Source organism: Xanthobacter autotrophicus ATCC 700552, assembly GCF_043194565.1.
In the GTDB taxonomy this organism is placed as follows: domain Bacteria; phylum Pseudomonadota; class Alphaproteobacteria; order Rhizobiales; family Xanthobacteraceae; genus Xanthobacter; species Xanthobacter autotrophicus_F.
On sequence record NZ_JBAFVS010000031.1, the window covers coordinates 1 to 46710 of the forward strand.

Genomic DNA, 46710 nt, shown 5'->3' on the forward strand with positions numbered 1-46710 from the left:
TGTATTCCGTTAACGGAATACCAGGTCACGGGTGACCATGACCCGCACCGGGAAGCCGGGCCGGATGGTCAGGGTCGGGGCGACCTGCAACTGCCGGCGGATGATCTCCTGGCCGGCATCGTTGATGGTGTCCTGCGCCCCGCTCTGCAGCGCCTGGATCAGCTCGTCCTCATCATCCATGGCGAGCTCGGCGCTGACGGAGAGCAGCGTCGAGAGGCCGACCGCCTTGGCGAGATCCCACCAGTGCATGTCGACGCCATCCTCGAGGCCGGCATAGCCCTGCGCATCCGTGCCGGGCTGGCGCTCCAGCACGATGGAGCGACCATTGGGGAAGATCAGCCGGTTCCAGACCAGCAGGATGCGGCGCTGGCCGAAGCCGACGCCATTGTCGTACTGGCCGAGCAGCCGCGTACCCTGAGGAATGATCAGGATCCGCCCGGTCGGGCTGTCATAGACGTTCTCGGTCACCTGTGCGGTGATCTGGCCCGGCAGGTCGGAGCGGATGCCGGTAATCAGCGCGGCCGGGATGACGGCGCCCGCCTGCAGCACATAGGGCGATGACGGCGCCATGACCCGATCGGATGCGACGACGCGCCGATCCACGGCGGCATTGAGGAAGGCAAGCTGGCGGTCCTGGGCAGAAGGCGTGCCACCCGGTCCTGCTGCACCAAGTCCGCTGAAGCCGGAAGCAGTTGCCGATGAAGGCGCCGTCGCGCGAGCCTGCGCCGCCTGGAAGAATACGCGGCTGGTCCGCGCGGCTTCCTGTTCGGCGAGACGCCGCTGCTGTTCGGGATCGGTCTGCGGCGCCATCATTGTCGGTGGCACGACGGGCTGGCCGCGGTTCTGCGCGTCAAGGATGGGCCGACCGAGATCGCCGGGCAGCGGGGCCCCGAGGATCGGCCCGGTGTAGTCCCGCGGCAGGCCGGCAAGGCCGTCGGCGGTGGGGCGATTTTGCGTGGAGTAAAGCTCCTCGCCGCCAGTGCCCTTGTCGCGACCCTGCAGCGCATAGATCAGGGCGCCGCCTATGCCGAGGCTGACAACCAGCCCGGCCCCGGCCAGCACTTTGCGGGAGAGACGCGTGACGCGCGGCGGCTCGGGACGCAGCCGCATGGCGGCGGCGTGATCCGTGGCCGGGGAGGCAAGATCGGCCTCAATGTCATGATTGTCGGGGTTGCTCATGATGCCGGCCTCCCGTCCGTGCGCTCGATCCGCACCTTCTGCGGACGCTCGCCGCCACCGAGGCGGAGTTCGGCGGCACCGAACAGCCGGTCCACGATCAAGATGTTCTGGTGGATGCGGCTGTTGACGATCTGGGCTTCGCCATCCGCGCCGATGACGAAGAGCGGCGGCATTTCGCCCTGCACGATGCCGCGCGGGAACTCGACATAGACCTTGCGCCCATCGTCATAGACAGCCATTGGCCGCCAGGGCGGCGTGTCGCCGGAGAGCGCGTAGCGATAGTTGCGGGCCGCGAAGGCCGGAATGACCGGGGCCGGCGGAACACTCTGGCGCTGCGCTCCCGGAGCCTGCGGATAGGCCCAGGCGACGGCCGGCATATAGGGCTTCTCGCCGGCGCGCAGTTCGATCATGTAGCTGCGTCGGTCGGTGGTGATGACGAGGTTGGTGGAGATGTCCGCCCGCGTTGGTTTCACCAGCACATGCACGCGCCGGCTCGCACCCTCGCCGCTCTCGGTGTCGCCGATGATCCAGCGCGCGGTGTCGCCCGCCGCGATCGGTCCGCTCCCGGTCAGGCTTTCACCCGGCTCCAGCGCGATATTGGTGATCTGGCCGGGCTCGGCATAGACCTGATAGAGCGCGCCCTCGCTCCACGGGTAGATCTGGATGGCGTTGTAATAGCCCTCGCGGCGAGGCTCCACGCGGGCCGCCGCATTGGCGTTCTCGACGCGGGCAACCGGGGTTTTCGCATCCGTGCCGCCCTTGGCCGGCGTCCAGGCGGGCGGCGTATGAAGCGGGCGCGGCCGCTCGTCCGTAACGACCGCTGGCACTACCGGAAGGGCCGGCACCTCACTGTCATAGCTGATCTGCGGCGGCTTCGGTGCCGATGCGCAACCGCCCAGCATCGTCGCGGAGAGCAGGAGAACCGCAAAGGCGTAGCGGCGGAAAGCCGGAGATGCGGGGTTACGGAAAGACGTGTTCACTGGCTCATCTCCCGCGACCAGCTGATTGCGTTGACATAGATGCCGAGGGGATTGGTGCGCAGGCGCTCGGCATCGCGCGGCGGCTGGATCACCAGGGTCAGGATCGCGCTCCAGCGCTCTGTGGTGGCGAGCTGGCCGTTCTCATAGCGCCGCTCGACCCAGGCGAGACGGAAGGAATCCGGCGAGGCCCGGATCACGCTGGCGACCTCAACCGCGATCTGCTGCTTGCCCACCCGCGTGAAGGGATCGTTGGCGCGGGCATAGTCGTTCAGAGCGGCAGCCCCCCGATCGGTGGTGAACTCATAGGCCCGAAGCCAGTTCTGCCGCACGATGACGGGGTCGGCCGGAAGGCTGCGAACCTGCTCGATGAAACGGGCGAGATGCCAGGCGATCTGCGGATCGGTCGGGCGATAATTTCCAGTTGCGGGTCCAACGGCCTGCGTCTGTCCGAGGCGATCGACCTCGACCACCCAAGGCACGACGGTGCCCCTCGTCGACTGCCAGATCAGCGCCAAGGCAAAGCCGGCCGAGAGGAACAGGTTGCCAAAGGCCATCAGCCGCCAGTTCTTGGCCTGCACACGGGCCGAGCCGATGCGCTCGTCCCAGACCTGGGCCGCCTTCTGATAGGGCGTGACCGGCTCGGGCGAGGTGCCGTAATGGGTCGCGGGTCGCTTGAAGAGGCTCATGAGCGGTCGCTCTCAGACAGGGAGACGGAAGAGCCACCGGCATGGCTGTCGCCGGAGCGCACAGCATGGGCGGTGGCGGAGACGCCGTGGCGAAGGGACTGGCCGCGCTTCATGCGCTTGGCCCAGTCGGGCACCTCGCCGGCGGAGGAAGCCGAGGCCGTGCCGTTGATGGCGTTCGTCAGCGGTGACACGGCGGCGGAGCCTGCGGCTCGCGCGACGCCACCCAGTCCCGAGGCGACACCCGCCATGCCGGACTGGCCGGCGGAACCGAGGCTGTAGGCCGTTGCGCCACCCCGCGCCGCAGCCGCCGTCGCCGAGAGCGCGGCCCCGCCGCCCCGGACGGCGAGGATGGCGGCACCGCCGGCCGCCATCAGGGCGCCACCAGCTGCGAGGCCGGTGCCGACAGCGGCTCCCGCGCTCAGCTGCGGGCCGCCGGAGACAAGGCCGGCGGCAATGCCGGGACCAAAGATGCCGAGGCCGAGCAGCGAAAGGGCGGCCAGCACGATGGCCATCGCATCGTCGATGGTCGGCGTCTGGCCACCGAAGCCCGCGGTGAACTGGCCGAACAGGGTCGAGCCGATGCCGATGATGACGGCGAGCACCATGACCTTGATGCCGGAGGACACGACATTGCCCAGCACCCGTTCGGCCATGAAGGCGGTTTTGCCGAACAGGCCGAAGGGGATCAGCACAAAGCCGGCGAGCGTGGTCAGCTTGAACTCGATCAGGGTGACGAAGAGCTGGACGGCGAGGATGAAGAAGGAGAGCAGCACCAGCGCCCAGGCAAACAGCAGGCAGGCGATCTGGATGAAGTTCTCGAAGAAGGCGACCCAGCCCATCAGATCGGAGATGGACTCGAGCAGCGGCCGGCCGGCATCGAGCCCGGTCTGCGCCACCTTGCCGGGACGCATGAGGTCGCTGACGGAAAATGCCGTTCCCGAGCCCTTCAGCCCGAGCCCGGCAAAGCTCTCGAAGACGATGCGGGCGAGGTTGTTCCAATTGCCGATGATGTAGGCGAAGACGCCGACGAACAGGGTCTTCTTGATGAGCCGGGCGATGATGTCGTCATCAGCGCCCCAGGACCAGAACAGTGCCGCCAGCGTCACGTCGATGACGATGAGCGTGGTGGCGATGAAGGCGACCTCGCCGCCTAGCAGGCCGAAGCCGCTGTCGATATAGGAGGTGAAGACCCCGAGGAAATTGTCGATGACGCCGGTGCCGTTCATGGCTCAACGACCTTCAGTCGTTGCGGGACGTCCGAGAAACCGGTCCCGTGTCTGCGCCCAGACCTTCAGGCACGCGGTATCCTGCGCGGCAGCTTCTCCAAGCTGCTGACACCGCCGCTGCTCATCGCGCAGCGGATCGCGCGCGGCCGCGACCGTCCGAATGGGTGAAGTCGCCGGCGCCTTCTCCTCCCGGCTCATCTCCACGACCGCAGCCGTGCCGGCGATGGCTACGAAGATCACCGCGCCGAGCCGGGCCAGCATGGCTCCGTCCATGTCGGCCTCCCTCAGTTGCTGAACATGCGGGCATTGCCGGCCTGATAGCCGGTGCCCGGAGTGAGGAAGCGCCGGCGCTGCTCGCGGCCCTGCTCGGCGGCGGTCGCGCGTTCCGCCTCGGATAGCGCCGCGGCGCGTCCATTGGCGGACATCACCGCGATCAGGTCGGAGAGCTGCTGCGACTGCAGAGCGAGCAATTGGTTGCCGGCCTGCGTGGCCTGAAGCGCGCCGGTTGCGCCCTGGCTCTGGCCGACAAGCGTCGCCATCTCGGCCCGGTTGGCGTCGACATTGCCGACGACGCCGGCCTGCACGCGCATCGCATCCTGTAGCCCCCCGACCGTGGTCTGCCAGCGCGAGCGTGCACCGGCGACGAGATCGGCATCGGAGGCCGAGAGCGGAATGTTACCATAGCGCTGCTGGAATGCCTGGTCGATCTGGCCCACATCGAAAGCGATGCTCTGGGCCTGTCCCAGCAGCTGCTGGGTGCGCTGGACCGATTGCTGGATCTGCTGCAGCGAGGAGTGCGGCAGGCTGGCGAGATTGCGGGCCTGGTTGATCAGCATCTGCGCTTCGTTCTGAAGCGAGGTGATCTGGTTGTTGATCTGCTCCAGCGCGCGGGCGGCCGACATCATGTTCTGCGCGTAGTTCCACGGGTCATAGACCGTGAGGGCCTGCGCGGATGGGGACAGCACGGGGGACAGGCCGAGCGGCGCGGTCAGCAGCGCGACGGCGACGGTGAGCGCGCGCGGACGGGACAGCATCATGGCTGCGTCTCCAGAGTGAGGTTGGGAATGAGGTCGGCGGCCCAGCCTAGGCCGCAATGACGCAGCCAGGCGTCCAGGAAGCCGTCGCGGCCATGCGCGGCGAAGATCTTGCCGATGGCCTGCTGGTCCGTCTTGGAGGACGCAGCGCACAGCGCCAGCGCCACGTCGGACAGGCCCAGCTCAAACAGCCGGTTGCCGCGCCGCGACTGGCAGTAATAGTCCCGCTTCGGCATGGCCCGCGCGAGGATCTCGATCTGCCGGTCGTTCAGGCCGAAGCGGCGATAGATGGCGGTGATCTGCGGCTCGATGGCCCGCTCATTGGGAAGCAGAAGACGTGTCGGGCAGCTCTCGATGATCGCGGGCGCGATCGCCGAGCCGTCGATGTCGGACAGCGACTGCGTGGCGAAGATGACGGATGCGTTCTTCTTGCGCAGCGTCTTCAGCCATTCCCGCAATTGGCCGGCGAAGGCGTCATCGTCCAGCGCCAGCCAGCCTTCATCAATGATGATGAGGGTCGGTGATCCATCGAGCCGGTCCTCGATCCGGTGGAACAGATAGGCCAGCACCGCAGGCGCGGCCTCAGTCCCGATTAGCCCTTCGGTCTCGAAGGCCTGGACGGTGGAGATGCCCAAATGCTCGCTTTCGGCGTCGAGCAGCCGGCCCCAGGCGCCGCCGATGCAATAAGGACGCAGTGCCTGCTTCAGGTCGTTGGACTGCAGAAGGACGCAGAGGCCCGTAAGCGTGCGCTCCTCAACCGGCGCCGAGGCGAGCGATGTCAACGCCGTCCAGATATGTTCCTTCACCTGCGGCGTGATGGGGACGCCTTCGCGGGTGAGGATTGCTACGATCCAGTCGGCGGCCCAGGCGCGCTCGGCAGCGTCATCGATGCGCGCGAGTGGCTGAAGCGAAACACTCTCCGCGCTCCCCTCGCTGAGCCAGCCACCAAGATCGTGCCAGTCACCGCCCATGGCGAGCGCCGCGGCCCGGATCGAGCCGCCGAAATCGAAGGCGAACACCTGCGCGCCCGCATAGCGCCGGAACTGCAGCGCCATCAGCGCCAGCAGCACGGACTTGCCCGCGCCGGTCGGGCCCACAACGAGGGTGTGGCCGACATCGCCGACATGGAGGCAGAACCGGAACGGGGTCGAGCCCTCGGTCTTGCCGAACAGCAGCGGCGGTGCATCGAAATGCGCATCGCTGCTCTCGCCGGCCCACACTGCCGAGAGGGGGATCATGTGGGCGAGGTTCAGCGTCGAGACCGGTGGTTGCCGGACATTGGCATAGACATGTCCGGGCAAAGATCCCAGCCAGGCATCGACGGCGTTGATCGTCTCCGGTATCACGGTGAAATCGCGACCCTGGATGACCTTCTCGACCCGCCGCAGCTTCTCGTCGGCGATGCGGGGATCGGCGTCCCACACCGTCACGGTCGCAGTGGCATAGGCGATGCCGGCATGGTCCGCGCCAAGCTCCTGGAGCGCGAGATCGGCATCGGCCGCCTTGTTTGCGGCATCCGAATCCACGAGGATGGATTGCTCGTTGGTCATCACCTCCTTCAGGATCGCGGCGATGGATTTGCGCTTGGCGAACCACTGGCGGCGGATCCTGGTCAGCAGCCGGACCGCATCCGTCTTGTCGAGCAGGATCGCCCGGGTCGACCAGCGATAGGGAAAGGCCAGCCGGTTCAGCTCATCGAGTAGGCCGGGCGTCGTCACCGTGGGAAAGCCGGTGATGGTCAGCACCCGCAGATGCTGGTCGCCAAGGCGCGGGTCCAGCCCGCCGGTGAGCGGTTGATCGGGAAGCAGAGCGTCGAGATAGATCGGCGTCTCCGGCACGCGGACACGGTGCCGATGCGTCGAGACGCAGCCATGCAGGTAGGTCAGCGTCTCGCCGTCATCGAGCCAGCGACATTCCGGCATGAAGGCGTCGATGAGGTTGAGAAGGCGATCGGTTCGGTCGGCAAATCCGCGCAGCGTCTCATGGGGATCAAGGCCCGCCTTGTCCCGCCCTTCATAGAGCCAGGCTTCGGTGCGCGCCGCATCCTCGGCGGGCGGCAGATAAGTGAAGGTCAGGAAATAGCTCGACTCGAAGTGGCTGCCAGCCTCTTCAAAATCGGCCCGGCGCTCGGCATCGACTAGTGCGGAAGCGGCATCCGGGAAAGTGCTCGCCGGATAGGTCGCGGCGGCATGGCGCTGCGCCTCCACGAAGATCGCCCATCCCGAGCCAAGGCGACGAAAGGCGTTGTTCAGCCGCCCGGCAACCGCGACCAGCTCGGCCGGCACGGCGCTGTCGAGATCCGGCCCCCGAAAACGCGCGGTGCGCTGGAACGAGCCGTCCTTGTTCAGCACGATGCCGGGCGCGATCAGCGCCGCCCAGGGCAGGAAATCGGCAAGGCGGCGGTTGCGGAGGCGATACTCGGCGAGGTTCATCATCATGGCACCCCGCTCAGACCGTGAGGTGCGCGGGGATGCGCAGATGCCGACGCACCACCTCGACAAAAAGCGGATCGCGCTTTGCGGCCCACACCGCCGCGACATGGCCGATCATCCCGATGGCGAGGCCGACCAGCCACAGGCGCAGGCCGAGGCCCACGGCCCCGGCAAGCGTGCCATTGACGATGGCGATGGCACGCGGCGCGCCGCCGAGCAGGATCGGCTCGGTCAGCGCCCGGTGGACCGGTACGTTGAAGCCCGGAACCTCAACCGTCTCCGCCATCAGACGAGCGCTCCGCCGCCGAAGGAGAAGAAGGACAGGAAGAAGCTCGAGGCGGCGAAGGCGATCGACAGGCCGAACACGATCTGGATCAGCCGGCGGAAGCCGCCCGACGTGTCGCCGAAGGCCAACGCCAGCCCGGTCGAGATGATGACAATGACGGCGATGATCTTGGCGACGGGGCCTTCGATCGATTGAAGGATGGATTGCAGCGGCGCTTCCCACGGCATGGAGGAGCCGGAGGCATAAGCGCTGGCCGTGGCCATCAGGCTGATGCAGGTGACAGACGCGGCCAGCCGGGCTGCGCTACGGGCGCGATGGAGCGATCGGATCATGAGGGATCTCCGGTGAGGACAGGGGTGATGCGGTAGTCGCCATCGGGGCCAAGGCCCTCTACATGGGCGAGTTCTGTAAGCCGGCGGGCCACGCCGCGGCCCGCAAGCACGGCCACGAGATTGATGGTCTCGGCGATCAGCGCGCGCGGGACAGTGACGACGGCTTCCTGAATGAGCTGCTCCATCCGGCGCAGCGCGCCGATGGCGCTGCCGGCATGGATGGTGCCGATGCCGCCGGGATGGCCGGTACCCCAGGCCTTGAGCAAATCGAGCGCTTCCGCGCCGCGCACCTCGCCAATGGGGATGCGGTCCGGACGCAGCCGCAGCGCGGAACGAACAAGGTCGGAGAGCGAAGCGGCTCCATCCTTGGTGCGCAGGGCGACGAGGTTCGGCGCCGCGCATTGCAGCTCGCGCGTATCCTCGATGAGAACAACGCGATCGGAGGTCTTCGCGACCTCGGCGAGCAGCGCATTGGTCAGTGTGGTCTTGCCCGTCGAGGTGCCGCCGGCCACCAGGAGGTTGGCGCGAGACGCCACGGCCGAGCGCAAGGCTTCGGCCTGGCCAGCCGACATGATCCCAGTAGCTACGTAATCGGCGAGCGTGAACACCGCGACGGCGGGCTTGCGGATGGCGAAGGTCGCGGCTGCGACGACCGGCGGCAGCAGGCCCTCGAACCGTTCTCCCGTCTCGGGCAGCTCGGCTGAAACGCGCGGAGCTCCGGCATGCACCTCGGCGCCGACATGATGCGCGACGAGGCGAACGATGCGTTCGCCGTCAGCGGGCGACAGCTTCTCGCCTGTGTCGCCCAACCCTTCCGAGAGCCGGTCGATCCACAGCCGCCCGTCGGGGTTCAGCATCACCTCGACGACGGCCGGGTCTGCCAGATGCCGGGCGATCGCCGGACCCAGCGCCGTGCGCAGCATCCGCGCGCCGCGGGCAAAACCCGGATGATGATGTGCTGCCGCCATGCGAACCCCGACGTGCCGGGGTCCTGACGATCTCATCCCGGTCGGGGATGATTAAAAGAGCCCGATATTGGGCCGGTTCAACACGATTCCCTCCGCATCGCAGCGTGGCGTGCAATGACAGGCGAACGGCGGAACTGCTGTGCAGTGATCGGAAGCTTCATAGGGAGCCTCCGCTTCACGGCTTGAAACAATGCTCCCTGTGCCAGCGCAGGAAATGCGGATGGGGGCGCTCGATCAGCCTCCGGGGCGCGATGGCGCGGCCGTCTTTGTTGATGAAGGTGCGCACGCCGTCGGGATCGTTGGTCTGCCGGGAAATGAGAATGTCCAGATCATCCAGAGGCTGATCAGCCCGCGATCGAACATCCAGTGGGCCGTACCCGACAGCGCCAGCCCGTTGCTGACGATGTCGGGGCCATTCGCTTCCACCGGGCGGATATGCGCTGCGGCCACCTCGGCACGCCCGCCGCCATTGATCAGCTTGAGCCCGCTAATGGCACAGCGCTCGTCGTAGGCGCGCAGCACGACGCCCCGAAAAATGCGGTCGCGGACGATGCGAGAGGACAGAGTGTCGACTCGCTCGCGGGGCTGCTCGAACGCGAATGGCGCCTGTTCTTCTTCAAAGCCTGAGAGGGAGGCACCCGCCTCGACGCGGGGCAGCAGCGGCTCGCTGTCATTCAGCCCGAGAGTGACGATCCGGTTGAAATCGTCCGGCGAGAGCGGACGCACGGCGGCTTGCGCACGCCCCGAAATGCGCCCGTCCGCGTTCAGCACACCGCGCTCGATTACGCCATCCGCATCGGTGAACGGTACCGGGCGGGCAAAATCCAGATAGCTGCCCGGTTCGATGAGAGCGAGATACATGCCCGGAGCGGTGGGTTCGGGAACGACGCGCTCGACCCTGGCGATCGCGAAATAGCCGCGGGTCTCCGCCACTTTCCGGGGTTCGTAGTAGACGATCCAGTCACCGACGCAGGCCTCGACGCGTCCCAGATATGGGCGCGGGAACTGATACCGCTCAGCCGGGCTGTCGTCATAGATCGAGTCCGAGCGGTGAATGAAGACGCCGAATCCCATGTGCCATCCCTGATCCCCGTTCGATCCTATCGCAGATTGGAACGCGTTCGGCAGCAGGGGGACCATTCCCCCTGTCGCGCGCGTCACGTTATCGACCCAGCATCACGCTCGGAGTTCTCCTTCGCACTGCCGTGAGCGATAGGGCGGCTATCTATCAATCACATATCCGCTAATATGTGATTGATAGTGGGAGACTCTATCGCTCATGGTGTGGAACTGGACGCAGCACGGCTGGCCGCATTTTGCCTATGATCCGGTTGCCCTCGAACCGCTGGAGCGGCGGTTCCTGCTGCTCACCGGCGAGGTGATCGGTGCGGTTCGGCATGTCAGCGAGGGCGAGCGGGACCTGCTGCGGATCGAACTCCTCAGCGACGAGGCCGTCAAGACCAGCGCGATCGAAGGGGAGACGCTGGATCGCCTCAGCGTGCAATCCTCCCTGCGTCGTCAGCTCGGCCTCGACACTGACAATCGAAACGTGAAGCCGAAAGAGCGTGGCATCGCGGAGATGATGGTCGATCTCTATCGGAGCTGGGCGGATCCCCTCGGCGCCGACACACTGTTCCGCTGGCACCGCATGCTGATGGCGGACAGCCGGCATCTGGAGACGATCGGCGGCTACCGTCGCCATGAAGACGCGATGCAGATTGTGTCCGGCCGCCAGGATCGGCCAACCGTGCATTTCGAGGCGCCGCCATCCTCCCGGGTTCCGGAAGAGATGGCCGCTTATCTCGCCTGGTTCAATGGCTCGGCCCCCGACGGTGAAACGCCCCTGCCGGCACTCACCCGGGCCGGGATCGGACATCTTTATTTCGAGAGCATCCACCCCTTCGAGGACGGCAATGGCCGCATCGGTCGCGCGCTCGCAGAAAAATCCCTGGCCCAGAACATCGGGCAGCCGACCCTGATCGCCCTCGCCCATACCATCGAGCAGCATCGCAATGCCTATTACGATCAGCTCGAAGTCCACCAGAGGACGCTCGATGTCACGGGCTGGCTGGTCTATTTCGCGCAAACGATCATTGAGGCCCAGCAGACGACGCTCGGCCGCGTCGCCTTCCACATCGCCAAGGCGCACTTCTACGATCGCTTCCGCGACAAGTTGAACGAACGGCAGGAGAAGGTGATCGCCCGTCTCTTCCGTGAGGGCCCCGGCGGCTTCACGGGCGGCCTGAGCGCGGAGAACTACCTCGCGATCACCGGCACCTCACGCCCCACCGCCACGCGTGACCTGCACGATCTGGTCGAGAAAGGCGCCCTGACGCGAACCGGCGAGCGCCGATATACGCGCTACCATCTGAATCTGCCGTAAAGCCGTGACCGGGCAGCATGTGGCGCAACCGTTCGAGGTCTTTCGGAAGCCCTCGGCGTGGCATCCCCTTGAACCTGCAGCATGCGCCAATGGACTAAACCGCTGCCGCGGTAGGCGCCCTGCATGACGGGCGGTTGGGTACTTTCCATGTGGCGCCCGGCATAGGCGGGCGGACCATCACGGGGTTTCTTCGGACAGGAGAGCCCCATGGACCATCAGGAGCACCCCACCAGCAGACGGCCGACCGTCAGCCCGCTGCGGCAGCGGATGATCGAGGACATGACCATCCGTCGGTTCGGCGAGCACACCCAGCGCGATTATGTCCGCCAGGTCGCCGCGTTCACCGCCTTCCTCGGCCGGGCGCCGGACCAGGCCGAGCCCGAGGACCTGCGGCGCTACCAGCTGCATCTGGCTAGTCTTGGCGCCAGCTATGCCCGCATGAACCTTGCCTGCACGGCGCTGCGCTTCTTCTTCCACATCACGCTGGGCCGGGCCGGCTTCGGCGACCGGATGGCGCGGATCCCCAGCCCTGAGCGCCTGCCCGTGGTGCTCAGCACCGAGGAGGTGGCGCTGCTGCTCGCCCATGCGCCGAACCTCAAGTACCGCGCCGCCCTCAGCATTGCCTATGGCTGCGGCCTGCGGGTGTCGGAGGTGGCCCATCTCGAGGTCGCCGATATCGACAGCGCGCGGATGCTGATCCGCGTGGAGCAAGGCAAGGGGCGCAAGGACCGCTATGTGATGCTTGCGCCTGATCTGCTCGATCTGCTGCGCCGCTGGTGGAAGGAGCGCCGGCCACAGGGCTGGCTTTTTCCCGGCCGCGATCCCGGCCAGCCCATCACCACCCGCCAGCTCGACCGGGCCTGCAGGACGGCAGCCTCCGCCGCCCGGCTCGACAAGCGCGTCTCCATGCACACCCTGCGGCACAGCTTCGCCACCCATCTGCTGGAGCGCAAGACCGATATCCGCGTCATCCAGGTCCTGCTCGGGCATCGCAAGCTCGACACCACGGCCGTCTACACCCGCGTCGCCCTGAAGACCCTGCGCGAGGTGGAGAGCCCGCTCTCATTACTGACACCGCCGCCCTTGTAATTCGTACCGATCCATGGCGCGGCCTGCGCTCGAGGTCGCGGATATCCTGAACGCCCATGGCGATGCCTATGAGAGGGCGCATGCCGGGCACCTCAGCCGCGGCCAGCTGAAGGTGAAGTCGGCAATCCGCTCCTGCCGCACGGTGGTGCTCGGCGGGCATGTGTCGCGCTGCGCCGACTGTGCCCATGTGGAGATCGCCTACAACTCCTGCCGCAACCGGCACTGCCCCAAGTGCCAGGGAGCAACAGCCCGGGACTGGCTCGCCGCCCGGCAGGCCGAGCTTCTGCCGGTGCCCTATTATCACCTCGTCTTCACCCTGCCGGCCGCGATCGGCGCCATCGCCTATCAGAACAAGGCGGCGGTCTACGACCTGCTGTTCAAGGCCTCGGCCGAGACGCTCACCACCATCGCCGCCGACCCCCGGCATCTCGGCGCCCGCATCGGCGTCACCACCGTGCTCCATACCTGGGGCTCGGCACTCACCCATCATCCCCATATCCATGCCGTGGTGCCCGGCGGGGGACTGTCTGCCGACGGCACACGCTGGATCGCCGGCCGGTCCCGCTTCTTCCTGCCGGTGCGGGTGCTGTCCCGCCTGTTCCGGCGGCTCTTCCTCGACGGGCTGCGCGCCCTGCATGCCGCCGGCCGGCTCGCCTTCTTCGGCGACCTCGACCCGCTGGCGGAGACCGCAGCGTTCGACGCCATGCTGGCACCCCTGTGCCGGGCCGAGCGGGTGGTCTACGCCAAGCGCCCGTTCGCGGGACCCGCGGCGGTGCGCCTATCTGTCGCGCTATACCCACCGCGTGGCGATCTCCAACAGCCGGCTCCTCGCCATGGACGCCCGTGGTGTCACCTTCCGCTGGAAGGACTATCGCGCCCGGGCCAAGGCCGTCGGCAATAGCTGGATCAAGACCATGACCCTGCCGGCGGACGAGTTCATCCGCCGCTTCCTGCTCCATGTCCTGCCCGATGGCTTCCACCGCATCCGGCACTACGGCCTGTTCGCCAGCGCGGTGCGCGCCGCCAACATCGAGAGGGTCCGCGCGCTGCTCGTAGACCAGCAGGTGCGCGCCTCGCCGGAGGGAGCCACGCCTGCCGAAACGATACGACCAGAGGCCACGCTGCGCTGCCCGTGCTGCGCCGGCATCATGACCATCATCGAGACCTTCGCCCGGGGCTCGGCGCCGAAGACCTGGCCCGCCAGTGCCTCCATCAGGATCGACACCTCATGAGCGGCGCCACCTCTCTCGAACTCCAACTGCATCCGGCAGGCCGCGTCGTAGGCGCAAAGGATAGCTTCGTCCTCGCGCCGACCATCCCGCGCTCAGTCTCGTCATGGAACCCGGCCGCGCACTCATCAACGGGCGCTGCCAGCCCCACGGCACTGTTCCGGACTGTCAGGTGTTCTGGCAACCGTCACCAGCAAGACCACACAGCCCCCAGCCCAGACCCAAAATCCCCATAGCACCGCAACAACCTCAACCGTCGCCCACGTCGGACCGCGGTTTCCTCCCCTGGAGGCTTTCCGACGCCGGCCCGTGCGATCAGCCCCACCATCGTGATCGGGCCGGCATCCGAAACCCTTCACATAAGCCGACATCGGGCTTGCCGCCAGAAGCGGCCATTCAAAGGTTGGTACACGGCACCAGCCGGCGATGCCTTCATCGTCTTCCGCTCCTCCCGGCCAAGGGGGAGCGCAGAACTCTAACTCCGAACGCTCCAGTTTGCTGGGCTCAGATCAGCCGTCGCGAACACCCGGCGAATGACGATATGTGCCTGTGTTCATCGGCCTCGCCTTTGGCAGGTCTCTTACCATCGTGTTTCAGGAGCCGAGCCGCTCCGACAGCAAGCGCGCATAACGAATCACATCGGCGCCGAGCCTATCGACGTGTGCGCCTTCGAAGTGCGGGTCGAGAATGGAAATGGCGAAGCCGCCAATCGCCCGTTCGCCCGAGAAATCGAAGATCGGCGCGCCTACGCAGACCATGCCATCTCGAACCTGATGGTCGTCGACGGAGAACCCCCGCACGCGCACCTCATCTAGCTCCCGCTCCAACGTCTCGATGTCGCGCACGGTGCGTGTTGTAAGGGGAGGCGGCAATCCGTGGGGATAGAGGCCCAGCACCTCGTCGCGCTCCATGGTGCTTAGCACGGCCTTGCCGGTGGCTGTGAAGGCCGCCGGCAGGCGCATCCCGATGCGAAAGGTGATGCCAAGCGGGTCCTCGCCATGACGCGAGGCGATGTAGACCACATCGGCGCCGTCGAGGATCGTCAGGGTCAGTGTCTCCACCCGGAGCGCTGGCGTCTCATCCCATAGCCGGGAGAACTCCTCGACGATGTCGGAGCGCGCTGCGAAGGCGTTGGCCCAGCGCATCACATGGCCGCCGAGCACAAATCCGCTGCCCCGTCGACGCAGCAGGCCGAGATTGACCAGCGTCGCGCACAGGCCGTGAGCCGTGCTTTTCGGCAAGCCCAGCGAGCGCGCCACATCGGCAAGCCCCAGCGGGGCGTTGCTGCAGGCGGCAAGATCGAGAATGGCAACGGCTCGGCTGACGGCGGGCACGTCCTTGTTCGCGACGGTCTTCTGGGTGGGCACGAATTACCTCCGAACTGTGTCTTGTCTTTCGATAGGGAATGCCCTTATATCCCTCTCATACACTATATAGAACATCGTTCAATATGCTGAACGATACATGATCGAAGCCTGTAGATCAATCAGGGCACGGTAGGAAACCAAGGGGAACACGATGAATCTCTCACGCCTGATGTCGTCGCTCGCCTGCGCGACCGTTGTTGCTGCCATGCCCTCCATGGCGCAGGCCCAGGGCGACAAGCCGTTCAAGATCGGCGTTCCGACCTTCCTCTCCGGCGCCGCCGCCGGTCCCTTCGGCATTCCGGCGAAGAATGCCGCCGAGGTATTCGCCGCCGCCGCCAATGCCGGCACCCTGCCCGCGCCCTATGACAAGAAGGGCTTCGGCGGCCGTCCGGTTGAACTCGTGGTGATCGACGAGGCTGGCGGCACCACCAAGCAGGTGTCCGAGTTCCGCAATCTCGTGGAGCAGCAGGGCGTCGACATGGTGGTGGGCTACACCTCCTCCGGCGACTGCCTCGCCGTGGCGCCCGTCGCCGAGGAGATGAAGACCCTCACCCTGCTCTTCGACTGCGGCACGCCGCGCATCTTCGAGGCGGGCGACTACCGGTACGTTTTCCGCCCCGTCGCGACCGCCACCATGGATAATGTCGCCGCCGCGCTCTACGTCACGGAGAAGCTGCCCGAGTTCAAGAGCTACGCGGGCATCAACCAGAACTATGCCTGGGGTCAGGACGCCTGGGCGGACTTCGAGGGCACGCTCAAGTCGATCAAGCCCGACACCAAGCTCACCACCTCGCAGATGCCCAAGCTCGGCGCCGGCCAGTACAATGCCGAGATCTCGGCGATCCTCGGCACCAAGCCGGACGTCGTGCATTCCAGCTTCTGGGGCGGCGATCTCGAGGGCCTGATCCTGCAGGGCGCTCCGCGCGGCCTGTTCAAGAATTCGGTGGTGGTGCTGACCTCGGGCGAGACCGCGCTGCACCGCCAGGCCAAGCAGATCCCGGACGGCACCATCATCGGCGCCCGCGGCCCAAACGGCATCTTCGCGCCGGCCAATGCCTACAATGACTGGTTCCGCAAGGCGTACAACGACAAGACCAACGAGTTGCCGAGCTATCCCTCCTACCACATGGTCCAGTCTCTGATGGCGGCGAAGCTCGCCTATGAGAAGGCGCAGGGCGGCGACGCCACTAAGGTGCCGAGCAAGGAAGATATCGCCAAGGCGCTTACCGGCCTCTCCTTCGAGGGCCCCTCGGGCAAGGTCGAGATGAGCCTCGGCAAGGGCCACCAAGCCGTGCAGGAGATGGTCTATGGCCGCGTTAAGAAGGACGGTGACGGCAACATCGCCTTCATCGACGTGGTGCGTTATCCGCCGGAGCGCGTGAACCCGCCGGAAGGCACCACCACCGCCGACTGGATCAAGGCGGGCCTCAAGGCCGGCAACTGAGGTCGCGTCCCTCCGGTCCCCGGACCGGAGGGATTGCCTGATGCCGGCGGCCGGCCTGAGCTGCGGGGTGCGCCCCGCCCGGCGCTCTCCGCATTTCCGAAAAGAGCAGGACATGAACGGACTTCTCGGCGCCGTCGTCGACGGCATCCTCTATTCTTCCTGGCTTTTCATCATCGCCGTGGGGCTGACGCTCATCTATGGCGTGATGAAGATCCTCAACATGGCGCACGGCACCTTCTACGCCATCGGTGCCTATGTCGCGGTGACCCTGCTCGGCTGGTGGTTCGCTCAAGATCTGCCGGCCTGGGGCATCGTGCCGGTGATGATCGTCGCGGCGCTGATTGCCGGGCTGGTGCTTGGTCTGGTGGTGGAGCGTGGCTTCCTCAGCCACTTCGCCGGCCGCGATCCGATCGTGCTCCTGCTCGTCACCTATGCCCTTTTCCTCATCCTCGAAGACGTCATCAAGCTGATCTGGGGCGTCGATCCCTGGATCGCCTCGGAGCCGCTCTGGGTTTTCGGGCAGGTCGAGCTCGGCGAACTGATCTATCCCACCTACAACCTCTTCATCGTCGCCGTCGCCATCGTGGTGGGCGGACTGCTGACCTGGTTCCTGCAGTTCACCGCCAGGGGCAAGATCCTGCGTGCGGTCATCCATGACCCCGAGATTTCGCGGGCCATGGGCGTGAACGTCGGGCTCTGGAACCTCATCGCGTTCGTCACCGGCTCGGTGCTGGCGGCGGTGGGCGGCGCCTTTACCGCCCCCACCATTTCCGTCGTGCCTGGCATGGGCGTCGAGGTGGTGGTGATGATGTTCGCCGTCGTCGTCATCGGCGGTCTCGGCTCGATCCCCGGCACCGTGGTCGGTGCGCTGATCGTCGGCTTCGTGCGGTCCTTCGCGGTCCATTACTGGCCGGAACTAGAGGTGTTCAGCGTCTATGCTGTCATGGCGCTGGTGCTGGCGATCCGTCCACAGGGCCTGTTCGCGGGCGTGGAGTTGCGCAAGATATGAACCGGACCTTCACCTTCCTGCCGCCGCTCATCGGCGGTGCGGCGCTCCTCGCGCTGATCGCATGGTTCCTGCCGAGCTGGAACTTCGTCCTCGCCATCGGCCTCGCCAAGGGCCTGCCCGTTCTCGGCCTCGTGCTGCTGATGCGCGGCGGCCTGGTCTCGTTCGGCCAGGGCCTCTATTACGCGCTCGGCGGTTATACGGTCGGCCTCGCCTCGCAGTTCTGGGGGCTGAAGGACGCCGCAGCGCTGCTCGCCATCGCCGCCGTCGGCGCGGCAGTCGTCGCCTTCGTCCTCGGCCTGTTGCTGTCGCGCTACCGCGACATCTTCTTCGCCATGCTGACGCTGGCGCTCTCCATGCTGCTCTACGGCATCCTAGTGAAGACAACCGAGCTCGGTGGCACCGACGGCTTCAACGTCCATGGTGTGACGCTGCTCGGCATTCCGCTCACCGGCGCCGACCGGATAAACGGCCTCGTCCTGCTCCTCGCGGTTTGCGTGCTGGGCGCGATCAATCTCGGCCTGTTCGGCGCCACCGCCTTCGGGCGGCTACTCTCCGGCGTGCGTGACAACGAGATCCGCGTCGAATATCTCGGCGCCTCGGCCAACCGCGCGGTGCTGATCGCTTCCGTGCTCGCCGCGGTGATGGCGGCGCTGGGCGGGGCGATGAGCGGAATCATCGTCGGCCATATCGATCCCGAAATGGCGTTCTGGGCGACCTCGGGCGAATTCGTGGTGATCGCGATCCTCGCCGGCACCGGTGGTGTCGTCGCCCCCTTCGTCGCAGCTGTCGTGCTCGAGGTGGTGCGCTCCTTCGCCTACCAATATGCCCCGAACACCTGGCAGCTCGTGCTCGGCCTCATCATCCTCGCCCTCATCCTGTTCCTGCCGCAGGGCCTTTCCGGCCTCGTGCGCCGCGGCCCGCGCGCCGCGAATGCGGGAGAGAAGTCATGACCGCCCCCATCATCGCCGCCAAGGGACTACGCAAACGCTTCGGCGCGGTGGTCGCCGCCAACGACGTGAATGTCGACATCATGCCCGGCACCATCTCCGGGCTGATCGGCACCAACGGCGCCGGTAAGACCACCTTCATCAACATGATCACCGGCTATCTGCAGCCGGACGAGGGCTCGATCGTGCTGGACGGGCGCGAGCTCGTCGGCCTCACGCCGCGCGAAGTGACCCGGCGAGGCGTCGCCCGCTCCTTCCAGATCCCGCAGCTTTTCAACTCGTTGACGGCGGTGGAGAACCTCTCCCTCGCCGAGGCCGCGCTGAAGAGCCAGGGCTTTGGCGGCTTCGCCATGTTCTCGGACAAGGTCCTGGAGCGCTCAGCGCGTGAGACGCTGGAGCGTTTCGGCCTGGAGCGTTTCGGGGATTCGCTGGCCGGCACCATGCCGGAGGGCATCCGCAAGCTGCTCGACATCGCGGTGGCGATGGTGGGACGTCCGCGCGTGCTGTTCCTCGACGAGCCGACCAGCGGCGTGTCGAGCGAGGAGAAGTTCCCGATTATGGACCGGGTAATTGCCGCCACCCGCGCCGACCATGTCAGCGTGCTCTTCGTCGAGCACGACATGGAGATCGTGCGCCGCTATTCCGACCGCGTGCTCGCCTTCTTCGAGGGCCGCGTGCTCATCGACGACAAGCCGGACGTGGTCATGAACGACCCGCAGGTGCGCACGCTCATCATCGGCGAGGAGAAGGCCCATGCTTGACGTCCGGGGTATCGACGTCTCCATCGGCCAGGTGCAGATCCTGCGCCGGGTCTCGTTCTTGGTCCCGCAGGGCGCCATGGTGGGCATCATCGGCCGTAACGGCGCCGGCAAGACTACCATCATGCGCGCCGTCATGGGACTGCTACCGCTTCAGGCGGGCTCGGTGCGCTTCGAGGGCACCGACATCTCGTCCGAGCCGGCCCACAAGCGCGCCGGCCGCGCCATCGGCTTCGCACCGGAGGACCGCCGGCTCATCCCTGAGCTGACGGTCGAGGAAAATCTCCTGCTTCCCTCCTGGGCGAACCACCACAAGGACGCCCGCGAGCGGCTGGAGGACACCTACCGGCTGATCCCCGAGGCGCGCGAGTTCCGCCATCGCCGTGCGCTCCAGCTTTCCGGGGGCCAGCAGAAGCTCGTCGCCATCGGGCGCGCTCACATGGTCGGCACCAAGCTGCTCATGCTGGACGAGCCGTTCGAGGGCGTCGCCCCGGCGCTCTCCAAGCGCATCGCCGAAGTGGTCTCCTCGCTGCGCCCGCTCGGGCTGTCGGTGCTGCTCTCCGGCGCCGATCTACAGCATGCCGGCGGCAGCCTGGACAAGGTCTACCGCATCGATCGTGGACAGATCGACGCTGGCAAAGCGGACGCTCCTCCAACCTGACTGCCACCGCGGGCCAACGGCCGACACCACGAGATGCGGACCTGAACGGACGACGGACATGAACGACTTCATCTTCAGCACGACCAAGACCGTCATTTCGCAGATCGGCGCCACGGCGCGCATCGGCGAGATCGTGAAGCCCTCGCTCGGCGCGCGCATCGTGCTCGTCACCGACGCTGGCCTGCGCCGCGCCGGCCTGCTCGACGCCGCGCTCGCGTCGCTGGCCGGCGCTGATATCGCCGTCGAGATCTTCGACGACGTGGTCGCCGATCCGCCGGAAGCCAATGTGCTGTCCCTCGTCTCGGCCATCCGCGCCCACAAGGCGACCGGCGTGCTCGCCATCGGCGGCGGCTCGCCGATGGATGTTGCCAAGGTCGCGGCGCTGATCGCTGGCAGCGGCGAGGCGCTCTCGGAGGTGTACGGCGTCAACAAGGCCAGGGGCCCGCGCCTGCCGCTGGTGCTGGTGCCCACCACCGCCGGCACGGGCTCGGAGGTGACGCCCGTCGCCATCATCACCACCGGCGAGGCGATGAAGTCCGGCGTGGTCTCCCCGCTGCTCCTGCCGGACATCGCGGTGCTCGACGCCGAGCTCACCGTCGGCCTGCCGCCGGCGGTCACCGCCGCCACCGGCATCGATGCCATGGTGCACGCGATCGAGTCTTACGCCTCGACCTCGCCCAACAACAACCCGATCTCGCAGGGCCTTGCCCGCCAAGCGCTGCGCCTGCTCGGCGCCAATATCCGCGAGGCGACCTTCAACGGGCAGAACCGCGACGCCCGCGCGGCCATGCTGCTCGGCGCGCTGTTCGCCGGCCAGGCGTTCGGCAACTCGCCGGTCGCTGCGGTCCACGCGCTGGCCTATCCGATCGGCGGGTACTTCCATGTGCCGCACGGCCTCTCCAACGCGCTGGTTCTGGCGCCGGTGCTGCGTTTCAACCTGCCGAAGGCGGCGCCTATCTATGCCGAGATCGCGGCGGACGCCTTCCCAGAGCTGGCGTCGGTCTCCGGGAGTGCGCGGGGCGAGGCATTCGTCGAGAAGCTCTCCGAACTCGGCCGCGACCTCCAGGTGCCCCAGGGCCTCCACGAGGTGCAGATCCCGCGCGACGCTTTGCCGATGATGGCGCGCGAAGCGATGAAGCAGACCCGTCTGCTCGTCAACAACCCGCGCGAGATGACCGAGGCCGACGTGCTCGCCATCTACGAAGAGGCGTTCTGATCCCCTCCCCGCCATCGCCGACCATGCCGACTCCGTCTTGACCGACGCGCCGTCCTGAGCGACGCGCCGACCGCAACCAGGACAAATGAGATTATGACGTCTAGCGCAAAGAATGCCTTCCTTCGCGAAGCCGTGCTGATCGACGGCGCCTGGATCGGCGCCGATGACGGCGCGGCCATCGCCGTCACCGACCCGGCGACCGGCGCCGCTCTTGGCACCATTCCCGATGTCGGCGCGGCGGAAACCGAGCGCGCTATCGCCGCCGCCGGCGCGGCCTTTCCCGGCTGGGCCGGCCTTCTGGCCGCCGAGCGGGCGAAAAAGCTCGTCGCCATGGCCAACGCCATCCGCGCCAATGCCGACACCCTCGCCGCCCTCCTCACCAGCGAACAGGGCAAGCCGCTGAAGGAAGCCGAGGGCGAGGTGCTGATAGCCGCCGCCTATGTGCAGTGGTTTGCCGAAGAGGCGCGCCGGGTCTATGGCGAGGTGATCCCCTCGCCGTGGAAGGGCCGCAAGATCCTCGTCACCCGCGAGCCGGTGGGCGTAATCGGCGCCATCACGCCGTGGAACTTTCCGTTCTCCATGATCGCCCGTAAGCTTGGCGCCGCGCTGGCGGCGGGCTGCACGATCGTGGTCAAGCCGTCCGAACTCACCCCCTATTGCGGCCTCGCTTGGGGCGTGCTCGCTGAAATGGCCGGCCTTCCCAAGGGCGTCGTGAACGTCGTGACGGGTGACGCGAAGGCTATCGGCGGCGCGCTCACGTCGAGCCCCATCGTCCGGAAGATCACCTTCACCGGCTCGACCCGCGTCGGCAAGATCCTGATCGAGCAATCGGCCGCGACCGTGAAGCGCGTCTCGATGGAGCTCGGCGGCAATGCGCCGTTCCTCGTCTTCGACGACGCCGATCTCGACCGCGCGGTCGAAGGGGCGCTGGCGGCCAAGTATCGCAATTCCGGCCAGACTTGCGTTTGCGCCAACCGCTTCCTCGTTCAGGCGGGTATCTATGAGGCCTTCGCCGAAAAGCTCAGCGCCCGAGCGAGCGCGATGAAGGTCGGCAACGGTTTCGAGGACGGCGTCGAGCAGGGCCCGCTCATCAACGAAGCCGCTGTCGAGAAGGTCGAGCGCCATGTCGCCGATGCGGTGTCCAAGGGCGCGCGCGTGCTCACGGGCGGTGCGCGCCATGCGCTCGGCGGCACCTTCTTCGCCCCCACCGTCATCGCGGACGTGAAGCCGGGTATGATGGTGATGAAGGACGAGACATTCGGTCCGCTCTCGGCGCTGGTGCGCTTCGAGACCGAGGCGGAGGCCATCTCCATCGCCAACGAAACCGAGTTCGGCCTCGCCGCCTATCTCTATACCAAGGACCTCGCCCGCGCCTTCCGCGTCACCGACATGCTGCAATACGGCATGGTCGGCGTGAACGAAGGCATCATCACCACCGAAGTGGCCCCCTTCGGCGGCATCAAGGAAAGCGGCATGGGCCGTGAAGGCTCTCTGCACGGGCTCGATGATTATCTCAACATGAAATATATGAGCTTGGGTGGATTATAAGATTTCCGCGCCTCTACCGAATGGGCGATCTAGGTCATCTGAAAGCTAATATCGTTATATATATCTTAAAATAAAATATTATATGCATTCCGTTAAGTAAATAAGAATATGCACTAAATCCATATTTTGACAACGGAGAAAAAAGGGGGAGCCCATATGTTAGATTCGAGAATCGTGCTGAATCGTCGTCATCTCATGCTGGGTGGAGCGCTGTCCGTGGGCGCGCTCGCCACTGCATCGGCCGGTGCCTTCGCGAAAGGCCCCCTGCTCGGGACGCCGGCGCCCTACTACTACCGTTTCAAGTTCGGCGATGCCGAGATCACCGTGGTTTCGGACGGCACGCTGCCGCTCGGCGATCCCCACAGCAACTTCGCCGGCCTTACCAATCAGGAGATGGATCGGCAACTGACCGACAATTTCCTGCCGCTGACCAACGCCGTGCTGGAGCAGAACATCCTCATCCTGAACACCGGCGACCGGCTCGTAGTGTTCGACACCGGCATGGGCTCGTCAAAGCTGTTCGGCCCCACCACCGGCAAGTTAATGAACTCAATCAAGCAGGCGGGCATCGATCCGAAGGATGTGGACGCGGTGGTGATGAGTCACGCCCATATCGACCATTGCGGAGGTTGTATGGCGGATGACGGATCACGCAACTTCCCCAACGCGCAGTATTACATCTCGCAGGCCGATTACGACTACTGGACGGACGAGAAGACGGTTGGTCCGAACCTGAAGGCGTTTCTCGATCAGGCGCGCAGGAATTTGGTGCCGAACCGCGACCGCATGGTATTCTTCAGGGACGGCGAGGAGTTCCTGCCCGGCATCCAGGCCATCGCGGCCCCGGGTCATACGATAGGCCACACCGTCTTCACGATCACCACCGGCGGCAAGTCGCTGGCTTATATTGGTGACCTGGCACACCATCCGGTGCTGCTGCTGGAGCGACCACTTACGGAATTCCTCTATGACACGGACCCCAAGCAGTCCGCTCAGTCCCGGGTGAGAATACTCTCCATGTTGGCGGCAAACCGAACTCCGGTTCTCGCCTATCATTTTGCCTGGCCGGGCATCGGCCATGTGGCAGCCTATGGCGACGGATTCAAATATTTTCCCTCGCCAATGGCCATGGAAATGTGATCGGGAAGGCGGCCGACCTCTCTCGAAGAGGCTGCCAGTTTCCCGAAGGAGTCTATCGATGTGTTTCGGCATGGAAGATTGGGTCTGACGCAGTTTTGGTGGCGACGCTCTAAGGGGCGCCGATGAGGCGGGCCTGGAGAAGATCAAGCTTTCCTCTTCCATACATCTGGTGCTTGACGAGTTTAAGCTTGGTGATCTGGCCGTTTGGCCAGGGCGAGGTGATGGCGGCGACCCCGGCGGCCAGATCTTTGATGACACCGTTGGCGAATGACGCGACCATGCTGGATCTGGCCCGCTTGAGCCATGGCTCGAGCTCTGCGACAATCTTCTTGCGGATCATGGCCTGGAACGCGGCGATGATTTCTCGCGCCTCGACGAGGAACGGCACGCCGGCTTCGATGGCCGCGATCGTGACGCTCTCGGATTTGGACACGCGGTCCCGGCCAATAGTCATGAGGCGTGCGATGGTGCGCGCCGAAGGCGTTCGCCTGAGTGCATCATTGTCCATCCGTTCGGCGCGCCGACGACGTGCCGCCCACTCGGTGACGACCCGAAGGCATCCGCGGAAGCCCTGGCGCTTGAGGCGTCGCCACAGCTCCGCGCCGTTGCGTTCGCCGGCTGCCCACTTGTCCTCAAGCCACGGCAGGTACCGTTCCAGCGAACTTTCCCGCGAGCGGAAGACGTCCGTGCGCTCGCCGCGCAGGATCCTGCGGACAAGGCCACGGCTATGCCCGGTGCGGCGCACGATCTCCTTGATCGCGATCCCGTCCTTCGCCAAGCGGAGGATGGCCGCGTTTGCGTCTTCCCGACGAAGATATCCCTCATATTGCAGCCGCTCGGCGGCCGTGAGCAGATCAGGGTTGATGGTCGCGGCGCCGATCGCGGCTCGGACCTGACGCATGGATTTGTGTACCGCGTCGCCGCGTGCAGCACGCCGTCGACCATGGGGAGTGCCATAGCCCAGCACGTGAAAGCGGACCTTCCCGCCTTCAGCAATGGGGCACGTCCGCACGGACGCCGCAGCCACCTCGCGCCAGGAGCGGACATTGGCTGCGCCTCCCAATCCCGACATTGGCCTGAAATCAGAACGACGCCTTGCCAATCGAGGCGCCTCCATCGACATGCAATGTCTGTCCAGTGATGAACGCCGCATCGTCGGATAGAAGGAAGCCGACGGCCGCGGCCCCTTGGCGAGAAGGTCGGCCGACGACACCGCATTCCCCTCGGGGTCCGCAAGGGTGAAGGTGGGAATCTTCTCCCCGGCCTTGAGCGCCTGCCGTGCCGCGCTGGAGGCGATCAGTTCAGCGTTGGCGCGGCGCATGGTCTCGATCACGACGGGCGGCACGTTGTAGGGCGGTTTGCCCGCTTCGAAATCGGCCTTGAAGGCGTCGAGCTTCGCCTGGAGGGACATGGGATAGCTCCTTGTCGGGTGGAATGGCGTGTGGCGAAGAGAAGAACCGTCGGTCAGCCGGCCGCGATCGTGCGGGCGACCTCGGCGGCGCTGATGCCCTCCAGCGCCAGGCCGTAGCCAGCCCCCTCGTCGATGATCCGGCGCAGCTTCTGCGTCAGCGCGATGCGGGTGTAGCTGCTGGTGAGCGGGGGCAGAGCAGCGATCCCTTCGGCGATCTCATGGGCGCGGATGAGCAGCCGGTCAGCAGGGACGATCTCATTGACCACGCCCCACGCCTTCGCCGTCTCGGCATCGAGAACCTGCCGGGTGAGGATGAAATAACGGCCGCGAATGCTGCCGATCACTTCCGGCCAGAGCAGGTTCACCCCGTCGCCCGGCACGATGCCGAAGTCGAAATGCGGCTTGTCCTGAAACACGGTCTGCGGCGTGGCGAGAATGATGTCGGTCAGCAGCGCATATTCGCTGTGCAGCAATACGGGGCCGTTGAGTGCGGTGATCATCGGCACCTCGATATCGAGGATGTTCATGAGCACCTTCTTGCCCTCGCGATAGATCTTGTCGTAGCCGCGCGGCGAGAAGAAATCGAAGCCCTCGGGGCTGATCGCATCCATGAAGGCGTCGCCCGATCCGGTCAGGATGACCACCCGATTGTCCGGATCCGCGCCGATCTGGTGGAACAGCTCGACGAACTGCTCGTGGGTATGGCCGTTGAAGACCAGCTTTCCGCCATCGGTATGGAGGCGGACTTCGAGCACGCCGCTCTGCGAGCGGGTGAACTGGGCGTTGGGGAAGGCGTTCCCATAGGTCTCTAAGCGGGACATAGGATGGCTCCGTCGTGCGTTCGCACGGTTGAATGGATGGGGGGAAGGTCAGGCAGCCGGGACGAGGGCCTCGACGCGGGCGATGGCGCGTTGCACGGCGGGCCGTGCGGCAATCTGGTCGTACCAGCGGGAGAGGTTGGGGCGGGCGTCCAGTGTCACGCCGGGAAAGGCGCGCCGCCACAGCCAGCCGAAATGGGCGATGTCGGCGATGGTGAAGTCGTCGCCGGCGGCAAAGCCCTGGGTCGCCAGTTTTGCTTCGAGGAGATCGAGAATGCGTTCCGCCTCGGCGGAGAAACGGGCTTCGGCGATCGGCTGACGTTCGGGCGACGACCGCTTGAAGAAGCCGGCATTGCCGAAGGCTGGGCTGAGGCCCGAGGCGTGGAAGAATAGCTGTTCGAAGACGCGCGCCCGCTCGCTTCCGCCGGCGGGCAACAGCATGCCGGTCCTTTCCGCGAGATGGACCAGGATCGCCGCGCTCTCGGTGAGCACGAATGCGGCATCGCCGTCGCGTTCGACCAGCACCGGCACCTTGGCATTGGCGTTCAACGCCAGGAAGCCGGCGGCCTTCTGTTCACCTGTGCGGACGTTCACCGGCCTCAACTCATAGGCGAGGCCCATTTCCTCCAGCGCGATCGGGACCTTGACGCTGTTGGGCGTGGCGAATGCGTAGACTTCAATCATGTTCAGCTCCGCGAACCGCGTCTCGACGTGTTCGTGAGCTTGTTATGATCATTCCCAGAATGTTGCCGTAGGCAGGTTGAAGCGATAATGCTCATTCTCAGGAGGAATGAGCATTATCGCTTTCAAGCCATGCAGGCCTTCGTGACGGTGGTGGAGGCGGGATCGTTCTCTGCTGCGGCGCGGCGGATCGGCGTCGGGCAGCCCGCCATCTCCAAGACGATCGCCCAGCTTGAGGAGCGCCTTCAGGTGCGCCTGCTCGTGCGCTCGACGCACAGCCTCGCGCCGACCGATGCGGGCGTTCGCTTCTATGAACGGGCGCGATCGGCGATCCGGGAGGCGGAGGAAGCCGAACTGGAGGCGCGGGGCGCCGGCGCGGGCCTGTCGGGACGCCTGCGCGTTTCGGCAGCGACAACCTTCGCGCGCCTGCTCATCGTTCCGCGCCTGCCGCAATTCCTCGCCCGCCATCCCGACATCGAAATCGATGTGCTGCTCGATGACCGCGTCATTGATCTGGTCTCGGAGGGCGTAGATCTGGCCCTTCGGATGGGCGAGCTGGCCGATTCCGCCGCCATCGCCCGGCGGATCGCCCGTGGGCGGCGCTCGGTGCTCGCCACGCCCGACTATCTCGCGCGCGCCGGCATGCCCCTGGCGCCGGCCGATCTCGCGATGCACGAGGCGATCGTCTACAGCCAGCTCGGCGCCAGCTGGACCTTTCGCCGGAACGGCACGGAGGCGTCCGTCGCGGTCCGCGGACGCGTGCGCTTGAGCGCGGCGGAGGGCATCCGCGCCGCCGTGCTCGCCGACATCGGGTTGACGGTCAATTCCGACTGGATGTTCGCCCCCGAGCTTGAGAGCGGCGCGGTGTGGCGCGTGCTGGAAGACTGGGAGCTTCCCCCCGTCGATCTGTGGGCCGTGTTCCCGACAGGGCGCTTCGCAAGCGCCAAGGCGCGCGCGTTTGCGGATTATGTGGAGAGCATCCTAGCCCAATAGGGTTACTAGCGATGTACCGCGACGCGCCAGGAAAAGACATTGGCTCACTGCCTAACAGCGGTCGTTCGGCTTTGCGTCTCAAGCCAAGTCTTTAAAGAAGCGCGGGAACTGGCAAAAAAACGCTAACTTGCAGAGAGCTATCGTTCCCTTGGGGCTTAGGAATATAAAAGAGGTATCTGGGTGTGTTAGATTGACCATCCGGCGCCCACCATTTCGTTGAGGATCACGATGCCGCCTCGCAAATCTGTGCAGAAGTCAGAGCGTTTATCCCAACACCTGTACCGAGCCTGATTCTTGTGGGATCTTTTTTCGTTGAAAGTATCCGTGACAGTCTTGTAAAAAGAGATATGGGGCTATCAACCGATGGTGCGAAAAGTCTTTTTTAGCTTCCATTATGATCGCGACGTTCATCGCGTAGTCCAGGTGCGAAATTCCTGGCTCATTCGTGCCAAAGGCGAGGCGCCTCCATTTTACGACAAGGCGGAATTTGAAGAGGCGAAGCGCCGCGCGGGCGGTATCGAGCAATGGATCGAAGACCAGATGAAGGGCACGTCCGTCACGGTCGTGCTGTTCGGTGCTGAGACCTATGACCGCGAATGGGTGAGGCACGAGGTCAAGCGAAGTTATCAGTTGGGCAAAGGAATGCTCGCGATCGACATCCACAATGTCCGGCATCCTCAGAAAGGTGCCGACATCCAGGGCCGGAATCCACTCTCCTACTTCGAGATCGATCGGGGCGGACGCAAGGTGCCGCTCAGCTCGCTATACCAGCAGTATGACTGGATCCGCGATGACGGCTACACCAACATGGCGAGCTGGATCGAAACGGCGGCGCGTTCTGCAGGGAAGTAGCCATGCCTATCGCCGGCAAGACCCGCTTCCTGAAGGAGTTCCCAGCTGCCCTTCATGAGGGTAATGCCAGCGTGTTCATTGGCGCCGGGGTATCGATGGCCGCCGGCTATCCGTCTTGGTCGGACTTGCTGGTCGATATCGGCGACGAACTCGGCATCAGATCCAAGGACATTCACGACCTCGCTGCACTCGCGCAATGGCACATTCGCGAAAGCGGTGGTGCGACCGGGGTTCGCAATGTCATCAAGAGGGAGATCGGCAAGGATCGGACAGTGCCGGAAACAGTGGAGATCCTTGCCCGCCTCCCAATGCGGCATCTTTGGACGACCAACTATGATCGTCTCACTGAGCGCGCGTTCGGAGCGATCGGGCGCCCGATCGACGTCATATCGGTTGCGAAGGATTTGAGCCTCAAAACAACACCCGGGGCAGCGCGACTTTACAAGATGCACGGTTCGGTCGACCGTCTCGATGACATCGTCATCTCGACCGACGACTACGAACTCTACCGTACACGCCGAGGTGCATTTACCATCTTGCTGCAGGCCCATCTGAGCAGCATGTCAATGTTGTTCGTCGGGCTCAGCCTCACCGACCCAAACATCCGCCACGTGCTCTCCCTTATCCGGGAAAGTTTTACCGATGCGCCGCCAGAGCATTTCGCGATCGTTCGTCCGCCAAAACGGGATCATTTCGGGTCCGAAGAGGAGTTCGAAGCCCGCGCCGCACAACACCGGCTCTGGGCAAAGGACCTTGGCCGCTATGGACTCGTGGCCGTCGAGATCGACGACTATGACGAGGTGCCCGCCTTGCTGCGCGACGTGGAGCGACGGGTAGCGGCCATGCGTGTCTGGGTCAGCGGCAGCTGGCCGCTTGATGCGCCAGGCGCCGGATCCTCTACGCTCTATAGTCTGGCTGAAGGGCTCGGCCGGGTCATCGCAACAAGCGGGCGCGATCTGGTCACCGGTTCCGGTGTACTCGTTGGTCCGGCCTCGATGGCCGGATTTATCGACGCTCTGCGGGATGGAGGCGGATGGGACGTGGATCGCCGTCTCATCGTGCGGGCCTTCCCCCAACCCTTGGCTGGCGGGCTACCGGATACGAAGCAATGGACGGCACTGCGCACCGAGTTGGCTCGGCTCTCCGGTGTCGTCATCTTTCTCGGAGGGGCGAAGCTGGTTGTAGGCGATGTCATTCCCGCAGACGGGGTGCTGGAAGAGTATGAACTGGCGTGTAAGGCCGGCGCGTTTCTTTTGCCTTTGGGATCAACGGGCGGCGCTGCGAAGGAAATTTCCAACAGGCTTCTCGGCTCCTCCCTGTCGGCAAGTGGCCCAGCCGCGCAACGGCCTACCGACGAAGAGCTGAATGAGCTGTGCGCCGCCCGGGATGAAAAAGCGATCCTTGCACTGGTACAGGCGATCCTGAAACGCATTGCAAAAGCGGCATAGGAAAAGGCGGGGAACGATGCCGGTTTTCGTTACACAGACAGAGCTACGCTCGTTCGCCGCGCGAAAGACCCTGGACGAGCAGCAGACGATCCGCAAAACCGCATCACAGCGGCCTCTGGAGGGTGCGACGTTCCTGTCACACTCGAGCAAGGACGATGACCTCGTGGTGGGGGCCACGATCGTGCTCGAGAACCATGGTGCGAAGGTCTACACTGATAAGGTGGACCCAGAGATGCCGCCTTACACCACAGAGGAGACGGCATCGCTGCTCAAGACCCGCATTCGTCAGACTAAGCGATTCGTTTTGCTGGCAAGCAAGAACAGCAAAGAGAGTCGATGGGTGCCCTGGGAACTCGGTGTCGCGGATGGGTACAAAGGTATTCCGAAGATTGCCCTTTTCCCGTCAGCGGACGACCCGAATGACATGACATGGGCCTCCTGGGAATATCTAGGTCTGTATCCCCGCATCGTCTGGGGTGAGATGAAGGATCGGCCCGATTCACTTTGGATGGTGTGGGACCATAAGGCAAATACAGCCACGCCCCTCCGAGACTGGCTCACCGGGCCATGACATCTATTCTCTTAGATCAGGTGCGGCTCCTGACGAAGCGACGAATCTCATCGGTCTTAATAATATAAATAATAGCATATCTAAGGTGATCCCCTCGTAGTTGCCGATGGGTTCGTTCAGCCAAGTAGGCAAACGCGGAATTGATGCGGCGCCCAGCTATGTGCTCGACCATCTCCCCGTGGCTCGCGGAATGCCAGATCGTTCACAACGTTGGCCTCGATGCGCCGCGCGTCATCCTGAGGCGGCCCCCCAGCGCCAACTGCGGACACTGGAGAGTTGCCCGATAGCTGACGCCCAGCTTCGCTCCTTATGTGATGCCCGGCAGCGGACATTCCCAGTTGGCCGAGGAGCTACCGAAGGTGCCTCACTCAGCTCCGGGCATCAAAGGATCGTTTGTTGAAAGAAGACAGGCGGTCGGGACTCAGCGTCGAGCAGGAGCCGACGGTCGAGTGACAGGTGTAGCTGGCGCTGGCTCAGAGGCCGACGGCGACGCTGCGGCGGCGGCAGAAGCCTCTTCAGGGTTCTCGATTTCGGCCTCGCTTGCTGTCGCCGCATGTTCCCTCCACGCCTGCAGCATCCAATGCGGCAGCTGATCGTGCCGCTGGACAGCTACGCGGGCATTGCCAAACGGCATCACGGGTTTAAGCACAGTGCGAACCAATAGGCTCTGTGGGTTGACCTGAATCGGCGCGATTAAGTCAGGCGCCAGGGTGATATCTTCGCGGCTACTTAGATAGAGCGGCACCACGTAGCTCATACGCCCAAAATACCAGTATGGAAGATGCAGTCGACGATTGAGCGACCACTGTATCGCGCCTGAGATGGCGCACATTTGAGCGACGCGCGGAGTATTCTGGAGGAAGGGCACCCGATCAGCGTTATCATCGAGGATGTGGTCGTGCATCATGACAATCTCCACACCCACCGGGATGTCGGTCGGCGAAGGTATTTCGGGTGGGACCGGCAAAGTCGGCGCTGACATGTTAGATTCCACCGCCACAAGATAGAATGGCTCTCGATTTTGATTACGATTGCGGGCGAATGCCAGGTAGATTGGAGTGCCATATCGTGTCTGTAGGTGTCCGGCAGTCACATAGAACTGGCTCTCGCGCTGCGTGAACTGTTCCTGCTCAATGCTCCATGCGATCTGAACAGCAAGGTATTTCTTAAGGACGTGGAGATGATTTCCCCAGTTCTCCGGTAATGCGATTTCTGCTAGCTTCTCCAGTAGTTCATTGGGTATGAACGAGAATCGATGAAGCCGTTCGACAACACGGTTGGTGTAGGGCTCGCCCCAAGCAACGAGTAGCTCTTCTCGTGTGATTGCCATTGCATTCCCCCTGTCCCAAACGGCAGGCTAGAGGATGCCGCACAGGTATGGAAGCGCCAGCGTCCCCTCCGCTGGAGGGACAAGCGCGCCAAATTCAGACATTGGCATGCAGACGAAAAATGGACCTTCAAGGCTGGAACTCGCCCTCAAAGACATGAGCGCACAGAAATTGATCTATTGCACATGTTTTAAGCGTAGAATAACTATTATATTCTTGATGTCGCTCGAATGAGCATATCTAATTCCAATTAGATGGTTGACGACAGGTCCATAAACAAAGCGAAGCTCAAAAAAATATTGACGTATATGCTCATTGATTATTCGGTATGCCGTCATCAGCGCCGACTGATTGAATTGTTTCTCGCCGCTGACCTCGGGAAAGCTTGATTTAGCCAAGGCTCAACATCGTTCAGGTCGGAGCGATTATCGGCCTCGGGCGACGATTCAGATCGGCCTCCAGCGATCCTTTGTCACGCCCTGGAGGTCGGCGAAGGCGATTTCACTCCAAAAATCGCGGGTGCTGAACGTAATGAATTGCAGCGGCTCAAAGGCATTCCAGACAGCGAATGAGCGATCGAGAACGTAAAGAACCTGACCAAGGTCGAGCCAAAATATGTCAATCAGATACGCAAATAGGTTCATTTGGCCCTCCCCATTTTTCGGCGCGAGTACGGAAAGATGGGAAAATATAGCTTCAATTGCATTGTTGAGTGCTTTGATCATTTTAATTGTGTCTTTATCATCGTTGGCCGCGGTCAATTGCACGCCGGCAAGCGATCGCAGCAGCCCGTTGGCCAGAACCTTGTCGCTTACCGGGCCATATGACAGTGGTGACACAGCAACCTTGATTGGCCGGAAATTATTGCAGACTTCGCCCGGTGCCGTGAGTGGTGTGGTGCCATCTCGCAGAAAGCGTTCGTGACGTGCGAGCTGCTCGACAATGGCGAGATAGCTATCCCGGTAGTCGGCATAGAACGCCGTCATATCGCCTGAGCGTGCTTTGGCCGTCAAGGATTTCGCCTTGGTCTCAAACAGCACGATGTTGTCACCGTCGCGGGTCGCCACGTCAATTTCATAGGTGTCGCTACCGATCTGATACTTGTCCTCGGAAAGCAGGTGGGCGGTCTTTCCGGAGCAGGCTTTCTTGATCGCTCGCTCGAAAGTCTTTCCGACAATCTGTTCCGCCCGCTTCTTTGGCAGTTTTTCCCACAACCTCTTGAAAATGAGCTCGCATGCCGCCGCTCTCAGAAGAGATGAGGGCAGCGTGACGACGCTGTCCGTCTTGTAGGGAAAGAAAATAAAGCTCTCCTGATTCCGCGCACCACCCACCATCGGATTTGCATAATGTCGATTGACCTCACCTGCTTTCGCACTTGCCAACGAAAAGAGGGTCGGGAAACTCGCTCTGATCGCTTCGCGCGGATGAATCATCACGTTGTCGTCGGCACAGCTCTTCAAGAGGCGATCAAGTTCATCGAATATCTCGGAAAGGTCAAACCCCAGTAGCGCTTGCTCGTCGGGGGCGACGAGTTCACCGAGCACCTCAGAGAGCATCGGCAGAACCTGGCGGGGAACTTGAGCGAGGCCAAAAATTTCGCGCCACAGAAGCGAGTCCCTAAGCACGCGCCAGAAGGCTGAAGGGTGGATATCAATTTCTTCATACTGGCTATAGCGCTGGCAATCGTTCGCGGCCGCGAAATCGGTCGCAAGTTCAACGATCGTCCGCCAAGCGACTTCCGGTTTCGACGCCTTTCCACCGCTACTCGTATGGCGCAAACCGAGCGAAAATAGCCAGGCACCCGGTGTCGCGGGGCGTTTGAAATCCCAAATTCCGGGCACGCGGTCCCCGAATAACCACATCCCGTCGTGGATCAGGTTTTGTTCCCGTGTGACCCGGCAAACCTGCATCATCACTTCCACACCACCGAGATGGGCGATGAGACCATCGATCCTTTCGCAAATGCCTTTGATCGATGCGGCCTCTATCTGCGGCCCGTAGGCACCAATTTTGATCTTGTAGCCGCGCGCCCGAAGCCTACGGCAGGCCTCCCCGACCTGCTGCTGCCGATCTTGCCATCGGTTGTAGTCCTCTATCGGTTGAGGGAGCTCAGGCTGTTCCAGCGACCAGGCGATCGCCTGCTGCCATGCGCCGGCATCATCGAGTGAGACCGCCCGGACCAGACCGAGCTTTCGCATAATCAGGTCAGCCGCCATCGCTTCCTTCAGTTCCGCATCTCCAAGGACGGCCGCGATCTGCAACGAACGGGACAGACGCCAGACCTCCTGGGCGAACATCCCTTTTTCGACTGCAAGCACGATTGGTGGCTCAGCGGCGGCAACGCCCCCTGCTGCCGCGATCGCGTAGTGCTGTTGAAACAACTTTAGGTCGCCATCCCGCAGCATTGTTTGCCACCCACCTTTGCCATTGCACTGTCCTGGCGAAGTTGAATAATGGATCTGACGACTATCTGAGCATAACTATCATATATTATTGTCATTATGTACACAAATCGGCCAAACTCCGGCTTCAGCGCTAAGAAAAGACGTTAGCTCATGGCCGGATAGCGGATGTTCGGCTTTGCGCTCATCGGTTTTTGCCCGATCGGAAGGACGGCGAGCACGACCTGGTGGCTGTTAGGGACTTGTTGCGACTGCAATGACACCCGGTGACGTTGCCTGTAGGATTCAATCTAGGCCGCGATGTCGGCTAGATACCGATCGACGATGAGGTGCGTGAGCTGCTCGCCTCTTGAGGCAAGCAGCGTCAAGTCCTTCGAGGACATCGGTGCGAAGTCCGTGGGGTAGTCCTTCACCTGCTCCCGGCGCACGAGGTCCGGCGGAACCCAGGGTAAGCGGTCGTCCTGCTGACCAAGATAGACCATGCCGAAGCCCTCGAGCTCGCCAGTCTCTACGTACTTATGAAGGCGCTGATAGACCGAGTCTTGCGCCTTCCGGTGCACGGCGCCGAACGAACGAGCGACGCGACCTGGCCACCAATAGTGGCGCTCCTCCCCCTCGAACTGGCCGCCGCCCGCATTGAGGCTGATTATGTGGGTCACCGGGTGATGGAATGCATAGTCATGGGGTCTGCCTGGCTCGAGCACGGCAACCCCAAGGTTGTCGAAGACACCGCCGTCGGTCAGCGACACGGTGCTGGTGTGGCGGGCTCCCTTCTGTTGGAACTCGAACTTTTCGATCAAGGGCGGCAGCAGGATCGGGAAGGCGGCTGATGCCGCGACGGCCTTGGCGACGGTCGGAACGCCGTCCACAATGTCGCCGTATCGCCAGCCGCCAGACCGTTCGGACCCGAACCGGAATGCAGTTCCAGTGCGAAGATCGCACGCATTAACAATCGTCGCTAGGCCCGGCTGGACAACCTCGTCCATGCGGCGCTTGCCGAATAGTGTGCGAGCGAGTGCGGCCTCGAATGCGGTGGTCAGGCTGCCCCAGATCGGAAGGAGCCGCGAAAAGGCGACCAGAGCGGCTTCGAGACGACCTGTTGGCAGACCCAGCCACCGGCGGCCTCGATCCAAGACAAACAGAGCCACGGCGATGATGAACGACACCACACCGGTGAACAGAAGCGTCGCAACTATCCTGATCCCCTGCCAGCTGCAGAAGACTTCGCGAGCGATCTCCCACTGCAGGCCGCGCCGCAAGACCGAGACGACTTGCGCCTCAAAGGCTTCGAACGTCGACTCGCCATAGGCCCAAGCCGCTCCGATAACGCTGCCGCCCGAGACGGCGGACATGACCGTCACCTTCTCCAAGATACCGCGATCGCGGAGAGCCCTTAGGCAACCAAGGTGGAACGCCATAGCCCGGGCCCCACCCCCGGACAGGGCAAGAGCGATGAAAGGTGCATGCTTATCCGCCATAGTCGGATCTCTGGAACACGGTCGCGGAGACAAATGGCGCCTTCGAGGTGCCTCCCACGATCAACATAAGGAAGCGGCGCCCGAGGAAGCCCGTGCCCTGTCCGAGCAACTCTTTCATCGCTCCGAGATCTGTCTTGCTGGGTATAGGTAGAGCCTGCGGATGGGTGTGCCACATGCCGACGAATGAAACCGATCCGCTCGAACGCTTGATCTTCTCGGCGTTCATATCGGCGACCCCCGCAGTGCCGCACAGGAAGCCTTCGGGCGAGGCAAGGCTATCGGGTGGCGGACCGCTCACCTCGTCGACCCAAATAACCTTGAGCAACTCGTCGACTTCGCCGAAGAGCACCCCACCAGTCTCGACCGTCTTGCCGCGAACGCGTTCCGAACGCCTGATCCACGCGAGCACGGCCGCTCGAGCCTCCTCGCTCATTCGAATTTGGTAGCCGTGCTGGCCATCCAAGATCACGTGATGGGGGCGCCACTCGAATCCGATCTCACGCGCCGGCCCGGTCGCCAAACCGTCGCCGGACAAATCCATCGCGAAGGCCCTCGGTGCCGGGGCATCTACCGTGAGCCACGAGGCGGCAACGTTAGTCATTCTGGATGTGAGGTTTAGCACGTCGGCGAAAGAGCCCCTGAAAGTCGGGCTTGAACAACCGGGCTCTGGCTGGAACTGTTTCCGTCGTGCGGCGTCGGTCGGCCAGTACTCCTTGAGGTACGCCTTTCCCATCGCTGTGTTGGCAAGCGCCAACTTAACGCGCCTGTCGGCATCGACAGACATACCGGCATGCTGCTCTTTCACGAGCGTCATCAATCCGAAATCGCCGTTGTGACCGATCGCCATCGAAACAATGGGTGGATGTTTCTTGGCTGCTTTGCGAAAGTGCAGTTCGAGGGCGGTCGAGATCGACCGGGACGCGGTGGCGTCGATGATCACGTCCACGCCCATCAGGCGTTCCAACTCTTCCGGGTTATTCAAGACGTTTAGGATATTGCGGTGATGCGCGGTGACATCGATATCCGGGCGAGCACCGATCAGCCGAACGCGCAGCGCGATGCTCTTTGTGTATCCGACTAGGTTGCGGTCGAAGTCTTGCCTGACGAGGATGCCCGGCGTCACGACGTTGTAGTCGTAGAGTTCCAAGCGGGCAGCACCGGCCCGTGCGAGCATCGGCGCTACCGTACTACCGATTGCGCCGCAGCCCAGCAGGGCGACCTGTTTGCCCTTCCAGAACGTCGACGGGGACTCCGCATCGCGACGCACGACGATCTGGGGGCGATCCTCTAGCACCCGACACCATTCCACCTTGGCATCGGCGGCCCAGGCGTAAAACGCTTCGATGTCCTTGGGGTCATCCAGCGTCGCGGCCATGACGGCATCGCGAAGCTTCTGGCTCTGATCGGCGTCGATCAACCAACTCGCGAGGTGCTGTCGAGTCTCGCCGCCTGCGATGCCGCGCATGGCGGCACCAAGGACGAAGATGGACGGCTTTCCGGCAGGGGTGCTCAAAGCCCCGAGATTGACGATAGTATGGATCAGATGCAGGGGGACGTCACGTGCCACCAGCGTCTTGATGAGGTCGAACATCGTGGCGGGATATTCGTGCGGCATCGTTGCCGGCAGCAGGATGGCGCTCGCTAACCGCCTTTCCGAACGTTCCTCGCCATAGGCGAACCAGTGCCCCAGCTCCGCGGCGACCTTGCCGTCGCGCGTGACCTCGACGAAGCCGCCCCAGAAGGGATGCTCGGGTTTTGGGGCGTCCACGCACGGCACGATTGAGTAGTTGCTCGTCGCGTAGGCGACGGGTGGATGAAGAGGCATCCCGATCGGATCGAGTTCGTTGGCGGCACCGGCTCGGAGCCACTCGTTGACGCGCTCTATGAAGCCGAACATGCCCTGGGCAGGCACCCACTCCACTTCTGGCGCCTGATAAAGGCATATTGAGTCGCCCCACTGTACGTGGGCAAAATCGGCATAGCGCTTATGGGTGAAGTGAGCGTCCGGCCTCGACAAGGGGAAGCGCGATGGAATGCTGATGCGCAGCCGCTCGCGCGCCCTCAGTGGCACGCCACCGTGAACACGTGGAAAGCGGCTGCAGTCGATGGAAACGGCGAGGCGCAGGGCCGCACCTTCCTCCCCCGGCTCCTCGATGTCGAGAACCTCGAACGATCCGGCCGACGCCGTGGTGATCTCCTCGAGTTGATCGACCGCCCAGGCCTGTCCTTCCGATCTCATTCGGTGCCGAAGCCGACCTTGGTTGCCGGAGGGGCGTTGTTACCCCGAGCCTTCGCCAAGGCAGCCGCGAGCGTCGTCTCGGCGGTCTCGGACATCTCGTAATTCTTGATGTCGAGTTCGATGCCGTTCGCCGTGACGCTGAAGATGATCGGCTGCACTTGCTGGGGCGTACTGACCTCGCCGGTGCAGAGGAACTCGTCGTTCACGATCTCCTCGTAGCGGTTGCGCGCCTTCCGATGGGGTGGATTATCCCCCGCACTGTTTGAGTGCGGGAACTCGTTCGAGCTCGCGATGATGTAGCCCGGCGAGAGCTGGCTGTCCGCGAACTCCTGCATCACATCCTCTTGCAGCACGTTATCCTCGTACATCGCTTTCTTCGAGCAGTGATGAGGTGACAGCAGGACATTCCACTGGAGCATGTCCTCATTGGAGTGGGCATGCGTCTCCTCGAACACCTGCATGAGGGTCGGGTAGGAGAGATCGCCAAGGAACAGCCCCCTCATGACGTTGCCGAGAGAACCGATGATGACGCGCATGGCCAGGCTGGTCTCGTTGCGTGCGTCCGCGAGGCCGTGTTTGAACGGCGCATGGACGAAGACATGGAAACGGTTGCTCGCATCGACTCCGTCGAGCATCGTGACCTCCTGGCCGGGACGGGTGTAGAACTCGTCCTGGGGAAAGCCTTCATAGCGTTCGCCGGGCTGGAAGAGCTCACTGTAGCCGATAATGCGAACGCGATCGCCGGAACCCGGGTCGCCGCCGCTTTCGATGCAGCGCTTCGCACGCCGGTGCGCTTCCTTCCGGAATGCGATGGCGTCGTCGGACAAGTCGCACTCGTCCTCGTATTCACGAAAGATTCGGGGCGTATGCCAAATTTCGCCGATCGTCACCCGATCCAGCAAATCAGCGAATCCGCGGCAGTGGTCGAGATCCGGATGGGTGAGAATGAAGCATGAGAGGTAGGGCTTGCCGTCTTTTTTAGGCAGCTTGGCGACAAGCTCGTCGACGATGGGAATATGCTCGTTGCCCTCCTCGTCTGCCATCTGTTTGTCATTGATATCTATCTGGACGACTTCGGCCTCGCTCACGACGATCGTCGTCGTGTCCCCAGTGCCCACAGGCCAGAAGATAAAAGAAGGGCCTTTGACGTCCGCGAACATGATTTGCCCCCCAAAATAATGATGGCGCCGCAAGGCGGTTGACGCATTGTTTTATAGCTAGGGTCCCGCTTAGTTTAGTCAAGGGGGCTGGCTAGGGTTCACGTGCTCCCGGGTTTCCAACTCCCGCTGCCCCGAATACGGGGATCGCCTCAGGTTCGTTCCCCCTGCCGTCGGCTTGGTATAAGGCTTCCATAAGCGGACCTTCCGAAGGTCCGAGAAGGGTCAACTCCGGCCGCCCCCGTCTTGATCCAGTCCTCCAACATCCTCCGCGATCTCCTGCCGCAGCTGTGGCCCCTTGGCGAGGCGCCGGCCGAGCGCGCGGGTGTAGGCTGCGTAGCGCTCGGAGAGCTTGGCCCGCGTGGCCTGGGCGGCCGGTTCGGTCAGCGCGGGGGTGGTGGCGAGCCAGAAGCGGATGAAGGTGGCGAAGGCCTCGGTCGATATGCTGAGATCCCGCTCCAGCCGCGCGAGACGGCGATCGATCTGGCCGAGGCGCCGGGCAAAAGCGGCCTCCTGACGCTCGGCGCTGTCGGGCGACAGGAAAGAGGCGATCGCGGCCTGGGCGATCAGGGACATGGACTGGTCGCGCTGGTCGGCGTAGTGCGCCAGCATGTCCATGACGTCGGGCTCAAGATAGACGGAAATCTGCGCTTTCTTCGTGCGACCTGCCATGGCGATCACAGCTCCATGCCGTCGTCGGGATTGAGGCTGACCTGGCGGGCCACGCCTTGCATCAGGCCGGTCATGCGCCGGTTCCGGGTGGCGACGTCCTCCATCTCGTCGTCGCGATCCGTGTCGAACTCGAACTCGTTCTCGATGGGCTGCATCCTCTCGACCGCCCTCACGCGGCTGAGCTCGGGCTGGTGCCTGTGCTCGGAGCCGGTCGGGTCATCGTCTCGGCCTTCGTCTGCGGCGCTCCCGCCCGTGCCCTCCTGTCGGCTGGGCAACGACAGCGCGGTCCAGTCATCGTGTTGGATGGTCGAACCGCGAGAGCGCGTTGGCGGCGGCAGGAGCCGGTCCTGGAAGCGCGCGTCCTCATGGTAGCGCGCCTTCTTCGCCCGGATCGGCGGGGTGCCGGCGACCATGACGATCTCGTCCGTGGGCGGTAGCTGCATGACCTCGCCGGGGGTGAGCAACGGGCGGGCGGTTTCCGAGCGCGATACCATGAGATGACCCAGCCAGGGTGAGAGCCGGTGCCCGGCATAGTTCTTCATGGCCTTCATCTCGGTGGCGGTGCCGAGCGCATCGGAGACGCGCTTCGCGGTGCGCTCGTCATTGGTCGCGAAGCTCACGCGGACATGGCAGTTGTCGAGGATCGAGTTGTTCGGCCCATAGGCCTTCTCGATCTGGTTCAGCGACTGGGCGATGAGGAAGGCTTTCAGGCCATAGCCAGCCATGAAGGCGAGCGCCGATTCAAAGAAGTCGAGGCGGCCGAGCGCGGGAAACTCGTCCAGCATGAGCAGCAGCCGATGGCGTCCGCCCTTGGCCTGCAGGTCTTCGGTGAGGCGCCGGCCGATCTGGTTGAGGAGCAGGCGGATCAGCGGCTTGGTGCGATTGATGTCGGAAGGCGGAACCACGAGGTAGAGCGTCGCCGGAGCCTTGCCGCCGACGATATCGGCAATGCGCCAGTCGCAGCGCCGCGTCACCTCGGCAATGACCGGATCGCGGTAGAGGCCGAGGAACGACATGGCGGTGGAGAGCACGCCCGAGCGTTCATTGTCGGATTTGTTCAGCAGTTCGCGGGCAGCGCTTGCGATGACGGGATGCGGGCCCGCCTCGCCGAGGTGCGCCGTCTTCATCATGGCGTCGAGCGTGGTCTCGATCGGCCGTTTCGGATCGGAGAGGAAGGCGGCGACGCCGGCGAGCGTCTTGTCCGTCTCGGCATAGAGCACGTGGAGGATGGCGCCCACCAGCAGCGCGTGGCTGGTCTTCTCCCAGTGGTTCCGCTTTTCCAGCGAGCCTTCGGGGTCGACGAGAATGTCGGCGATGTTCTGGACGTCGCGGACTTCCCATTCACCGCGACGCACCTCGAGCAACGGGTTATAGGCGGCGGACCTGGCATTGGTGGGGTCGAACAGCAGCACTCTGCCATGACGCGCACGAAAACCGGCGGTGAGCTGCCAGTTCTCACCCTTGATGTCATGGACGATAGCCGAGCCGGGCCAGGTCAGCAGCGAGGGCACGACCAGGCCGACGCCCTTGCCGGACCGGGTCGGCGCGAAGCACAGCACATGCTCTGGCCCGTCATGGCGTAGATAGTCGCGTTCATAGCGGCCGAGGATGACGCCATCGGAACCGAGCAGCCCGGCGGTGCGGACTTCCTCTTTCTCGGCCCAGCGCGCTGAACCATAGGTCTCGACCCTGGATGCCTCGCGCGCCCGCCAGACCGACAGGGCGATGGCGAAGGCGATAGAGAGGAAGCCGCCGGAAGCGGCGATCAGCGCTCCCCGGAAGAACACCTCCGGCGCATACGCATCGAAAAAGTACCACCACCAGAAGAAGGCCGGCGGATAGTAGACCGGCAGCCCGAGAAGCGCGAACCACGGCGCGCCCAGCTGCGCCTGAAAGCCGAGGCTCCAAGCCACATATTGTGTCGCGCCTCAGATGGCCGCCAGCACGATCAACAGGACGGTGAGGATCTGCCCCCAGAGGATTTTCGTCGCCGACATGGTGGTTCCTTTCTGGGGTCAGAGGCCGAGGCCGCGCTTGCGACGGAAGCTCCAGTCGACGCCACCATCATCACGGGCGACGCCGGAGACATGCTTGCCGAGCTGGCGCTCCAGAGAGGGCGACCAGGGCACGAGCTGGAAGCCAAGCCCGTCGTCGAGCATGGCGAAGCGGCCGGAGGCGAGCACAAGGCGCTGGCGATACGTGCCGGCGACATACTCGCCGGTACCGGCCTTGTTGAACGCCAGGCCGGTCTCGGCGGCGAGCTTTTCGCCTACGGCGTCCAGTTCCCGGCGGCGGAGCGTGTCGATGAGGTTGCGGGCGAAGACGACGCGCCGTCCCTGCCGCTCGGCCAGCCCCTCGCGGACGAGATGCTCGGCGCGCCGGTCGAGCGCCTGGCTCACCTCCGCGCCGAAGCCGCCATCCGACAGAGCAACGGGGTCACGGGCAATGGCCTGCCGGTCGAGCCAGGTGGCGCCGGTAGCGCTCACCTGATGGGCGAGGTCGAGATCAGACCTCACGGCGAGCGCGACACGCCGCTTGGCGTGCGCGTCGTCGAAGGCCCTCAGTTCGACGATGGCGCCGGCCGCGCCGTCAGCGGCGGCGTCGAGGTCGGGCAGCCGGATGTGATGGGAACGCCCGTCCAAGCCATCGACGATGGCATAGGCCGAGCCGTGGAGTTCGTCATCGAGACCGCGCGCGACCAGCCGGCCGATGACCGGCACATCGAGGCTCTCGGCGGCGAGGACATAGCTGGCCGTGCCGCGCTCGATCCCGCTCTCGGTGAGGGCGCGGTGCATGCGCTTGATGATATCGCCGCGCTCACCGAGCCCGCGCAGAGTGGCTTCCGCCTCCGGCTCCATCACCCATTGGGCATTGCCGATCTCCTTGGCGAGGCCGAGCGCTTCGAGCTTTCTCAGGCGCCCGATCTTGAGCACATGGTGTTCATCCAGCTGTCGGCCGGGAACCGGCGCCATGTCGATGATGCCGCTCTCCCGGGTCTCGCGGACAAGCTGGCGGTCGAGCTCGGTCCAGCGCTCTGCCTCGATCTGACGTTCCAAATTCCGGCGGATATCGAGCTCGGTCCGCGGGCCGAGTTCCTGGGTGATCAGGTCACGGGCGCGATCGCGCATGCCCTCCTTGATGTAGTCGCGGGAGATCACGAGATCCTGGCCATCGTCGCGGCGACCCCGGACGATCAGATGCACATGGGGATGCTCGGTGTTCCAGTGATCGACGGCGACCCAGTCGAGACCGGTGCCGAGGTCCTTTTCCATCTGCCGGGCGAGGTCACGGGTGAAGGCCCGCAGGTCCTCCATCTCCAGGGCGTCGTCGGGCGACACGATGAAGCGGAAATGGTGCCGGTCCTCGCGGCAGCGCTCGGTGAAGGCGTCGACATCCACGCTCTCGATCTCGCGACCAAACATCCGCGCCTTTTCGCCGTCGCGGGTCACCCCCTCGCGGCGGAGATAGGTGAGGTGTTGACCGAGGGAGCCCGCGCGGGCTGTGTGCCGGACGACGCGGGCTTTCACCACGGCGCTGCGTGAGCGCGGTGTGATCCGGCGGCTGGCCTGAAGGCTGGCGACCTGTCCGCTGCCGAAGCGCGAGCGGTTGCCGACAGCGATCTTGCCGGAGCGAGAGACCCCGCCGCCGGCCTTCCGGGCCGCGGCGAGCGCCTGGGCGATGAAGGGCCGCGCCTGCTGGGCGCGCGTCGAGCGGATGCGGCCGGGACGGACGCGGAACTCGCGTTCATCGCTCATGGCGAAGCCTCGCAATGTGTAGAAATCTGTTTATTTGCAGCCATTTGCGGGGCGCGTGAAATGTGTGGCTTGGCTCCGCAAGGTGCCGAAGCCCCGGGCAAACGCAGGCAGAACCAACATCCCGACCGTCGCGCAATGTGCGCTCTTTTATCCTGCCCTCGTGCGGTCGTGGTTCCTGTCCTGCGCCTCCCAGCCCTCCTTGAAGCGCCAGAGCCCGACAGAATGCGAAAGTCGGTCTGCGTGGTCATGGCGCCTTCCGCGATGGCAAGGGTGCAACGAAGAGCGCGTCGGAGCGCGGCGCGAGGAACCCGGCATCGACTGGATTGCTACGCTCGGTCGGCGCGGCGAATAGCGGAGCCTCGCGCCAGCTTTGCGCCATTGGCCGCACCAGTTCGGTCGCGCCGGCTGCAGACTCTTTGTCGAGGTTCGGCGCGAGAGCCGCGATGTAAGTGCGCGTCTCTGGCGGCAGCGGCTTGCCGGCAAGCGACGCCTCATAGCGCGTCGGCCCGGCATTGTAGGCCGCGAGCATGGCGCGGATGCTGCCATAGCGGTCATGGAGCTGGCGCAGATAAGCGGCGCCGGCGAGGATGTTGTCGCGTGGGTCGAGCGGATCGGCGCCGAGACCGTGATGGATGCGAAGCTCATCCCAGGTCACGGGCATGATCTGCATCAGCCCCATGGCACCGGTGGACGAGACGGCGCGCGGATCGCCGCCACTCTCGGCCTGCAGGACCGCACGGATCCAGCTGGCCGGAAGCTCGAAGCGCTGCGCAGCCTCGTCGATATGGGCGGCGTAGGATGTGACGGAATACGCCGCAGTTGGCGTCATAGTTTGCGCGGTGGCAGAGCCAGGCGAGGCGCCGCCGATCAATAGTCCGGATGCGAGAAAGAGCGCAGCGCGACGCATGTCAGCGCACCGCCGCGCGCCAGATGAAGTCGCCGTCGCCGGCCTCATCCGTGAGGAGTGGCATCGCCCGCCCGATGACGGTCGTAGCCGGGATCTGGCCGAAGTAGCGCCCGTCGAGACTGTCGCCGACGTCCGGGTTCATCAGGAACAGATGACCGGGAGCGATACGCCGGCAGCCCTGCCAGACTGGCAGGTCCCGGCCCGTGCGGTCGCGCGGCAGCGCTTCGCCCAGCGGCACGCCATCGATCGTAATCGCCTCACCGAGGCGGCAGACCTCTTGCCCCGGGAGCCCCATCACACGCTTCAACAGCGGCGTTCCTTCGCCGAGATAGCCACGGGCGATGAGAAACGCGGCGAGCGGTGGTGGCGGCATTACCGCCACCAGATCGGTGACCTCGAGATGATCTGCCGGTTCGACAGAATAGAGGCCAACAGGAACACTCGCCGAGACATTCCAGATCAGCTTAAGCGGCGTCGGCACCGTGGCGACATAGGCCACACCGACGCTGGCGACCGTCGTGATCAGCACATAGGCGGCGCGGTTCATTGTCCGCTCTCCCGCCGCTTCAGCCACGCCTGATGGCGCTCTGCTGTATAGGCGCGCGGCTCGAAGCCGACGCTGATGCGATGGGCGACATGGCCCCAGTGATCAGGGGCGACGGTCCCCGCATCGATGCCGATCGCCTCGATGGCGTCGATGTGCTGAAGGATTTTCTCGACCTTCGGCCAGCCATCGACCCGCAGCAGGATCTCGCCGCCGGGCCGCACGAAGGGCAGCGTCTGGTAGCCTTCGCCCGGCGCCACGCAGCGCACGATATCGAGGCGGGAGGCCACGGTGCCGAAGTCGTTCGACGCCCATCGGACAAAGGCGAAGATGCAGCCGGGAGGGAAGGACAGGATGCGCCGGCGGCGATCCAATAACTGCTCATGCGCGTGATGGCCGAAGCGGATCCAGTTCTCGATGCGCTTCTCGATATGGGTCAGCTCGACATGGGTCAGGGCATCGGACGGGGGACTGGATGCGGAAGCCGTGCTTGCCGAATGGGGCGCAAACGCCGCGCTCATGGCTGATCTCCAGATTGGGGAGGGAATTCACGCGCGAGGAGCTCGCGCAGCATCTCGGCGACGGTGACGCCGCGCCGGAAGGCGGCGACCTTGATCCGGCCGCGCAGTTCGGGCGTCACGTCGATGGTGAGCCGCGCGGTAAACGCAGCGCCTTGGTGTTGGTCTGTCGCGACATCTGCCGCCTTGATCCAATGCTTGGGATCGGCAGGCCGAGAGGCGAAGTCGCGGCGGATCGGGCGTTCGCTCATCGCGCGGGCCTCCCGAGGTCGAGACCATTGATCTCGGCGCTCAGCGCAGCGATCTCGCGCGTGGCTGGCCCGGCATCGTCGCGCTCGAAGACGAGACACCCGGATTGCGCGGCCGCCGCAAAGGCGATGCGTTGGCCGATGGTGCTGGTGAGCACCGGGGGATCATGGTCAGCCAGCGTCTGCGCGGTCTCGCGCGCGAGAACCGTGCGGGCGCCGCAGCGGTTCAGGACGAACCGGACCAACAGCGCCGGACGGTAGATCCGCGCCTCGCGGATCAGCGCCAGCATCTCGGCCGAGGCCCAGCCGTCAAAGGGCGAGGGCTGCACCGGGATCAGCACCAGATCGGCGGCGAGCAATGCCGAGCGCATCAGCCCTGCGACGCGGGGCGGTCCATCGATGACGATGTGATCGGCGTCACGCGCAAGCTCGGGCGCCTCTCGGTGCAGCGTGTCGCGGGCGAGGCCGACGACACCGAACAGCCGCGGCAGGCCCTCGCGGCTGCGTTGCTGCGACCAGTCGAGGCTTGAGCCCTGCGGATCGGCGTCGATCAGCGTGATCCGCTGTCCTTGCCGGGCCCATTGCCCGGCGAGATGCAGCGCCAGCGTCGTCTTGCCGACCCCGCCCTTCTGGTTGAGGAGCGCGACGATCATCGATGCCCCCTCGATCGAGGGGGCGTCTGCGAGGGCGTGTCAGCCGGCGCTCTTCCAGGCCACTTTGCACCCAGCCGGTGCTGATCTGCGGCGCTCGCAAAAGCGCTCGCGCGCCTCTTAA

General features: G+C 64.4%; 39 protein-coding genes and 5 pseudogenes. 15 read left to right on the forward strand and 29 right to left on the reverse strand.

Annotation, left to right across the window (positions count from 1 at the left end; genetic code table 11):
• Window positions 1–9 precede the first annotated feature (9 nt).
• The 11 genes and pseudogenes from V5F48_RS22110 to V5F48_RS22160 all read right to left on the reverse strand — a co-directional run bounded on the left by V5F48_RS22110 (window position 10) and on the right by V5F48_RS22160 (window position 10197).
• Complete coding sequence (locus tag V5F48_RS22110) at window positions 10–1179, reverse strand: TraB/TrbI/VirB10 family type IV secretion system protein (RefSeq protein ID WP_394260339.1); 1170 nt, start codon at window positions 1177–1179, stop codon at window positions 10–12.
• Window positions 1176–2159 (reverse strand): P-type conjugative transfer protein TrbG, encoded by a 984-nt coding sequence (trbG, locus tag V5F48_RS22115; RefSeq protein ID WP_394260340.1) that lies wholly within the window; start codon window positions 2157–2159, stop codon window positions 1176–1178. The genes V5F48_RS22110 and trbG overlap by 4 nt, the downstream gene beginning before the upstream one ends.
• Window positions 2156–2845, reverse strand: a complete 690-nt coding sequence (gene trbF, locus V5F48_RS22120) for a conjugal transfer protein TrbF (RefSeq protein ID WP_394260341.1) — start codon at window positions 2843–2845, stop codon at window positions 2156–2158. The genes trbG and trbF overlap by 4 nt, the downstream gene beginning before the upstream one ends.
• Window positions 2842–4071: a P-type conjugative transfer protein TrbL gene (trbL, locus tag V5F48_RS22125; protein WP_394260342.1), complete on the reverse strand. Its 1230-nt coding sequence runs from the start codon at window positions 4069–4071 to the stop codon at window positions 2842–2844. Before trbL ends, trbF begins: the two co-directional genes overlap by 4 nt.
• 3 nt (window positions 4072–4074) lie before the next feature.
• The gene (trbK-alt, locus tag V5F48_RS22130) at window positions 4075–4344 is read right to left on the reverse strand and encodes a putative entry exclusion protein TrbK-alt (protein ID WP_394260343.1); all 270 of its coding nucleotides are present in this window, start codon (window positions 4342–4344) and stop codon (window positions 4075–4077) included.
• Between the two features lie 11 nt (window positions 4345–4355).
• Window positions 4356–5108, reverse strand: coding sequence for a P-type conjugative transfer protein TrbJ (gene trbJ / locus V5F48_RS22135; protein WP_394260344.1), 753 nt, complete (start codon window positions 5106–5108; stop codon window positions 4356–4358).
• Window positions 5105–7540 carry a conjugal transfer protein TrbE gene (trbE, locus tag V5F48_RS22140; protein WP_394260376.1) on the reverse strand — a complete coding sequence of 812 codons (2436 nt, stop codon included), beginning with the start codon at window positions 7538–7540 and terminating at the stop codon, window positions 5105–5107. Before trbE ends, trbJ begins: the two co-directional genes overlap by 4 nt.
• A gap of 13 nt (window positions 7541–7553) precedes the next feature.
• Window positions 7554–7823: a VirB3 family type IV secretion system protein gene (locus V5F48_RS22145; RefSeq protein WP_394260345.1), complete on the reverse strand. Its 270-nt coding sequence runs from the start codon at window positions 7821–7823 to the stop codon at window positions 7554–7556.
• Window positions 7823–8155 (reverse strand): TrbC/VirB2 family type IV secretion system protein, encoded by a 333-nt coding sequence (locus V5F48_RS22150; RefSeq protein WP_341992224.1) that lies wholly within the window; start codon window positions 8153–8155, stop codon window positions 7823–7825. Before V5F48_RS22150 ends, V5F48_RS22145 begins: the two co-directional genes overlap by 1 nt.
• A complete protein-coding gene (trbB, locus tag V5F48_RS22155; RefSeq protein ID WP_394260346.1) occupies window positions 8152–9123 on the reverse strand; it encodes a P-type conjugative transfer ATPase TrbB in 972 nt (323 codons plus the stop codon). The genes V5F48_RS22150 and trbB overlap by 4 nt, the downstream gene beginning before the upstream one ends.
• 175 nt (window positions 9124–9298) lie before the next feature.
• Window positions 9299–10197 (reverse strand): annotated as a pseudogene (locus V5F48_RS22160) (HNH endonuclease).
• A 205-nt stretch (window positions 10198–10402) separates the two neighbouring features.
• Between V5F48_RS22160 and V5F48_RS22165 the strand changes: the two are divergent.
• The 3 genes and pseudogenes from V5F48_RS22165 to V5F48_RS22175 all read left to right on the forward strand — a co-directional run bounded on the left by V5F48_RS22165 (window position 10403) and on the right by V5F48_RS22175 (window position 13827).
• A complete protein-coding gene (locus V5F48_RS22165) occupies window positions 10403–11506 on the forward strand; it encodes a Fic family protein (RefSeq protein ID WP_394260347.1) in 1104 nt (367 codons plus the stop codon).
• Window positions 11507–11713: 207 nt separating this feature from the next.
• A complete protein-coding gene (locus V5F48_RS22170) occupies window positions 11714–12595 on the forward strand; it encodes a tyrosine-type recombinase/integrase (RefSeq protein WP_394260348.1) in 882 nt (293 codons plus the stop codon).
• Between the two features lie 13 nt (window positions 12596–12608).
• Window positions 12609–13827, forward strand: a pseudogene (locus V5F48_RS22175) (IS91 family transposase).
• 590 nt (window positions 13828–14417) lie between these two features.
• Here the strand turns inward: V5F48_RS22175 and V5F48_RS22180 are convergent.
• On the reverse strand, window positions 14418–15191 hold the full coding sequence (locus V5F48_RS22180; protein ID WP_394260349.1) for an IclR family transcriptional regulator: 774 nt from the start codon (window positions 15189–15191) through the stop codon (window positions 14418–14420).
• A gap of 151 nt (window positions 15192–15342) precedes the next feature.
• On the opposite strand from V5F48_RS22180, the gene V5F48_RS22185 reads away from it, so the two are divergent.
• From V5F48_RS22185 to V5F48_RS22220, 8 genes are all read left to right on the forward strand, one after another.
• Window positions 15343–16635 carry an ABC transporter substrate-binding protein gene (locus V5F48_RS22185; protein ID WP_394260350.1) on the forward strand — a complete coding sequence of 431 codons (1293 nt, stop codon included), beginning with the start codon at window positions 15343–15345 and terminating at the stop codon, window positions 16633–16635.
• Between the two features lie 112 nt (window positions 16636–16747).
• Window positions 16748–17644, forward strand: a complete 897-nt coding sequence (locus V5F48_RS22190) for a branched-chain amino acid ABC transporter permease (protein ID WP_394260351.1) — start codon at window positions 16748–16750, stop codon at window positions 17642–17644.
• Window positions 17641–18594, forward strand: a complete 954-nt coding sequence (locus V5F48_RS22195; protein ID WP_394260352.1) for a branched-chain amino acid ABC transporter permease — start codon at window positions 17641–17643, stop codon at window positions 18592–18594. Before V5F48_RS22190 ends, V5F48_RS22195 begins: the two co-directional genes overlap by 4 nt.
• A complete protein-coding gene (locus tag V5F48_RS22200) occupies window positions 18591–19352 on the forward strand; it encodes an ABC transporter ATP-binding protein (protein WP_394260353.1) in 762 nt (253 codons plus the stop codon). Before V5F48_RS22195 ends, V5F48_RS22200 begins: the two co-directional genes overlap by 4 nt.
• A complete protein-coding gene (locus tag V5F48_RS22205; RefSeq protein WP_394260354.1) occupies window positions 19345–20010 on the forward strand; it encodes an ATP-binding cassette domain-containing protein in 666 nt (221 codons plus the stop codon). The genes V5F48_RS22200 and V5F48_RS22205 overlap by 8 nt, the downstream gene beginning before the upstream one ends.
• Before the next feature lie 58 nt (window positions 20011–20068).
• Window positions 20069–21226 (forward strand): iron-containing alcohol dehydrogenase, encoded by a 1158-nt coding sequence (locus tag V5F48_RS22210; protein WP_394260355.1) that lies wholly within the window; start codon window positions 20069–20071, stop codon window positions 21224–21226.
• A 93-nt stretch (window positions 21227–21319) separates the two neighbouring features.
• Window positions 21320–22774: an NAD-dependent succinate-semialdehyde dehydrogenase gene (locus V5F48_RS22215; protein WP_394260356.1), complete on the forward strand. Its 1455-nt coding sequence runs from the start codon at window positions 21320–21322 to the stop codon at window positions 22772–22774.
• A gap of 156 nt (window positions 22775–22930) precedes the next feature.
• Complete coding sequence (locus V5F48_RS22220) at window positions 22931–23914, forward strand: MBL fold metallo-hydrolase (RefSeq protein WP_394260357.1); 984 nt, start codon at window positions 22931–22933, stop codon at window positions 23912–23914.
• 109 nt (window positions 23915–24023) lie between these two features.
• Here the strand turns inward: V5F48_RS22220 and V5F48_RS22225 are convergent.
• The 4 genes and pseudogenes from V5F48_RS22225 to V5F48_RS22240 all read right to left on the reverse strand — a co-directional run.
• Window positions 24024–24860: pseudogene (locus V5F48_RS22225) on the reverse strand (transposase); the annotation flags it as partial.
• A gap of 136 nt (window positions 24861–24996) precedes the next feature.
• Window positions 24997–25101 (reverse strand): annotated as a pseudogene (locus V5F48_RS22230) (SDR family oxidoreductase); the annotation flags it as partial.
• A gap of 277 nt (window positions 25102–25378) precedes the next feature.
• Complete coding sequence (locus V5F48_RS22235; protein WP_394260358.1) at window positions 25379–26146, reverse strand: enoyl-CoA hydratase/isomerase family protein; 768 nt, start codon at window positions 26144–26146, stop codon at window positions 25379–25381.
• 48 nt (window positions 26147–26194) lie between these two features.
• The gene (locus V5F48_RS22240) at window positions 26195–26827 is read right to left on the reverse strand and encodes a glutathione S-transferase family protein (RefSeq protein ID WP_394260359.1); all 633 of its coding nucleotides are present in this window, start codon (window positions 26825–26827) and stop codon (window positions 26195–26197) included.
• Between the two features lie 87 nt (window positions 26828–26914).
• On the opposite strand from V5F48_RS22240, the gene V5F48_RS22245 reads away from it, so the two are divergent.
• From V5F48_RS22245 to V5F48_RS22260, 4 genes are all read left to right on the forward strand, one after another.
• Window positions 26915–27817 carry a LysR family transcriptional regulator gene (locus tag V5F48_RS22245; RefSeq protein ID WP_394260360.1) on the forward strand — a complete coding sequence of 301 codons (903 nt, stop codon included), beginning with the start codon at window positions 26915–26917 and terminating at the stop codon, window positions 27815–27817.
• 363 nt (window positions 27818–28180) lie between these two features.
• Window positions 28181–28669, forward strand: coding sequence for a TIR domain-containing protein (locus tag V5F48_RS22250; protein ID WP_394260361.1), 489 nt, complete (start codon window positions 28181–28183; stop codon window positions 28667–28669).
• A gap of 2 nt (window positions 28670–28671) precedes the next feature.
• Complete coding sequence (locus V5F48_RS22255; protein WP_394260362.1) at window positions 28672–30117, forward strand: SIR2 family protein; 1446 nt, start codon at window positions 28672–28674, stop codon at window positions 30115–30117.
• A 16-nt stretch (window positions 30118–30133) separates the two neighbouring features.
• On the forward strand, window positions 30134–30688 hold the full coding sequence (locus V5F48_RS22260; protein ID WP_394260363.1) for a toll/interleukin-1 receptor domain-containing protein: 555 nt from the start codon (window positions 30134–30136) through the stop codon (window positions 30686–30688).
• 421 nt (window positions 30689–31109) lie between these two features.
• Here V5F48_RS22260 and V5F48_RS22265 read toward each other — a convergent pair whose 3' ends face one another.
• The 13 genes and pseudogenes from V5F48_RS22265 to parA all read right to left on the reverse strand — a co-directional run bounded on the left by V5F48_RS22265 (window position 31110) and on the right by parA (window position 46589).
• Window positions 31110–32018 carry a DUF3825 domain-containing protein gene (locus V5F48_RS22265; protein WP_394260364.1) on the reverse strand — a complete coding sequence of 303 codons (909 nt, stop codon included), beginning with the start codon at window positions 32016–32018 and terminating at the stop codon, window positions 31110–31112.
• A gap of 444 nt (window positions 32019–32462) precedes the next feature.
• Window positions 32463–34421, reverse strand: coding sequence for a hypothetical protein (locus V5F48_RS22270; RefSeq protein WP_394260365.1), 1959 nt, complete (start codon window positions 34419–34421; stop codon window positions 32463–32465).
• 287 nt (window positions 34422–34708) lie between these two features.
• On the reverse strand, window positions 34709–35896 hold the full coding sequence (locus V5F48_RS22275) for a patatin-like phospholipase family protein (RefSeq protein WP_394260366.1): 1188 nt from the start codon (window positions 35894–35896) through the stop codon (window positions 34709–34711).
• Window positions 35886–38135, reverse strand: coding sequence for a ThiF family adenylyltransferase (locus V5F48_RS22280; RefSeq protein WP_394260367.1), 2250 nt, complete (start codon window positions 38133–38135; stop codon window positions 35886–35888). The genes V5F48_RS22275 and V5F48_RS22280 overlap by 11 nt, the downstream gene beginning before the upstream one ends.
• The gene (locus V5F48_RS22285) at window positions 38132–39295 is read right to left on the reverse strand and encodes a ComEC/Rec2 family competence protein (RefSeq protein WP_394260368.1); all 1164 of its coding nucleotides are present in this window, start codon (window positions 39293–39295) and stop codon (window positions 38132–38134) included. The genes V5F48_RS22280 and V5F48_RS22285 overlap by 4 nt, the downstream gene beginning before the upstream one ends.
• Window positions 39296–39517: 222 nt before the next feature.
• A complete protein-coding gene (locus V5F48_RS22290; protein WP_394260369.1) occupies window positions 39518–39964 on the reverse strand; it encodes a CopG family transcriptional regulator in 447 nt (148 codons plus the stop codon).
• 5 nt (window positions 39965–39969) lie between these two features.
• Window positions 39970–41961 (reverse strand): annotated as a pseudogene (locus V5F48_RS22295) (conjugal transfer protein TraG).
• Between the two features lie 18 nt (window positions 41962–41979).
• Complete coding sequence (locus tag V5F48_RS22300) at window positions 41980–43719, reverse strand: relaxase/mobilization nuclease domain-containing protein (protein ID WP_394260370.1); 1740 nt, start codon at window positions 43717–43719, stop codon at window positions 41980–41982.
• Between the two features lie 244 nt (window positions 43720–43963).
• A complete protein-coding gene (locus tag V5F48_RS22305) occupies window positions 43964–44626 on the reverse strand; it encodes a lytic transglycosylase domain-containing protein (protein ID WP_394260371.1) in 663 nt (220 codons plus the stop codon).
• A 1-nt stretch (window position 44627) separates the two neighbouring features.
• Entirely contained in the window at window positions 44628–45173 is a 546-nt protein-coding gene (locus V5F48_RS22310) for a S26 family signal peptidase (protein ID WP_394260372.1), read from the reverse strand.
• The gene (locus V5F48_RS22315; RefSeq protein WP_394260373.1) at window positions 45170–45691 is read right to left on the reverse strand and encodes a DUF2840 domain-containing protein; all 522 of its coding nucleotides are present in this window, start codon (window positions 45689–45691) and stop codon (window positions 45170–45172) included. The genes V5F48_RS22310 and V5F48_RS22315 overlap by 4 nt, the downstream gene beginning before the upstream one ends.
• Window positions 45688–45939, reverse strand: a complete 252-nt coding sequence (locus tag V5F48_RS22320) for a ribbon-helix-helix protein (protein ID WP_394260374.1) — start codon at window positions 45937–45939, stop codon at window positions 45688–45690. Before V5F48_RS22320 ends, V5F48_RS22315 begins: the two co-directional genes overlap by 4 nt.
• Window positions 45936–46589: a ParA family partition ATPase gene (gene parA / locus V5F48_RS22325; protein WP_394260375.1), complete on the reverse strand. Its 654-nt coding sequence runs from the start codon at window positions 46587–46589 to the stop codon at window positions 45936–45938. Before parA ends, V5F48_RS22320 begins: the two co-directional genes overlap by 4 nt.
• Window positions 46590–46710: the final 121 nt, after the last annotated feature.

Bases quoted from the DNA above. Each gene is read 5' to 3' on its own strand.
- V5F48_RS22205 (WP_394260354.1), top strand. From the start codon at position 19,345: ATGCTTGACGTCCGGGGTATCGACGTCTCCATCGGCCAGGTGCAGATC.
- V5F48_RS22235 (WP_394260358.1), bottom strand. From the start codon at position 26,146: ATGTCCCGCTTAGAGACCTATGGGAACGCCTTCCCCAACGCCCAGTTC.
- V5F48_RS22285 (WP_394260368.1), bottom strand. From the start codon at position 39,295: ATGTTCGCGGACGTCAAAGGCCCTTCTTTTATCTTCTGGCCTGTGGGC.
- V5F48_RS22320 (WP_394260374.1), bottom strand. From the start codon at position 45,939: ATGAGCGAACGCCCGATCCGCCGCGACTTCGCCTCTCGGCCTGCCGAT.
- trbL (WP_394260342.1), bottom strand. From the start codon at position 4,071: ATGAACGGCACCGGCGTCATCGACAATTTCCTCGGGGTCTTCACCTCC.
- V5F48_RS22145 (WP_394260345.1), bottom strand. From the start codon at position 7,823: ATGGCGGAGACGGTTGAGGTTCCGGGCTTCAACGTACCGGTCCACCGG.
- V5F48_RS22290 (WP_394260369.1), bottom strand. From the start codon at position 39,964: ATGGCAGGTCGCACGAAGAAAGCGCAGATTTCCGTCTATCTTGAGCCC.
- V5F48_RS22305 (WP_394260371.1), bottom strand. From the start codon at position 44,626: ATGCGTCGCGCTGCGCTCTTTCTCGCATCCGGACTATTGATCGGCGGC.
- V5F48_RS22270 (WP_394260365.1), bottom strand. From the start codon at position 34,421: ATGCTGCGGGATGGCGACCTAAAGTTGTTTCAACAGCACTACGCGATC.
- V5F48_RS22200 (WP_394260353.1), top strand. From the start codon at position 18,591: ATGACCGCCCCCATCATCGCCGCCAAGGGACTACGCAAACGCTTCGGC.
- trbJ (WP_394260344.1), bottom strand. From the start codon at position 5,108: ATGATGCTGTCCCGTCCGCGCGCGCTCACCGTCGCCGTCGCGCTGCTG.
- V5F48_RS22215 (WP_394260356.1), top strand. From the start codon at position 21,320: ATGACGTCTAGCGCAAAGAATGCCTTCCTTCGCGAAGCCGTGCTGATC.
- V5F48_RS22110 (WP_394260339.1), bottom strand. From the start codon at position 1,179: ATGAGCAACCCCGACAATCATGACATTGAGGCCGATCTTGCCTCCCCG.
- V5F48_RS22280 (WP_394260367.1), bottom strand. From the start codon at position 38,135: ATGAGATCGGAAGGACAGGCCTGGGCGGTCGATCAACTCGAGGAGATC.
- trbE (WP_394260376.1), bottom strand. From the start codon at position 7,540: ATGATGAACCTCGCCGAGTATCGCCTCCGCAACCGCCGCCTTGCCGAT.
- V5F48_RS22265 (WP_394260364.1), bottom strand. From the start codon at position 32,018: ATGGCAATCACACGAGAAGAGCTACTCGTTGCTTGGGGCGAGCCCTAC.
- V5F48_RS22250 (WP_394260361.1), top strand. From the start codon at position 28,181: ATGGTGCGAAAAGTCTTTTTTAGCTTCCATTATGATCGCGACGTTCAT.
- V5F48_RS22150 (WP_341992224.1), bottom strand. From the start codon at position 8,155: ATGATCCGATCGCTCCATCGCGCCCGTAGCGCAGCCCGGCTGGCCGCG.
- V5F48_RS22165 (WP_394260347.1), top strand. From the start codon at position 10,403: ATGGTGTGGAACTGGACGCAGCACGGCTGGCCGCATTTTGCCTATGAT.
- V5F48_RS22260 (WP_394260363.1), top strand. From the start codon at position 30,134: ATGCCGGTTTTCGTTACACAGACAGAGCTACGCTCGTTCGCCGCGCGA.
- V5F48_RS22210 (WP_394260355.1), top strand. From the start codon at position 20,069: ATGAACGACTTCATCTTCAGCACGACCAAGACCGTCATTTCGCAGATC.
- trbK-alt (WP_394260343.1), bottom strand. From the start codon at position 4,344: ATGGACGGAGCCATGCTGGCCCGGCTCGGCGCGGTGATCTTCGTAGCC.
- V5F48_RS22310 (WP_394260372.1), bottom strand. From the start codon at position 45,173: ATGAACCGCGCCGCCTATGTGCTGATCACGACGGTCGCCAGCGTCGGT.
- parA (WP_394260375.1), bottom strand. From the start codon at position 46,589: ATGATCGTCGCGCTCCTCAACCAGAAGGGCGGGGTCGGCAAGACGACG.
- V5F48_RS22195 (WP_394260352.1), top strand. From the start codon at position 17,641: ATGAACCGGACCTTCACCTTCCTGCCGCCGCTCATCGGCGGTGCGGCG.
- trbB (WP_394260346.1), bottom strand. From the start codon at position 9,123: ATGGCGGCAGCACATCATCATCCGGGTTTTGCCCGCGGCGCGCGGATG.
- trbF (WP_394260341.1), bottom strand. From the start codon at position 2,845: ATGAGCCTCTTCAAGCGACCCGCGACCCATTACGGCACCTCGCCCGAG.
- V5F48_RS22185 (WP_394260350.1), top strand. From the start codon at position 15,343: ATGAATCTCTCACGCCTGATGTCGTCGCTCGCCTGCGCGACCGTTGTT.
- V5F48_RS22170 (WP_394260348.1), top strand. From the start codon at position 11,714: ATGGACCATCAGGAGCACCCCACCAGCAGACGGCCGACCGTCAGCCCG.
- V5F48_RS22190 (WP_394260351.1), top strand. From the start codon at position 16,748: ATGAACGGACTTCTCGGCGCCGTCGTCGACGGCATCCTCTATTCTTCC.
- V5F48_RS22300 (WP_394260370.1), bottom strand. From the start codon at position 43,719: ATGAGCGATGAACGCGAGTTCCGCGTCCGTCCCGGCCGCATCCGCTCG.
- V5F48_RS22240 (WP_394260359.1), bottom strand. From the start codon at position 26,827: ATGATTGAAGTCTACGCATTCGCCACGCCCAACAGCGTCAAGGTCCCG.
- V5F48_RS22245 (WP_394260360.1), top strand. From the start codon at position 26,915: ATGCTCATTCTCAGGAGGAATGAGCATTATCGCTTTCAAGCCATGCAG.
- V5F48_RS22220 (WP_394260357.1), top strand. From the start codon at position 22,931: ATGTTAGATTCGAGAATCGTGCTGAATCGTCGTCATCTCATGCTGGGT.
- V5F48_RS22255 (WP_394260362.1), top strand. From the start codon at position 28,672: ATGCCTATCGCCGGCAAGACCCGCTTCCTGAAGGAGTTCCCAGCTGCC.
- V5F48_RS22275 (WP_394260366.1), bottom strand. From the start codon at position 35,896: ATGGCGGATAAGCATGCACCTTTCATCGCTCTTGCCCTGTCCGGGGGT.
- V5F48_RS22315 (WP_394260373.1), bottom strand. From the start codon at position 45,691: ATGAGCGCGGCGTTTGCGCCCCATTCGGCAAGCACGGCTTCCGCATCC.